51 protein-coding genes, 2 tRNA genes and 1 pseudogene (2 of these 54 cut by a window edge) are annotated in these 57671 nt (G+C 72.0%); 29 read left to right on the forward strand and 25 right to left on the reverse strand.

Going from position 1 to position 57671, the window contains the following annotated elements:
• Positions 1–30, reverse strand: partial view of a CCA tRNA nucleotidyltransferase gene (locus tag ACGFIZ_RS00810; RefSeq protein WP_393414114.1) — the 5' end (the start) only. Its footprint begins 1431 nt before the window's first position; only the first 30 of its 1461 coding nucleotides appear in the window; its start codon is at positions 28–30; its stop codon lies off the left edge, out of view.
• Positions 31–155: 125 nt separating this feature from the next.
• Between ACGFIZ_RS00810 and murJ the strand changes: the two genes are divergently transcribed.
• The 7 genes from murJ to ACGFIZ_RS00845 all read left to right on the forward strand — a co-directional run bounded on the left by murJ (position 156) and on the right by ACGFIZ_RS00845 (position 8796).
• Positions 156–1898 (forward strand): murein biosynthesis integral membrane protein MurJ, encoded by a 1743-nt coding sequence (gene murJ / locus ACGFIZ_RS00815; RefSeq protein WP_393414117.1) that lies wholly within the window; start codon positions 156–158, stop codon positions 1896–1898.
• Between the two features lie 459 nt (positions 1899–2357).
• The gene (locus ACGFIZ_RS00820; protein WP_393414120.1) at positions 2358–3962 is read left to right on the forward strand and encodes a protein kinase family protein; all 1605 of its coding nucleotides are present in this window, start codon (positions 2358–2360) and stop codon (positions 3960–3962) included.
• A 43-nt stretch (positions 3963–4005) separates the two neighbouring features.
• Entirely contained in the window at positions 4006–4785 is a 780-nt protein-coding gene (gene sigM, locus ACGFIZ_RS00825; RefSeq protein WP_393414839.1) for an RNA polymerase sigma factor SigM, read from the forward strand.
• On the forward strand, positions 4782–5795 hold the full coding sequence (locus tag ACGFIZ_RS00830; protein ID WP_393414123.1) for a hypothetical protein: 1014 nt from the start codon (positions 4782–4784) through the stop codon (positions 5793–5795). The genes sigM and ACGFIZ_RS00830 overlap by 4 nt, the downstream gene beginning before the upstream one ends.
• Before the next feature lie 244 nt (positions 5796–6039).
• The gene (gene trxB / locus ACGFIZ_RS00835; protein ID WP_393414126.1) at positions 6040–6993 is read left to right on the forward strand and encodes a thioredoxin-disulfide reductase; all 954 of its coding nucleotides are present in this window, start codon (positions 6040–6042) and stop codon (positions 6991–6993) included.
• A 63-nt stretch (positions 6994–7056) separates the two neighbouring features.
• On the forward strand, positions 7057–7380 hold the full coding sequence (gene trxA, locus ACGFIZ_RS00840) for a thioredoxin (protein WP_393414129.1): 324 nt from the start codon (positions 7057–7059) through the stop codon (positions 7378–7380).
• A gap of 216 nt (positions 7381–7596) precedes the next feature.
• Positions 7597–8796 carry an N-acetylmuramoyl-L-alanine amidase gene (locus ACGFIZ_RS00845; RefSeq protein WP_393414132.1) on the forward strand — a complete coding sequence of 400 codons (1200 nt, stop codon included), beginning with the start codon at positions 7597–7599 and terminating at the stop codon, positions 8794–8796.
• A 14-nt stretch (positions 8797–8810) separates the two neighbouring features.
• Here ACGFIZ_RS00845 and ACGFIZ_RS00850 read toward each other — a convergent pair whose 3' ends face one another.
• Positions 8811–9476 (reverse strand): GNAT family N-acetyltransferase, encoded by a 666-nt coding sequence (locus tag ACGFIZ_RS00850; RefSeq protein ID WP_393414134.1) that lies wholly within the window; start codon positions 9474–9476, stop codon positions 8811–8813.
• Between the two features lie 391 nt (positions 9477–9867).
• On the opposite strand from ACGFIZ_RS00850, the gene ACGFIZ_RS00855 reads away from it, so the two are divergent.
• A complete protein-coding gene (locus ACGFIZ_RS00855; RefSeq protein ID WP_393414137.1) occupies positions 9868–11181 on the forward strand; it encodes a PLP-dependent aminotransferase family protein in 1314 nt (437 codons plus the stop codon).
• 7 nt (positions 11182–11188) lie between these two features.
• Positions 11189–12184, forward strand: a complete 996-nt coding sequence (locus ACGFIZ_RS00860; RefSeq protein ID WP_347671712.1) for a D-alanine--D-alanine ligase — start codon at positions 11189–11191, stop codon at positions 12182–12184.
• 57 nt (positions 12185–12241) lie between these two features.
• On the opposite strand, the gene ACGFIZ_RS00865 is transcribed toward ACGFIZ_RS00860, so the two are convergent.
• From ACGFIZ_RS00865 to rpmH, 9 genes and pseudogenes are all read right to left on the reverse strand, one after another.
• Positions 12242–13006 carry a hypothetical protein gene (locus ACGFIZ_RS00865; protein ID WP_393414141.1) on the reverse strand — a complete coding sequence of 255 codons (765 nt, stop codon included), beginning with the start codon at positions 13004–13006 and terminating at the stop codon, positions 12242–12244.
• 2003 nt (positions 13007–15009) lie between these two features.
• A complete protein-coding gene (locus ACGFIZ_RS00870) occupies positions 15010–16023 on the reverse strand; it encodes a ParB/RepB/Spo0J family partition protein (RefSeq protein WP_393414144.1) in 1014 nt (337 codons plus the stop codon).
• A gap of 27 nt (positions 16024–16050) precedes the next feature.
• A pseudogene (locus ACGFIZ_RS00875) lies at positions 16051–17399 on the reverse strand (AAA family ATPase).
• A 268-nt stretch (positions 17400–17667) separates the two neighbouring features.
• Positions 17668–18492: a 16S rRNA (guanine(527)-N(7))-methyltransferase RsmG gene (gene rsmG / locus ACGFIZ_RS00880; RefSeq protein WP_393414146.1), complete on the reverse strand. Its 825-nt coding sequence runs from the start codon at positions 18490–18492 to the stop codon at positions 17668–17670.
• Positions 18493–18496: 4 nt separating this feature from the next.
• Positions 18497–19093 carry a protein jag gene (locus ACGFIZ_RS00885; RefSeq protein WP_393414149.1) on the reverse strand — a complete coding sequence of 199 codons (597 nt, stop codon included), beginning with the start codon at positions 19091–19093 and terminating at the stop codon, positions 18497–18499.
• Positions 19094–19314: 221 nt separating this feature from the next.
• Positions 19315–20307 (reverse strand): membrane protein insertase YidC, encoded by a 993-nt coding sequence (gene yidC / locus ACGFIZ_RS00890; protein WP_393414152.1) that lies wholly within the window; start codon positions 20305–20307, stop codon positions 19315–19317.
• A gap of 3 nt (positions 20308–20310) precedes the next feature.
• The gene (yidD, locus tag ACGFIZ_RS00895) at positions 20311–20550 is read right to left on the reverse strand and encodes a membrane protein insertion efficiency factor YidD (protein WP_347670861.1); all 240 of its coding nucleotides are present in this window, start codon (positions 20548–20550) and stop codon (positions 20311–20313) included.
• 44 nt (positions 20551–20594) lie between these two features.
• A complete protein-coding gene (gene rnpA / locus ACGFIZ_RS00900; protein ID WP_393414154.1) occupies positions 20595–21008 on the reverse strand; it encodes a ribonuclease P protein component in 414 nt (137 codons plus the stop codon).
• A 37-nt stretch (positions 21009–21045) separates the two neighbouring features.
• Entirely contained in the window at positions 21046–21183 is a 138-nt protein-coding gene (rpmH, locus tag ACGFIZ_RS00905; protein ID WP_046563087.1) for a 50S ribosomal protein L34, read from the reverse strand.
• Positions 21184–21832: 649 nt separating this feature from the next.
• Here rpmH and dnaA point away from each other — a divergent pair.
• The 5 genes from dnaA (at position 21833) to ACGFIZ_RS00930 (ending at position 28271) form a co-directional block, all read left to right on the forward strand.
• Positions 21833–23674 carry a chromosomal replication initiator protein DnaA gene (gene dnaA / locus ACGFIZ_RS00910; RefSeq protein ID WP_393414843.1) on the forward strand — a complete coding sequence of 614 codons (1842 nt, stop codon included), beginning with the start codon at positions 21833–21835 and terminating at the stop codon, positions 23672–23674.
• Between the two features lie 834 nt (positions 23675–24508).
• Positions 24509–25642, forward strand: a complete 1134-nt coding sequence (gene dnaN, locus ACGFIZ_RS00915) for a DNA polymerase III subunit beta (protein WP_393414158.1) — start codon at positions 24509–24511, stop codon at positions 25640–25642.
• A gap of 41 nt (positions 25643–25683) precedes the next feature.
• On the forward strand, positions 25684–26562 hold the full coding sequence (gene gnd / locus ACGFIZ_RS00920; RefSeq protein ID WP_393414161.1) for a phosphogluconate dehydrogenase (NAD(+)-dependent, decarboxylating): 879 nt from the start codon (positions 25684–25686) through the stop codon (positions 26560–26562).
• A 16-nt stretch (positions 26563–26578) separates the two neighbouring features.
• Positions 26579–27712, forward strand: coding sequence for a DNA replication/repair protein RecF (gene recF, locus ACGFIZ_RS00925; RefSeq protein ID WP_393414164.1), 1134 nt, complete (start codon positions 26579–26581; stop codon positions 27710–27712).
• Positions 27702–28271: a DUF721 domain-containing protein gene (locus tag ACGFIZ_RS00930; protein ID WP_393414167.1), complete on the forward strand. Its 570-nt coding sequence runs from the start codon at positions 27702–27704 to the stop codon at positions 28269–28271. Before recF ends, ACGFIZ_RS00930 begins: the two co-directional genes overlap by 11 nt.
• 53 nt (positions 28272–28324) lie before the next feature.
• On the opposite strand, the gene ACGFIZ_RS00935 is transcribed toward ACGFIZ_RS00930, so the two are convergent.
• A complete protein-coding gene (locus ACGFIZ_RS00935) occupies positions 28325–28879 on the reverse strand; it encodes a hypothetical protein (RefSeq protein ID WP_393414169.1) in 555 nt (184 codons plus the stop codon).
• A 529-nt stretch (positions 28880–29408) separates the two neighbouring features.
• Between ACGFIZ_RS00935 and gyrB the strand changes: the two genes are divergently transcribed.
• From gyrB to ACGFIZ_RS00965, 6 genes are all read left to right on the forward strand, one after another.
• Entirely contained in the window at positions 29409–31352 is a 1944-nt protein-coding gene (gene gyrB / locus ACGFIZ_RS00940) for a DNA topoisomerase (ATP-hydrolyzing) subunit B (protein ID WP_393414173.1), read from the forward strand.
• 252 nt (positions 31353–31604) lie between these two features.
• Positions 31605–35252: an intein-containing DNA gyrase subunit A gene (gyrA, locus tag ACGFIZ_RS00945; RefSeq protein ID WP_393414846.1), complete on the forward strand. Its 3648-nt coding sequence runs from the start codon at positions 31605–31607 to the stop codon at positions 35250–35252.
• Positions 35253–35255: 3 nt separating this feature from the next.
• Positions 35256–36167, forward strand: a complete 912-nt coding sequence (locus ACGFIZ_RS00950) for a DUF3566 domain-containing protein (RefSeq protein WP_393414176.1) — start codon at positions 35256–35258, stop codon at positions 36165–36167.
• 147 nt (positions 36168–36314) lie between these two features.
• Positions 36315–36388, forward strand: a tRNA-Ile gene (locus ACGFIZ_RS00955).
• A gap of 43 nt (positions 36389–36431) precedes the next feature.
• Positions 36432–36560 (forward strand): DLW-39 family protein, encoded by a 129-nt coding sequence (locus tag ACGFIZ_RS00960; protein WP_347670870.1) that lies wholly within the window; start codon positions 36432–36434, stop codon positions 36558–36560.
• Positions 36561–36604: 44 nt separating this feature from the next.
• A tRNA-Ala gene (locus tag ACGFIZ_RS00965) sits at positions 36605–36680 on the forward strand.
• 62 nt (positions 36681–36742) lie between these two features.
• Here the strand turns inward: ACGFIZ_RS00965 and xerC are convergent.
• The 9 genes from xerC to ACGFIZ_RS01010 all read right to left on the reverse strand — a co-directional run bounded on the left by xerC (position 36743) and on the right by ACGFIZ_RS01010 (position 43721).
• Positions 36743–37834, reverse strand: a complete 1092-nt coding sequence (gene xerC / locus ACGFIZ_RS00970; protein WP_393414849.1) for a tyrosine recombinase XerC — start codon at positions 37832–37834, stop codon at positions 36743–36745.
• 133 nt (positions 37835–37967) lie between these two features.
• A complete protein-coding gene (locus ACGFIZ_RS00975; RefSeq protein WP_393193418.1) occupies positions 37968–38153 on the reverse strand; it encodes a helix-turn-helix transcriptional regulator in 186 nt (61 codons plus the stop codon).
• The gene (locus tag ACGFIZ_RS00980) at positions 38150–39871 is read right to left on the reverse strand and encodes a replication initiator (protein ID WP_393414179.1); all 1722 of its coding nucleotides are present in this window, start codon (positions 39869–39871) and stop codon (positions 38150–38152) included. The genes ACGFIZ_RS00975 and ACGFIZ_RS00980 overlap by 4 nt, the downstream gene beginning before the upstream one ends.
• A complete protein-coding gene (locus ACGFIZ_RS00985) occupies positions 39868–40515 on the reverse strand; it encodes a GGDEF domain-containing protein (RefSeq protein WP_393414182.1) in 648 nt (215 codons plus the stop codon). The genes ACGFIZ_RS00980 and ACGFIZ_RS00985 overlap by 4 nt, the downstream gene beginning before the upstream one ends.
• Positions 40512–41171: a DUF2637 domain-containing protein gene (locus tag ACGFIZ_RS00990; RefSeq protein WP_393414185.1), complete on the reverse strand. Its 660-nt coding sequence runs from the start codon at positions 41169–41171 to the stop codon at positions 40512–40514. Before ACGFIZ_RS00990 ends, ACGFIZ_RS00985 begins: the two co-directional genes overlap by 4 nt.
• Entirely contained in the window at positions 41168–42598 is a 1431-nt protein-coding gene (locus ACGFIZ_RS00995) for an FtsK/SpoIIIE domain-containing protein (RefSeq protein ID WP_393414189.1), read from the reverse strand. The genes ACGFIZ_RS00990 and ACGFIZ_RS00995 overlap by 4 nt, the downstream gene beginning before the upstream one ends.
• Positions 42599–42601: 3 nt before the next feature.
• On the reverse strand, positions 42602–43006 hold the full coding sequence (locus ACGFIZ_RS01000; RefSeq protein WP_393414192.1) for a hypothetical protein: 405 nt from the start codon (positions 43004–43006) through the stop codon (positions 42602–42604).
• Positions 43003–43209, reverse strand: a complete 207-nt coding sequence (locus ACGFIZ_RS01005) for a hypothetical protein (RefSeq protein WP_393414195.1) — start codon at positions 43207–43209, stop codon at positions 43003–43005. Before ACGFIZ_RS01005 ends, ACGFIZ_RS01000 begins: the two co-directional genes overlap by 4 nt.
• A gap of 89 nt (positions 43210–43298) precedes the next feature.
• Entirely contained in the window at positions 43299–43721 is a 423-nt protein-coding gene (locus ACGFIZ_RS01010; RefSeq protein ID WP_393414197.1) for a hypothetical protein, read from the reverse strand.
• Between the two features lie 140 nt (positions 43722–43861).
• Here ACGFIZ_RS01010 and ACGFIZ_RS01015 point away from each other — a divergent pair, with 140 nt between their 5' ends.
• The 3 genes from ACGFIZ_RS01015 to ACGFIZ_RS01025 all read left to right on the forward strand — a co-directional run bounded on the left by ACGFIZ_RS01015 (position 43862) and on the right by ACGFIZ_RS01025 (position 46619).
• Positions 43862–44713: a GntR family transcriptional regulator gene (locus ACGFIZ_RS01015; RefSeq protein WP_393414200.1), complete on the forward strand. Its 852-nt coding sequence runs from the start codon at positions 43862–43864 to the stop codon at positions 44711–44713.
• Positions 44710–45216, forward strand: coding sequence for a nucleoside deaminase (locus ACGFIZ_RS01020; protein WP_393414203.1), 507 nt, complete (start codon positions 44710–44712; stop codon positions 45214–45216). Before ACGFIZ_RS01015 ends, ACGFIZ_RS01020 begins: the two co-directional genes overlap by 4 nt.
• 1259 nt (positions 45217–46475) lie before the next feature.
• Positions 46476–46619: a hypothetical protein gene (locus tag ACGFIZ_RS01025; protein WP_393414206.1), complete on the forward strand. Its 144-nt coding sequence runs from the start codon at positions 46476–46478 to the stop codon at positions 46617–46619.
• Positions 46620–46945: 326 nt separating this feature from the next.
• On the opposite strand, the gene ACGFIZ_RS01030 is transcribed toward ACGFIZ_RS01025, so the two are convergent.
• Together ACGFIZ_RS01030 and ACGFIZ_RS01035 are read right to left on the reverse strand one after the other, a co-directional pair.
• Positions 46946–47473 (reverse strand): hypothetical protein, encoded by a 528-nt coding sequence (locus ACGFIZ_RS01030; RefSeq protein WP_393414209.1) that lies wholly within the window; start codon positions 47471–47473, stop codon positions 46946–46948.
• A 149-nt stretch (positions 47474–47622) separates the two neighbouring features.
• Positions 47623–47805 carry a hypothetical protein gene (locus ACGFIZ_RS01035; protein WP_393414212.1) on the reverse strand — a complete coding sequence of 61 codons (183 nt, stop codon included), beginning with the start codon at positions 47803–47805 and terminating at the stop codon, positions 47623–47625.
• Between the two features lie 305 nt (positions 47806–48110).
• Between ACGFIZ_RS01035 and ACGFIZ_RS01040 the strand changes: the two genes are divergently transcribed.
• Together ACGFIZ_RS01040 and ACGFIZ_RS01045 are read left to right on the forward strand one after the other, a co-directional pair.
• Positions 48111–49073, forward strand: a complete 963-nt coding sequence (locus ACGFIZ_RS01040) for an L-threonylcarbamoyladenylate synthase (RefSeq protein WP_393414852.1) — start codon at positions 48111–48113, stop codon at positions 49071–49073.
• 206 nt (positions 49074–49279) lie between these two features.
• Positions 49280–49699, forward strand: a complete 420-nt coding sequence (locus tag ACGFIZ_RS01045; RefSeq protein ID WP_393414215.1) for a CBS domain-containing protein — start codon at positions 49280–49282, stop codon at positions 49697–49699.
• A 127-nt stretch (positions 49700–49826) separates the two neighbouring features.
• Here the strand turns inward: ACGFIZ_RS01045 and ACGFIZ_RS01050 are convergent, their stop codons facing one another.
• Positions 49827–54395: an HAD-IC family P-type ATPase gene (locus ACGFIZ_RS01050; RefSeq protein ID WP_393414218.1), complete on the reverse strand. Its 4569-nt coding sequence runs from the start codon at positions 54393–54395 to the stop codon at positions 49827–49829.
• Positions 54396–54623: 228 nt separating this feature from the next.
• Between ACGFIZ_RS01050 and ACGFIZ_RS01055 the strand changes: the two genes are divergently transcribed.
• The 4 genes from ACGFIZ_RS01055 (at position 54624) to ACGFIZ_RS01070 (ending at position 57551) form a co-directional block, all read left to right on the forward strand.
• The gene (locus tag ACGFIZ_RS01055) at positions 54624–54884 is read left to right on the forward strand and encodes a hypothetical protein (RefSeq protein WP_347666415.1); all 261 of its coding nucleotides are present in this window, start codon (positions 54624–54626) and stop codon (positions 54882–54884) included.
• Between the two features lie 191 nt (positions 54885–55075).
• Positions 55076–56503: an MFS transporter gene (locus tag ACGFIZ_RS01060; protein WP_393414222.1), complete on the forward strand. Its 1428-nt coding sequence runs from the start codon at positions 55076–55078 to the stop codon at positions 56501–56503.
• Positions 56504–56634: 131 nt separating this feature from the next.
• Complete coding sequence (locus ACGFIZ_RS01065; RefSeq protein ID WP_393414225.1) at positions 56635–56829, forward strand: hypothetical protein; 195 nt, start codon at positions 56635–56637, stop codon at positions 56827–56829.
• Between the two features lie 173 nt (positions 56830–57002).
• The gene (locus tag ACGFIZ_RS01070) at positions 57003–57551 is read left to right on the forward strand and encodes a YbaK/EbsC family protein (protein ID WP_347666440.1); all 549 of its coding nucleotides are present in this window, start codon (positions 57003–57005) and stop codon (positions 57549–57551) included.
• Between the two features lie 68 nt (positions 57552–57619).
• On the opposite strand, the gene ACGFIZ_RS01075 is transcribed toward ACGFIZ_RS01070, so the two are convergent.
• Positions 57620–57671, reverse strand: partial view of a DsbA family protein gene (locus ACGFIZ_RS01075; RefSeq protein WP_393414228.1) — the final stretch only. 584 nt of this gene lie beyond the right edge of the window; only the last 52 of its 636 coding nucleotides appear in the window; its start codon lies off the right edge, out of view; its stop codon occupies positions 57620–57622.

The raw sequence follows: 57671 nt of genomic DNA on the forward strand, positions 1-57671 counted from the left end.
GGCGGCGTGGGCAGCGGAGGATTCGGACATGGGATCGCCAGACTATCGGGCCGCCTCGGGAACTGGTCCGCCGGGCGTGGTTGGCACCGGCGAGTTGACTAAGGTCTGGGGATGCGGGCCGGTCACGGCTCCGACGTACCCCCTGGAGGCTGGACATGGGCGGCGGGCTCTACCGCAGCGCGAACGCCGCGCAGGGCGGCGGTCGGCCGCCCGGCGACGACGCCACCTTCATCTCGGCGGAGCCGCTGAACCAGCCCGCCGCGGAGGCCGTCGCGCCGCCGCAGGAGGTGGTCGCGGAGACCAGCGCCGCCGCCAACAGCGCGGTGATGGCCATCGGCAGCCTGGTCAGCCGGGGTACGGGCTTCATCCGCAACCTGATGATCGGCGCGGCGCTCGGCAACCTGATCGGCAACGTCTACACCACCGCCCAGTTCCTGCCGAACCAGGTGTACGAGTTCCTGCTCGGCGGCGTGCTGACCAGCGTGCTGGTCCCGGTGCTGGTGCGGCGGCGCAAGCTCGACCCGGACCGCGGCGAGGCGTACGCCCAGCGGCTGCTCACCCTCGGGGTGCTCGCGCTCGCCGTGGCCGCGCTGCTCGCGACCGCCTCGGCGTCGGTGCTGACCGCGATCTACGCAAGCGGCAAGGACAAGGCGTACGTCGAACTGGTCAACGACCTGTCCTATCTGATGCTGCCGATGCTGTTCTTCACGGGCGTCAGCGCGCTGGTCACCGCCGTGCTGAACACGCGGGGTCACTTCGCCGCGCCGATGTGGGCGCCGATCCTGAACAACCTGGTGGTCATCGGCGTCGGCGGGCTCTACATCGCCACGTTCGGCGCAAAGCCCCTCCAGCCGGACCAGATGGACGCCGGCCGGATCCTGCTGATCGGCGGCGGCACGCTGCTCGGCGTGGCGGTGCAGACCGCCGGGCTGCTGCCGGCGCTGCGTAAGGTCGGCTTCCGCTGGAAGTGGCGGTTCGACTTCGGCAAGCTGGGACTGCGCGAGCTGGCCCACCTCGGCACCTGGATGTTCTGCTACGTCGCGGTCAACCAGGTCGGCCTGTTCGTGGTGGTCAACCTGCTGACCCGGGCGGCCGGCGAGGACAGCGCCGGCCTCCTGATCTACAACAACGTCTTCCTGCTGCTGATGATGGCGCACGGCATCATCGCCGTCTCGATCATCACCGCCCTGATGCCGCGGATGAGCGCGGCCGCCGCCGACGGCCGCTTCGCCGACGTGACCGCCGACCTGTCCCGGGGCACCCGCATGGTCACCGCGGTCCTGGCGCCGATCGCGGTCTGCTACGCGGTGCTGGCCGGCCCGATCTCCGTGGTCGTCTTCCGGTACGGCGCGTTCACCGGCGAGAACGCCGTGGCCACCTCGACCGTGCTGCTGGTCGCCGCGGTCGGGCTGGTGCCGTTCGCGATCAGCCAGCTCTTCACGTTCGCGTTCTACGCGCTGCCGGACACCAAGACGCCGGCAATGATCAACATTCCGGTGGTGGCGCTGCGGGTGCTGCTCCAGGTCGGGCTGTACCTCGCCTTCTCGGCCACCTTCGCCGCGGCGGGGATGATGCTCGGCAACGCCATCTCGTACGTCGCGGCGGCGGTGGCCTCCGCCATGCTGCTGCGGCCGCGGGTCGGCCGGATCGGGCTCGGCGTGATCATGCGGACCATGGGCAAGGTCGTCGTGGCCGCGCTCGGGGCGGCCCTGGTCGGCCTGCTCGTGGTCAACCTGCTGCCCGGCGACCCGGGCCACCTGAGTTGGCTGGCCGCCGCCGTCCGACTGGTCGTCGGCGGGGCGGTGATCGGGGGGACGTACCTGGGCCTGGCCATGGTGCTGCGGATCGGCGAGATCACCGAGGTGGTCGGGATGGTCCGCCGTCGTCTGGGCCGCTGAACCATCGCCGGGCTGCGCGGCTTCGGTCGGGGTGCACGCAGCGTGACGGCGGATCACCAGGGCTGGGGATGCACCTGTGGATAACTCCGTGATTCGCCGCTCAGCGGCCGTACGGCCCTGTGGACAACCAGCCGTACGGCCGAGCATGGCGGGCCGTTCGGGGGGGAACCCCGTCGGTGTCACCGGGGCGGCCGAGGGGGCGCCACACCGACGCGGCCCCTGCGACGACTACTTGCGGTCAACCTCTAGATTGGCTAGTACATGTGCCAGCAACGTGGCCGACAACGGTCGTAACCGGACGAGCGACGCAAGTCCCGGCACCTCAGCCGGGTCCGGCGGGAAGATGACATGTCGGGGAGGCGGGCAACCCGGGTAAGGTCGCTCTCGACGGATACGGCTGATCCGACGCTCGCGTCGACACCGTCGGCCGGTTCCCAAAGAGGCAGAGCGGGAAGCCACATGCCCAGCAGCGCGGGTCCATCGATCGACACGATCACCGAGGGAGGACGGGTGACCCAGGTCGGCGAGGGTCAGGAGGCGGAGGAGAGCGCTCCGCCCGTCATGACCTTCGGTGCTCCCACGGCCGGTGAGATCCTCGCCGAGCGGTACGAACTGGTCGAGCACATCAACAACGACAGTGCGGGCCGGTTGGTCTGGCGCGGGGTCGACGTCGTGCTGCGCCGTCCCGTCGCGGTCGTGCTGCGCTACCCGGGTGGCGACTCCGCCACCGAGATGCTCCAGGCGGCCGTCGCCGCCAGCAGGGTCATCCACCCCAACCTGGTCGGCGTCTACGACGCGATCGACGAGGGCGAGCGGGCGTACGTCGTCCGCGAGTGGGTCGACGGCCGCTCCCTGCGGGAACTGGTCGCCGACGGCCCGCTCGACCCGGGCCGGGCGACCGCGATCGGCAACGCCGTGGCGAGCGCACTGGCTGCCGTGCACGCCACGGGGATGGTGCACGGCAACGTCCACCCCGGCACGGTCATGATCAGCGATGAGGGCCGGGTGGTCCTCGCCGACGCGCGCACCGACGGGGCCGACAGCCAGGAGAACGACGTCCGCGCGATCGGCGGCGTCCTCTACTTCGCCCTGACCGGGCACTGGCCGCACGCCGAGGCCCCGCTGCACGGCGCCAGGGCCGGGCACGGCCGCGCCGCGATCCCGGACGCCGTGCGGGACGGCAGCGGCACCATCGCCGCTCCCCGCCAGGTCCGCGCCGGCGTGCCGGCCTACCTCGACGACCTCGCCATGGACCTGCTCGACGCGGGGATCGCCCCGCCGTCGTCGGACGTGCTCGCGGCCGAGCTGGCCCGGCTCGACATTCCCGTCGAGGACGACCAGTACCTGGAGCCGACCGGCCCGCTGCAGTTCGCCGCCGAGACCGGCGAGGAGCCGTCGCCGCTGGCGTCGGTCGGCGGGCGGAAGGTGGCGATCGGAATCGCCGGCCTGCTGGCGGTCGCGCTGGTCGGCCTGCTCATCGGGATCAGCGCCCTGGGCGGGGACGACAAGGGGCCCCAGACCGAGCCCGTCGCCAGGCCGGCGACCAGCGCCCCCGCCACCGAGGCCCCGGCCCCGGCCGAGCCGCGCAAGCTGAACGTCAGCGAGGTACGGATCGTCGACCCGGACAGCAGGCAGCGGAACGAGCTGAACGACGCCGAGAAGGTCATCGACGGCGACCAGGACGAGGGCTGGGAGACGGACACCTACACCCGGCCGAACTTCGGCAACCTGAAGGACGGCATGGGGGTCTGGATCGACCTGGGCGAGCCGCACACCGTGAAGTCCGTCCAGGCCGTCCTCTCCGCCACGGGGGCCTCCGCCCAGCTCTTCGCCGGCACCATCGACCCGCCGCCCACCTCGGCGGGCGACAAGCAGCTGTTCGCCAGCTACAAGAACACCCCGATCGGGCAGCCCTTCGAGCAGCACGACGGCACGAGGATGACCTTCGACGGGTTCGACGCGGACACGAAGTACCGGTACCTGCTGCTCTGGATCACCGAGCTACCGCCGAGCGAGGGCGGCTACAAGCTCGGCGTCCAGGAGATCACGGTCCAGGGGTCGTGAACCGGCGGCCGGGGACGGGGCGCCACGCCGATCGGGCGTGGTGATGGACGGCCACGGCGAGCGGACGACCGCCGCCCCGGCGCGCGGTCCGGGCGGCGCGCCGGTCGCCGTACCCACCGCCTCGACGCCGGATGTCGCCCCGACCGACGCCGAGCTGCTGCGCGCCCACGCCGCAGGCGACCGGGACGCCTTCACCGAGCTGTTCCACCGGCACCGGGACCGGCTCTGGGCGGTGGCCCTGCGGACGCTCGGCGACCGTGAGGAGGCGGCGGACGCACTCCAGGACGCGCTGCTCTCCGCCCACCGCGCGGCAGCCCGGTTCCGGGGCGACTCGGCCGTCACCACCTGGCTGCACCGGATCGTGGTCAACGCCTGCCTGGACCGGATCCGCCGCCGGCAGGCGCATCCCACCGTCCCGCTGCCGGACGGGACGCACGGCGCCGAGGGCGGCACGTCGGTGGCCGGAGTGGAGCCCGCCGCCCCGGTGCAGGACCACGACACCGCCCTGGTGGTCCGCCAGGCCCTCGCCGAGCTGCCCGTCGAGCAGCGGGCGGCGCTGGTCCTGGTCGACGTACAGGGCTACCCGGTCGCCGAGGTGGCCCGGATCCTCGGCGTGGCCGAGGGGACGGTCAAGAGCCGCTGCGCCCGGGGGCGTGCCCGCCTCGCCGTGGCCCTCGGTCACCTGCGGACGGGCTCCACCCCCGACGCTCCCGAACCGGGCCGGGACGTGCCCGGCGTCACGCGGGGGAACCCCCGGCGCAGCGCGGGCGTCCGATCGGGGTCGGGACGTTCCCGGCGCGACGCCAGCCAGGAGGAATCGTGACTGCCGGGGGGTTCAGGGAGGTCGACCTCGACCTGCTCGCCGACTACCTCGGCGGCGCGCTGGAGGGCACACCGGACGAGGCGCTCGTGGCCCGACTGGTCGAGCAGGACCCGGCCTGGGCGCAGGCCCATGCCGCGCTCGCGCCCGCCCTGTCCCGGGTCGCCGACGACCTCGCCGCCTGGGCCCGGCCGGTCCCCGAGATGCCGCTGGCCGTGGCCGACCGGATCGCCGCGGCGCTGGCCGGCGCCGGTCCGGCAGCGGCGGACGACACGGGCATGGTCGACGGTGCCATGGGCGCACCCGTGGCCGAGGGCACGGACGGGACCGCCAGCCCGGCCGGGCTGGACACGCCGGTGGCGGTGCCCGCACAGCCGGGCCCGCGGCGGGCACCGGTCGGGACGCGCCCGACCACCGGGCGCGGCACCGGCACCGGCCCGGGTCGGCGGCGGCGACGCTGGGCGCGGCTCGCCGGCCCGGTGGCCGTGGCCGCGGCCTCGGTCGTCGCCGTGGGACTGGGGATGAACCAGTTCGTCCGCAGCGGTGCCCGGGAGGACGCGTCGACCGTCAGCGAGGCCCCCGGAGCGGCGGCGAACAGCAACGGCTCGTTCCGCACGATCGCCGCCCCGCAGCACAGCGGCATGGACTGGACGCCCGAGGCGCTGGCCGGCGGCCCGTCGACGCGGGCGGCCGGGCCCACCAAGCTGTTCGGCCAGGAGCAGGGCCCGGCGCCGATGGGGGCCGAGGAGGACAAGCGCCGCCCGGCCGCCGCGGGGCTGGACCGGCTCGCCGGGCAGGACGCACTGGCGGCCTGTCTCGCGGCGGTCAGCGTCGAGCACGGCGCGGGCCCGCTCACCGTCGAGATGGTCGACTACGCCCGTTTCCAGGGCGCTCCGGCACTGGTCGTACGCTTCCTCGACCCGTCGATGCAGCGGTGGGCCTGGGTGAGCGGCCCCGAGTGCGGCGTACCCGGGTCCGGTGCCGACACGCGCTACCGCACGCGGGTAGGGTGAGGTCCCGGTTCGCCGGGTGGCCGTCCCTGGGGGCGACCAGCGGGGTGAGCGGCCCGATGGGGTCGACACGGAGTGGTGCGAGAACGTCCGCCACGTGACGTGACCCACCGGATGACCGACTCGGGAATCCCCACTTCGTACGATGACGTTCTGCAAGGCATGTAGCCGGCGTTCGTGCGGCGCCGGCTCTCCGACCGGCATCGGTGCGCGTGCCGATGGCGACCACACACATCGGGAGACGGCAGTGGACGAGGTCCGCAACCTGATCATCATCGGCTCCGGGCCGGCCGGTTACACGGCGGCGGTCTATGCCGCGCGCGCCAACCTCAAGCCCCTGGTCATCGAGGGCGTTCAGTCCGGCGGCGCGCTGATGACGACCACCGAGGTGGAAAACTTCCCCGGCTTCGCGGACGGCATCCTCGGTCCCGAGCTGATGGACAACATGCGCAAGCAGGCCGAGCGGTTCGGCGCCGAGTTCCGCACCGACGACGTCACCCGCGTCGAGCTCAGGGACACCGGCGAGGTGGGCTCGGACGCGGTCAGCACCGTCTGGGTGGGCGAGACGGAGTACCGGGCCAAGGCCGTGATCCTGGCCACCGGCTCGGCCTGGCGACCGCTGGGCGTGCCGGGCGAGCAGGAGTACCTCGGCCACGGCGTCTCGTCCTGCGCGACCTGCGACGGCTTCTTCTTCCGCAACCAGCACATCGTGGTGGTCGGCGGCGGCGACTCGGCGATGGAGGAGGCCAGCTTCCTCACTCGGTTCGCCGACTCGGTGACCATCATCCACCGCCGCGACTCCTTCCGGGCCAGCAAGATCATGGCCGAACGGGCGCTGGGCAACGACAAGATCAAGGTCGAGTGGAACTCGGTGGTCGAGGAGGTCCTCGGCGCCGACGGCAAGGTCTCCGGCGTACGGTTGCGCAACGTACACACCGGGGAGGCCAAGGTTCTCGACGTGACCGGCGTCTTCGTGGCGATCGGCCACGACCCCCGCAGCGAACTCTTCCGCGGTCAGGTGGAGGTGGACGACGAGGGGTACGTAAAGGTGCAGGCAACGAGCACCCGGACCAGCATCCCGGGCGTGTTCGCCGCCGGGGACGTGGTGGACCACACGTACCGTCAGGCGATCACCGCGGCCGGGACGGGCTGCGCCGCCGCCCTGGACGCCGAGCGCTTCATCGCCACGATCGCGGGCTGAGGCCCGGCGCGTGGCGCGCGAACGAGGAAAGAACGACAACCGTAGTCCCGGAGGAGGGTCATAGTGGGAGCGACAAAGGCGGTCACGGACGCCAGTTTCGCCACAGACGTGCTGAAGTCCGACAAGCCGGTGCTCGTCGACTTCTGGGCCGAGTGGTGCGGCCCGTGCCGCAAGGTCTCGCCGCTGCTCGAGGAGATCGCCGGCGAGATGGGCGACCAGGTCACCATCGTCAAGCTCAACATCGACGAGAACCCCGAGACCGCCCGCGCCTACCGGGTGATGTCCGTGCCGACGCTGACCGTGTTCAAGAACGGCGAGCCGGTCCAGTCGATCGCCGGCGCCAAGCCGAAGGGCGAGCTGGTCAGGCTGATCGAGTCCGCGCTCTGACGGACGCGTACCCGAAACCCCGCACCCGAATGGTGCGGGGTTTCGCGTTTGCGGCCTCGACCTCGCCCGACACCGCCACCTGGGCGGGTCGGACCGCATAACCTCAACCCGGGGCGGCCGACGGATCGGCCACGGCGCGCCCGGTGGGCGTCCGACCGCAGACCCCTCCCGCGGCGCGGGGTGGGCTGCCGGCATACGTGCGGAAGGGGGTCGAGGGTGCGTCCGATCCGACCCGGTGACCGGGGACCGTCGGTGACCGAAATCCGCAGCGTCCTGACCGGCCTCGACCTGCTCACCTCCGGACCCCAGCAGCCAGGCGGCGACGAGTTCGACGCCGAGATCGAACGCGCCGTCCGGGCGTTCCAGCAGTCCCGGGGGCTCAGCGTCGACGGCCGGGTCGGCGCGGAGACCTGGCGAGCCCTGGACGCCGCCCGCTGGCGGCTGGGCGCGCGCACCCTCTACCACGCCGTACCGGAGCCGCTGACCGGCGAGGACGTCCGCTCGCTCCAGGAACGCCTGCTCGAGATGGGGTACGACGTCGGCCGCGCCGACGCCATCTACGGCATCCGCACCTCCCGCGCGGTGGCACAGTTCCAGCGGGAGATGGGACTCCTGCCGGACGGTTCCTGCGGCCCGCACACGATGGGGGCGCTGCGCCGCCTCGGGCGCAAGGTCGTCGGCGGCCGGCCGCAGTGGCTGCGCGAGTCCGACGCCATCCGGCAGGCCGGGCCCACCCTGGTGGGGCGGACCGTCGTGATCGACCCGGGGCACGGCGGCACCGACCCCGGTGTGGTGGTGCCGGACGGTCCGCTGCGCTGGACGGAGGCGGACCTGGTGCACGACCTGGCCAGCCGGCTGGAGGGGCGGCTGGCCGCGGCGGGCGTACGGGTGCAGCTGACCCGGGGGCCGGCGTCGGGAAGCTGCCTGCCCGACGTGGAGCGGGCGCAGTTGGCCAACTCCCTGGGCGCGGACGTGTTCATCTCACTGCACGCCGACGGCCACGCCAACCCGGCCGCGGAGGGGGTGGCGACCTACCACTACGGCACCGACAACGGGGTGACGTCGGCGACGGGCGAGCGACTGGCCGGGCTGGTACAACGGGAGATCGTCGCGCGGACGGGCCTGCGGGACTGCCGTACCCACGCCAAATCCTGGGAGCTGCTGCGACTGACCCGGATGCCGGCGGTCCGGGTGGAGGTGGGCTACCTGACGTCACCGGTGGACCGGGGGCGGCTGGTCGACCCGCGGTTCCGGGACCGGGTCGTCGAGGCGATCGTGGCCGCCGTCCAGCGGATGTACTTCCCGATCGAACGGGACGTCCCCACCGGGTCGATCGACGTCAGCGAGCTACGCGCGGCGATCGCCGCGAACCGGGTGGGTACGGCCGAGCAGGGGCTGATCCGCCGGGCCGGCTGACCCGCCGGGCCGGCTCAGCCGGCGGTGGACCGGGTCGCCGGGGCGGGCCGGACCGGCCTGAGCAGCGTCTCCGGGCTCATCGAGCCGAGCAGCTTCTCCAGCGCGTACTCGACGTCGGACTTCCAGCTCAGCGCCGTGCGCAGCTCCAGCCGGAGGCGCGGGTAGCGGGGGTGCGGGCGGACGGTCTTGAAGCCCACCGAGAGGAAGTAGTCGGCGGGCGCGACACAGGCGCCGGGCCGCTCGACGTCGTCGCCGAACTTCGCGTCGCCGAACGCCTCGATCGCCTTGATCCCCCGCTTGGTGAGATCCCGGGCCACGCCCTGGACCAGCATCCGGCCCAGCCCGCCGCCGGCGAAGGGAGCGACCACGTGCGCCGTCATCAGCAGCGCGGCGTCGGCCGAGACGGGGGAGGTCGGGAACGCCATCGAGCGCGGCACGTAGGCCGGCGGGGCGTACATGAGGAAGCCGGCGGGCATCCCGTCGACGTAGGCGAGCTTGCCGCAGGAGCCCCACTCCAGCAGCGTCTGGGAGACCCAGGCCTCCTTCTCCAGGCCGGGGTCACCCGCGGCGCAGGCCCGGTCGGCCGAAACCGGATCAAGCTCCCAGTAGACGCACTGCCGGCACGGACGGGGCAGGTCTTCCAGGGTGTCGAGGGTCAAGCTGACCAGTCGTCGCGACATTGGCGCATCCCCACAATAGGCTCGGAGCTGAGACCAGCGCGGAACAACGCCGCCGCCTCTCGGTGCCCCCGACGAGCGATCGTACGCCGCCAGCCGACGGTACGGGAGGGGACGCGCGAACGCAGTCCCGGAAGCGCGCCGCAGCCGTCCGTGGCCCCGCCGGTCGGCGCAGCCGGCGGCCGGGTTCTCCGGTCCGGGATGTGGACGTCCGTCACGGGGTGGAGCCGCTGGTCAGGAGCAGGGACTACAATCGGGAACCAGCGTCCCGAGTCGGACCGTCGACCTGCGGAAAGAAACGAGTGCGCCGCCCAGCCGGCGCGTCGTCATGGTCTGCGGCCTCCTGGGTACCCCTGGTGGCTGGAGCCGCCCGACACGCGATCGAGGTGATGTCATGACGGGCACGACACTCGACGACTACACCGACCGGTACGCCCGCCGCGTCCGGGGCATGACCGCCTCGGAGATCCGCGCGCTGTTCGCGGTGGCCAGCCGGCCCGAGGTGGTCTCCCTCGCCGGCGGCGCGCCCTACATCGCCGCCCTGCCGCTCGACGCGGTCGGCGAGATGCTCGGCCGGCTCGGCTCCGAGCACGGCGTCACCACCCTGCAGTACGGGATCGGCCAGGGCACCCTGGAGCTGCGCGAGCGGATCTGCGAGGTGATGGCGCTCTCCGGCATCGACGCGTCCTGCGGCGCGTCCCCGGAGGACGTGGTGGTGACCGTCGGCGGGCAGCAGGCGTTGGACCTGGTGGCCCGACTCTTCCTCGACCCGGGTGACGTGGTGCTCGCCGAGGGGCCGACCTACGTCGGCGCACTCGGGGTGTTCCAGGCCGCCCAGGCGCAGGTGGTGCACGTGCCAATGGACGACGAGGGGCTGATCCCCGACGCCCTGGAGGCAGCGGTCACCGAGCTGGCGCGGGCCGGCCGGCGGGTCAAGTTCCTGTACACCATCCCGACGTACCAGAACCCCACGGGCGTGACGCTCAGCGAGGAACGGCGCGAACGGGTCCTCGACATCTGCGAGCGCGCCGGTCTGCTGGTGGTCGAGGACGACCCGTACGGCCAGTTGGGCTTCGAGGGAGACGCCCCGCGGCCGCTGCGGGCCCGGCGCCGCGACGGCGTCTTCTACCTCAGCACCTTCTCCAAGACCTTCGCTCCGGGTTTGCGCGTGGGCTGGATCCTCGCCCCGCACGCCGTCCGCGACAAGCTGGTCATCGCGAGCGAGGCGCAGATCCTCTGCCCCAGCGGCTACGCCCAGGCGGCGGTCGCCACCTACCTCGGGACCATGCCGTGGCGGGAGCAGCTCAAGGTGTACCAGGAGGTCTACCGCGAGCGCCGCGACGCCCTGCTCGCCGCGCTGGAGGACCTGATGCCGGAGGGCACCACCTGGACCAGGCCCGGTGGCGGCCTCTTCGTCTGGGCGACCCTGCCCGACGGGCTGGACTCGAAGGCGATGATGCCGCGGGCCATCGCGGCCCGCGTGGCGTACGTGCCGGGGACCGGCTTCTACGCGGACGGCGCCGGCGGCGGCCACATGCGGCTCAACTTCTCGTTCCCGCCCCCGGAGCGGATCCGTGAGGGCGTGCGCCGCCTGGCCGGCGTGATGGAGCAGGACATCGCCACGCGGCGGGTCTTCGGCTCGGTGGGGCTGCCCAGCCTGCGGCCTGGGCGGGCCGGCTCGGACGCCCCGGGACCCGACTTGGCATGATTCCCGCATGGCCGTGACTCCTGCCGAGCGAACCGTGACCGATCCCGCCCTGACCGACGAGCTGCACGTACTGGTGCTCGCCGGCGGTCTGTCGTACGAGCGAGACGTTTCGCTCCGGTCCGGCCGTCGGGTACTCGACGCGCTCCGGGCCGTAGGGATGGACGCGGTGCTACGGGACGCCGATGTCGCCCTGCTGCCGGCGCTGGCCGCGGACCCGCCGGACGCGGTGGTCATCGCCCTGCACGGGGCGACCGGCGAGGACGGCTCGCTGCGCGGAGTGCTCGACCTGTGCGATGTCCCGTACGTCGGCTGCGACGCCCGGGCCTCCCGCCTTGCCTGGGACAAGCCCTCCGCGAAGGCGGTGCTCCGCGAGGCCGGCATCCCCACGCCGGACTGGGTGGCCCTGCCGCACGACCGTTTCTCGGAGCTGGGCGCGGTGGCCGTGCTGGACCGGATCGTCGACCGGCTGGGGCTGCCGCTGATGGTGAAGCCGGCGCAGGGCGGCTCCGGGCTGGGCGCCGCGGTGGTCCGGGACGCGGCCGCGCTTCCCGCCGCGATGGTCGGCTGCTTCGGGTACGACTCGACGGCGCTGGTCGAGCGGTACGTTCCCGGCATGGACGTCGCGGTCTCGGTGGTCGACCTCGGGGCCGGGCCGCAGGCCCTGCCCGCCGTGGAGATCGTTCCCCGCAACGGCGTGTACGACTACGCGGCCCGGTACACGGCCGGCCGGACCACCTGGCACGCCCCGGCCCGGCTCGACCCGGAGGTGGCGAGCAAGGTGGCCGACGTGGCCGTTGCCGCGCACACCGCGCTCGGGCTACGGGACCTCTCCCGGGTGGATTTGATCGTCGACGCGGATGGCCAGCCGCACGTGCTGGAGGTCAACGTGTCCCCGGGAATGACCGAGACCTCCCTGCTGCCGCTCGCGGTCCAGGCCGCCGGCCTGGACTTCGGCCGGGTCCTCGGGTCGCTGGTGACCCGGGCCGCCGCCCGCCGAGTCTGACTTCCGGCGGGCGGACACGCTCAGCCGGTCAACGCGGGCTCACCGGTCAACGCCGGCTTACCGGTCGACGGGCACCTCCTCGTCGACCGGTTCCGCGATCTCCCCGGCCGCCTCGATGACCCCGATGGTCTCCTCCGCGCCAGCACCGTTCTCGGCGCCAGCACCGTTCTCGGCGCCAGCACCGTTCTCGGCACCAGCACCGTTCTCGGCGCCGGGCGGCGGAGCGGACAGGCTGGAGGGTGCCTGCCACTGGATCCGGGGCGGCTCGGCCAGCGGTCGGCCGCCGAACTCGGCCAGCCAGGCAGCCACCAGGGCCAGGTTCTCCCGCCACTGTGCCTCGGAGATCGGCGGGAGGATCGAGTCCCACAGCGACAGGAACGTCCCGCGCAGTTGAAGCCGCCCATACGGGCGGGCGAGGAACCACAGGTGCAGGTGCGCCGACCCGTCGCCCCAGCGGTTCACGTGGACCCGGGCGACGCCGTCCAGGGAGCGGATGGCCCGCTCCAGGCGGACCGTCATCACCCCGAGTTCCGCGGCCAGGAGGTTGGGCAGATCACCGAGGTCGAGGTGGGAGCGGGACTCCAGGATCAGCACCATTGGCAGCCCGGTCGGCCGGTCCATGGCGCGGACCCGCCACCGCTCGCCCACCCAGATGTACGCCTCGTCGGGCGCGGTGCACGCGGTGCATTCCCGGTCCTCCTCGCCCTTGCGCGGAGGTTCCACCGGGACCGGATCGTCGAGTTGCTTGACGCGGAGATCGCCCTCGAAGGGGAAGGAGGGCCAGGAGGTGAAGTCGGGGACTGAGGGAGGGGTGTCCTGCACGACGCTGACCCTAACCGAGCGGACCACCGCTGTCCCTACCTGATTCGTCCACCGCTGCCTACTCCACCACGCCAGTTTCACGCCGCAGTCGGGCGCTGATCCGGGCGCTGACCGCCGTCGTCCACACGTTATCCACAGGCGTCGGAGGGAAGCTGTAGGCGGCTCCATCCACAGGCTGACGCGGGTTTTCACACCGCGTTTCACGTGAAACGGAGCGGGCCTGTGGACAACAGCTGTGGATAACGACGAGCGGTGGGGCGAACGTTGTGCACAGGCCGGGGGCGCCCCACGCCCGCTCCCTCGTACCGGCACTCACGACAGGTGATCCAGTCGCGGTGAGGGCGGTTCGAGCTTCGTCGGTAACCGCTGGAATGCCGTGGGCGTTGTGACCCTCCGCTTGCTCGCCACGCGGCCGTCAAGCGCCGTTTCACGTGAAACCGGCAGAGGCCATTGAACGGGGGGCCGACTTCGTGCGGGTTCCCCCGGAGACCGTCGGGCCACCTGGCCGGGATGCGGGCCAAGCCAGTCTCGCCTTGCTTGGCGGCCATGCCCGCCTCAGTCGGGCGGCTCCCCCTCTGGGGCGGGCCTGCCCAGCCCCGACGCTCAGCGCCGACGGCAGGTCTGTGCGTCGACGGTGAGGCCGGCGCGTAGCCTGCTCGACTCGGGTCGCACGGGCGGCTTTCTGGGCGGTTGAACGCGTGCCGTGGGCAGGGGCGGGTCAGGCTCAATACCGAATGATGCGTCACCCTCTGCGCCAGATACGGGCGGGCGCTCGACGCACCAGCGGGGTGGTTGCGCCGAGCCCGGTGACGACGACGTCGGACGGGCGACCAGCCCTCGACCGCCGCCTCTCTGGGGCAAGGTGGCGTCCTGCTGTGAGCGGGCCGACCAGCGCCGTGAGAGGTTGCTCAACATCTGCTCGGCATCAGGAGCCCGGCAGTAGTCCTGACAGTCCTCGGTCAAGGCAAGCACCCGTCACACCGGCACGTCTTCACCTCGTACGGTCTCGCAGAGCCCCGTACGGCCAGGCCCCTGTCTGACCCGCGCGGCATCCGCACGAGCCGACGGGGCCACACGAGCCGACGGGGGCCCGCGCGAGCCGGCAGACCCAGCACGGCTCCGTAGGGGCCCGGCAGGGCCTCCCACGGCTCCGTAGGGCCCCGTACGGCTCGGGAACCGCTTCCGGGACGATGGCGGAGGCAACGAGCCTCTACGCGGGCCTCCGTGCCGCTGCCGCTGGACCAGACACCGGGGGGCACCCGCAGGATAGCGAGTCGGGAAACGGCCTGCTTTGAGCTCCCCGGACCGATCCGGTCACGCCGCCCCGCCGCAAACCTCACCGCGCCAGCGATGGCCCCCTCCCGCGCCGACGCCACCCGCACCGGTCCCTTCTTCCGGCGAGGCCGGCAAGCACCCGGCACCCGCCGGGGCCGGCCGCTCGCTGATAGCAGCGCCGACGGGGAAGCCGCCAGGCTAATGCGCGCGTCGGCGCCGAGCGCCGGTCCGCCACCCGCTGCGTCCCGGCGCCGTACGCGGCTTCCGTTTCACGTGAAACGGGCCTTCGGTCGACTCCTGCGGATCGCGTACACGTGTACCGCTTCCCGCCAAGCCGCGAGGGCCGCTCCCGATCAAGCCGCGAGCTCGCACCGAGCGGTCCGATGGGGCCATCGTTCATCCTCCCGAGCCCGCGCAGGGGTTCGCCGTAGTGGTCGTAGCCACGGAGGAACCCGACTATCGGCATAGGGGACTCCGGACTCTTCTCGTCCACAAACCGCACCAGGACCCGGGGCGACCGCCTTGCAGCGCGGCGCCTCGTCGACCACAGTCGGGGCCAGCGAAGCAGCCGCGACAGAACTGAGTGCTCCGATGAACGATCTGCGCGCCGTTGACTGCTGGTGTGGGCGTCCGCCCGCCAGCCCGCCGCGTCGCTGGGCCACAGACGCAACCGGCCGCGGCGTCCTCTCGGACGGCGCGGCCGGCAGAAGTGGCGGACAGTCGGCGGATCACGTCTCGGGCGGCTGCTCCTCCTGGCCGACGCCGATGATGCCGACAATCCGCTCCAGGTCGTCGACCGTGGCGAACTCGATGGTGATCTTGCCCTTGCGCTGGCCGATGTCGACCTTCACGCGGGTGTCGAAGCGGTCGGAAAGCCGGTCCGCCAGATCGCTGAGGGCCGGGGCCTGCGGCTTGGGACGGCGCTTCCCGGGCGGGGTCTTGGCCGGGCCGTCGGCAAGCGCGAGCGCGACGATCTCCTCGGTCGCCCGTACGGACAGTCCCTCGGCGACGATCCGGGCCGCCAACTGTTCCTGTGCCTCTGCCTCGTCCAGGCTCAGCAGCGCGCGGGCGTGACCGGCGGAGAGCACCCCGGCGGCCACCCGGCGCTGGACCTGGGCGGGCAGGTTCAGCAGCCGGATCGTGTTGGAAATCTGCGGGCGGCTCCGGCCGATCCGCCTGGCCAGTTCCTCGTGCGTCGCGCCGAACTCCTCCAGGAGTTGCTGGTACGCGGCAGCCTCCTCCAGCGGGTTGAGGTTCGCCCGGTGGATGTTCTCCAGCAGCGCGTCCCGGAGCATCGCGTCGTCCCGGGTGTCCCGGACGATGGCAGGAATGCTCTCCCGGCCAACCGCCTGGGCCGCCCGCCACCGGCGCTCGCCCATGACGAGCTCGTACTTGTCGGCGTCGAGCGTGCGTACGACGATCGGCTGGAGGAAGCCGACCTCCTGGATGGAGACCTTCAACTCCTCCAGGGCTTCTTCGTCGAAGACCTGCCGGGGCTGCTTCGGGTTCGGCAGGATCGCGTCGACCGGGATCTCGGCGAACCGGGCGCCCGGCACCGGACTGAGCTGAGGCTCGGGTTCCGCGACGGGTGCCTGGGCGCCCACCGCCGCCTCAGCAACCGGGGCTGGGGCCCCGCCGACGACATCGGGCGTCGCCGTCATCGTTCCGGTGGGTTGGACCGGCCCGGTGGGGATCAGCGCCCCGAGCCCCTTACCCAGACCGCCCCGAGGACGGTTCTTCATACGACGCCTCCCAGCGACTCGTCGGCACTACGCATTCCGGTTCACCGGTTCTCCTTGACGCCACGCTCGGCGATCTCCTGGGCAGCCTCGAAGTAGCTCGTCGCCCCCCGCGAACCGGGATCGTAGGTCACCACCGACTGGCCGTAGCTCGGCGCCTCGGAGACGCGGACGTTCCGCGGAATGACCGCCTGGAGCACCTTGTCGCCGAAGTGGTTTCGGACGTCCTGCTCCACCGCGTCCGCCAGCCTGGTACGCCGGTCGTACATCGTGAGCAGGATGGTGGAGACCTCGAGCCTCGGGTTGAGGTGCTGGCGAACCAGGTTGATGTTGTTGATGAGCTGGTTCAGCCCCTCCAGCGCGTAGTACTCGCACTGGATCGGGATCAGCACCTCCTGCGCGGCGACCAACGCGTTGACGGTCAGCAGGCCGAGCGACGGCGGGCAGTCGATGAAGACGTAGTCGAATTGGCCGGGGTAGGCGGCGATGGCCCGAGACAGGCGCGACTCCCGCGCCACCACCGACACCAGCTCGATCTCGGCGCCGGCCAGGTCGATCGTCGCCGGTACACACCACAGGTTGGGGATGCCCTCGACGCCCTGGGCCACCTCCTCGAGCGGCACGGCGTTGATCAGGCAGTCGTAGACGTCCGGCACCCCGGTGTGGTGCGGGACGTTGAGCCCGGTCGACGCGTTGCCCTGGGGATCGAGGTCGACCACGAGAACCCGGTTACCGTGCAGGGCGAGCGCCACCGCCAGGTTCACCGTGGTCGTGGTCTTACCCACGCCGCCCTTCTGGTTGGCGACGCACATCACCCGGGTCCGTTCGGGACGGGGCATTGTCACCTCGCCACTGGGGTTAAGGATCTGCACGGCGCGCATAGCCTCCATAGCCAACGGTGGGTCATCCTCTTCGCGCGTCGGAGTTTCACGTGAAACGTACGCGGCATCCTCGGGATCGGCGCCGTAGGAGCCGACGGGCGGCGTGTCGGGGACGACAGCGCCCTCCGGCGTCGCGTCGGGCACCGCGTACGGCGTCGGTTGCTGCGGCAGCGCCGACGCGGCCGACCGGGACGCCTCATAGCGGACGGCTTCGCGGTGCGCCGGATCCAGCCGCTCGCCTGCCGGGTGGGCAGAGCCGCCCGGACCGCCGTAGAGCGGCCCGGAGGAATCGTCCGCCCAAGAGGAGTCGGCGGCCCCCGAAGCGGCCGAGGGCAACTCGCGATGGACGACCGGGTCGCAGTCGGCCGCGCGTGAACCCGCGCTTCGGGGACGGGTCGACCAGCCGTAGCGGCCGGTTTCACGTGAAACGGGGCCGGCTGCGGAGTGCCCTCCGGGACCGGTCACCCGTGGATCGTCGTACCTGCCGTCGTCATGCACCTGTCATCCCTGCCCGCTCCGGATGGTCGGTCCGCATCCCGTCGTCCTGGCCACGCTCGCTCGCACCACGGAGCCTACGGCCCGGCGGGAACAGCCGGGAACCGGTGGGGACCAGATGCCGCCCGCTCCACACTATCGGCGCGCGGTCAGCCTACGGTGGACAGGCGCGGCCGGTCCACGTCGGGTTGCGGCGCCTCCGGGTGCCTCCGCGTCGACCAACGGCCCGACCTGCGGCGGAAGGCCGGCGGAGACCAAAGGGTCTGAAAATTCAGCGGCGCCGGCCGCCGCGTGAGCGCTTCGATGCCGACCGGGCGCGTGGCGGGGCGACGATCCGCTCCCGAACGATCTCCACGACCGTCGCCGGCGGATCGATCACGCCGACGCCGCAGCGGTGCACGCTGGGCTCGCCGCCACCCAGTCCGGCCACCGCCTCGGCGTGCTCGGCCACCTCGTCGGCGGCGGAGGCACCCTTCATGGCCACCAGGCGCCCGCCGGGCACCGCCAGCGGCAGGCACCAGGCGGCAAGCCGGTCGAGCGGGGCGACCGCCCGGGCGGTGACGATGCCCCCGCTCAGTGGCCCCGTCCCGGTGGACCCGGTCGCCGCCTCCTCGGCGCGGCCCCGGAACACCCGGACCGTCTTCGTCAGGCCCAGGCCCTCCACCGCCTCGACGAGGAACGAGGTACGCCGGGCCAACGGCTCGACGAGCGTCACGGTCAGGTCGGGGCGCGCGATGGCGAGCACCAGGCCCGGCAGGCCGGCGCCCGAGCCCACGTCGAGGACGGTGGAGCCCTCGGGAATCCGCTCCGCCACGGCGGCGCAGTTGAGCAGGTGCCGGTCCCAGATCCGGGGGGCCTCCCGGGGGCCGATCAGGCCGCGGACCACTCCGTCGGTGGCGAGGAGTTCCGCGTACGCGGCGGCCAGGTCGAGCCGGTCGCCGAAGAGCGTACGGGCCGCCCCGGCCAGTTCGGGTGGGAGCGCGGCCACGGTGGGATCCGGGGCTTGTCCGGACCGCTCGGCCCGGACAGGCGACGGCCCGGGCGGCATGCCACCCGGGCCGGAGACGGCACCAGCCGTGCTGTCGTCGCGGTTCACCCGGTCAGTCCGCCACCGGCCGGACGACGATGCGCCGGTTCGGCTCAACGCCCTCGGACTCGCTCTCGACGCCGCTCATCGCGTTCACCACGTCGTGGACGCACTTGCGCTCGAACGCGGACATCGGCTCCAGCCGCACCGGCTCGCCGTACTCCTTGACCTTCTCCACGGCGTTCTTGGCAACGGCCGCGAGCTCCTTGCGGCGGTTGGCCCGGTATCCACCGACGTCGAGCAGCAGGCGGCTCGGGGTGCCGGTCTGCCGGAACACCGCCAACCGGGCCAGCTCCTGGAGCGCCTCAAGGGTCGCACCGCGCTGGCCGACGAGGTTCTGGAGCCGACCGCCAACCACCTCGACCACCGGGCGGCCGCCGGACACCAACTCGTCGATGTCGCCGTCGTAGTCGAGGATGTCGAGCAGTCCCTCCACGTAGTCGGCCGCGATCTCGCTCTGTCGGAACAGCTCGCTCTCGGCCGGCACCTTCTTCTCCGGCGTGCCCCCGCCGGCCTCGACCTCGTCGGCCTCGATGTCCTCGGTGGCCGCGATCGGGTTGGGCTCCTCGTCCACGGACTGGTCAGCGCTGGGAATGCTGGTCTCGGTCACGGTCTCATCTCCGTACTCGCTCGGCCGGACCGTCGGGTCCGCTGGTTTCCCGGGGCTGGCGAGGAATCGCCGGTGCCCACGGGCACGTCTGTACGGGCAGTTTCGCCCGTGACCGCGCTGGGCGCGGCGGTTCCGGCCCGGTGCCTGCCCGACGGATGGGGCGGCTGCCAGAGGCCGTTCCGCCCGCCGCCGGTCGGGCCGGCGGCGGACGGGGAACGAGTTCAGCCCTGGCGCTTGGCCGGGCGACCCTTCTTCGGGTTGACCGGCTTGGCGCCCGGCTTCGGGGCGGCAACCTTCGGTGCGGTGGCGGGGGCCTGCTTGGCCGGCGCCGGGGCGGCCTTGCGGCCGAACAGACCGCCGCTCTTGGCCGGCTGAACCGGACCGCGGCCCGCGCCGGCGCCCTTGGCGGGCGTGGTCACCAGCGGCGGGTACTTGCGCAACACCCACTGCTGCTGCCCGAGCGTGAAGAGGTTGTTCGTGACCCAGTAGATGATCACACCGATCGGGAAGATCGCGCCGGAGACGAGCAGCGACAGCGGGATGCCGTAGAGCATCAGGCGCTGCACCATCCGCTGCTGCGGGTCCTCGGCCCAGCCGGTCTTGAGGATCATCTGGCGGCTGGTGAGGTAGGTGGTGCCCATCATCACCAGGACCAGGATTCCGGCGATCACCTTCACGGTGGTGCCGTTGGCGCCGAGGCGGGCCAGTTCCTCGGCGGTCGAGCCGAACTTGCCGGCGATCGGGGCGGTGAACAGCTTCGCGTGGGAGGCGCTGTCGAACTGCGCGACGGCCCAGCCGTACAGGGTCTTCTTGTCCTCCGCCTTGAACGGGTCGAGGCGGCGCAGCACGTGGAAGAGGCCGAGGAAGACCGGGATCTGGAGGAACATCGGAAGGCAGCCCATCAGCGGGTTGGCCTTTTCCTTCCGGTAGAGCTCCATCATCTCCTTCTGGAGCGTCTCCCGGTCACCCTTGTGCTTCTCCTGGAGCTCCTTGACCTTCGGCTGGAGCGCCTGCATGGCCCGCTGGGACTTGATCTGCTTGACGAAGACCGGGAAGAGGATCACCCGGACGGTGACCACCAGGAAGATGATGGCCAGGATCCAGGACCAGTTCGTCCCGATCACCGCGTCAGCGGACACCCCGATGGCATCCCAAGCCGAGTGCCAGGTCAGCAGGATCCACGAGATCGCGAAGTAGATCCAGTCGAGACTCAATTCTCAGGCTCCAGTCACATCGGCGCGGCGGCGGGCGCCCGGCTCGGGCACCGGGTCGTGTCCACCTGGGTGAAAGGGGTGGCACCGCAGCAACCGCCAGACCGTCAGGCCGGCTCCCCGGATGGCGCCGTGCCGCACCACCGCCTCAAGGGCGTACGCACTGCACGACGGGTAGAACCGACAGCGGGCCGGCAGTGCCGGGCTTATCCAACGACGGTACGCGACGATGGGCCCGATCAGCACCCGGGCACCCAGGCTCGTGGGCCGCGACGCGGCGGAGCCGCTGCTCACCGGGATCGCCGCCCCTTGGGCGCCCGGGCTGCGGCGAGCGCCGCGTCGAGGTCGGCACCCAGCCGCGCGTACGACGCCTCGGCCGCAGGCGGCAGCGCGCGTACGACCAGGGTGCTGCCCGGGGGCAGGGCCGACAGCCGCTCGCGGACCAGGTGCCGGAGTCGACGCCGGACCACGTTGCGGACGACGGCGGGGCCGACGGCCTTGGACACGACGAAGCCGGCGCGGGCCGGTGCGAAGGCCTCCTCCGCACCGGCGATCCGCGCCGGCTCAGGCGTCCTGTCCGCCGTGGGACCGGACGCGGGGAGAGTCAGGTGGACTACGACGGAGCCTCGGCCCACGCGCCGCCCACCCCGAACCGCTGCGGCGAAGTCGCTGCTGCGCCGCAGTCGTTGCGCGGCCGCCAGCACGACTGCCCACGTCCCCCCGGACCGGACCCGGTCAGCCTCAGGCCGACAGGCGGGTGCGGCCCTTGGCGCGGCGGGTCGCGATGATGGCACGGCCGGCACGGGTGCGCATGCGCAGCCGGAAACCGTGGGTCTTCGCGCGCCGGCGGTTGTTCGGCTGGTAGGTGCGCTTGCTCACGTCAGGCTCTCCGTTTTCGTACGCCCCGGGCGCGGGACCGCCGGGATCGTGTGGTGGTCCAGGCCACCTCGGCGGTGGCCTCCGATCGGTGCTGCCCGGCAGCGCGAATCCCGGCGATGCGGGAGAATGCCACGCGGACAGCAAGCACACACCACCCTAGCAGAGGGCGGCAGAGCAGCCGCTCCAGCCTACGCAGGGGCGCAATGACCGTCAAACACCTGGACGGCGGGTGCGCGGCGCGTTGCCGCGGCCGGGGGCAAGAGAGTGACACAGGTGCCCTGAGCACGACCGACGGGACGGTTTTCGCTGATACCGACAAGGGCGCCAGTGCGTCGGCGGTTGATGTTCCCCGCCCGCCGCTGTTACCGTGCGCGTTTGCGGTCAGCGTCCTCGCCGGGTTCTCTCGTCGGCAGGCAAGACCGGACAGGGCAGTCAATCGTTCGGCACGGTGAACCCGCTTCAGCACCCGTCCAGACAGGGGGGCCGGTCCGACCCGCGTCCGGCGGGAGGCCACAATCGGTCGGTACACACAGGCTGTGGATAACTTGTGGATGACGACCGGTCAGCCATCCGGGGCTGGACCAGCGGCGGTCGGGAGCAGAGGCGAGGGGGTGGCACGACGGTGGCCGGTACGACCGACCTTGCCGCGGTGTGGACGGCGACGACCGACGAGCTCGCCGACGAGATCATCTCCGCCCAGCAGCGCGCGTACCTGAGGCTCACCCGGCTCCGCGCGATCGTCGAGGACACCGCGCTGCTCTCCGTCCCGGACGCGTTCACCCGGGACGTGATCGAGTCCCGGCTGCGGCCCGCGATCACCGAGGCGCTGACCCGGCGGCTGGGCCGACCGATCCAGGTGGCGGTGACCGTACGGGTCGCCGAGGACGCCTCGGGCCGTCCGGCGGGCACCGTCTACCGCGCCACCGCGGACGCCGGCCCGAACACGCCACCCGGCTACGACACCCCGCCACCGTACGACGCCCGCGGTTACGAGGGGCCCGGCGGGGGCCAGCCCGAGTCGGAAGCCGCCTTCCCCGTCTCGGGTTACCCAGGGCCGGGTGAGCAGAACCAGGCCCAACCGGGGCGCGCCGAGGGCGACGGCCCCGAGCACGATCCCGCCGGACCGGGCCTGGACGGCGCGCCCCGCCCCCCGGCGGCCGGCGGTCACCGGCCCGGACTCATCCCGGCCAGCCGGGACGCCCAGGAGCCGCTGTTCAGCGCCAGCTTCGCCGACCCGCTGCCGAATTCCCGGCCCGGACAGGAGCGGCACGGGTTCTCCGACCGCCCCCGGGTCGACCAGGGCGGCGACGCCCACCTCTTCGATTCCCGCTTCCGCGACGGCGCCCCGCCGCAGCGGTTGCCGCGCGACGGCGGCACGGACAGCGGCCCGGGGCGGGGTGGCGTCGACCACAGACCAGGAGTCCGGGACGACCGGCGGCTTCCCGGGGGCGCGGACACCGGCGGCAACCGGCTCAACCCGAAGTACATGTTCGAGACGTTCGTCATCGGCTCGTCCAACCGGTTCGCGCACGCCGCCGCGGTGGCGGTGGCCGAGTCCCCCGCGAAGGCGTACAACCCGCTGTTCATCTACGGCAGCTCGGGGCTGGGCAAGACCCACCTGCTGCACGCCATCGGCCACTACGCCACGACGCTCGGCAACGCCCGCTCGGTCCGGTACGTCTCGACCGAGGAATTCACCAACGACTTCATCAACTCGCTGCGCGACGACAAGACCAGCGCGTTCCAGCGCCGCTACCGGGACGTCGACATCCTGCTGATCGACGACATCCAGTTCCTGGAGAACCGCGAGCGGACCCAGGAGGAGTTCTTCCACACCTTCAACACGCTGCACAACGCCAACAAGCAGATCGTGATCACCTCGGACCGGTCGCCGAAGCAGCTGGCCACCCTGGAGGACCGGCTGCGGACCCGGTTCGAGTGGGGCCTGCTCGCCGACATCCAGCCGCCGGACCTGGAGACCCGGATCGCGATCCTGCAGAAGAAGGCGGCCCAGGAGCGCCTGTTCGCCCCGCCGGACGTGTTGGAGTTCATCGCCTCCCGGGTGTCGAACTCGATCCGGGAACTGGAGGGGGCGCTGATCCGGGTCACCGCGTTCGCCAGCCTCACCCGTTCGACGGTGGAGCTGTCGCTGGCCGAGGAGGTGCTGCGGGACTTCATCCCCGACGGCGCCGGCCCGGAGATCACCGCGGACCAGATCATGGTCTCCACCGCCGACTACTTCGGTGTCAGCCTGGAGGATCTGCGCGGCCATTCCCGGTCTCGGGTGCTGGTCAACGCCCGTCAGGTCGCCATGTACCTGTGTCGTGAGCTGACCGACCTGTCACTGCCCCGGATCGGGCAGGCGTTCGGCGGGCGGGACCACACCACCGTGATGCACGCCGACCGGAAGATCCGGCAGCAGATGGCGGAGCGCCGCTCGCTCTACAACCAGATCGCCGAGCTGACGAACCGGATCAAGCAGACCACCTGAGCCCGCCGGCACGGCACGGCACAACCCCGTCGCGCACGTCGGTGATCACGGGGTTGGCGGCAGGAAAAGGAACATTTCGCACGGTCAACTCCATGGTCACCGGCCCACAGCCGGGTGGGCGGCGTCGGCGTACCCGGCGGGTGGTTGACCCTCGACCCGGTCGAGGCCCCACGATCGGGCCGTGACTGTCCACCGCGGGCGCTCGTTGTCCACACCCGGTTTTCCACCGACGGTGGAAAACCGCCGTGCGCACATCCCCGGTTACCCACAGCTTGTGGATGAACCCTGGGGACAGCGTGTGGACGCCTGGGGACAACATCATCGTTGTCCACCGGTCGAGGGGGTGGCTGTGGGTTTCCTGTTGAAGGTTCTGGGGACAACGCGGATCTCGTGGGTCCGGCCTGTCCACAGGACTGGGGAGAAAGTCGGTGGATAACCGGTGGATAACCGGTGGACAGCGGTGGACAACTCGGTGGACCGGGCCGCCTGTGGATCGCGAGGCCGGTTGTACCCGGGGTTATCCACAGGAAAACCACCGGTGAATAACCGGCCTGACCTGCGAGGACGCGAGTTATCCACAGTTTGCACAGGTGCGATGAAGACGATGAGTTATCTCTTTGAAGAGAACAAAAACCAATCATCACCGTTGGACTTCCTGTGGATCGGGTCGGAACGGCCGCCGAGAGCCGGCCGGCACCGACGCGATCCACGGGGCCGGGCGCACAGCCGTTGCCCGCGCGCCCTAAGGTGCGATGGGTACCCGCACGGTCGGGCGAGATGGTGAACAGCGGTCGGCATGAGAGAGTTGTCGCTGACGTCGACGCGGAGGCATTGATGAAGTTCCGAGTGGAGCGCGACGCGCTCGCCGAGGCCGTGGCGTGGACCGCGAAGAGCCTGCCCAACCGGCCGTCCGTACCGGTGCTGGCCGGCGTGATGCTCCGGGTCACCGACGGCAACCTGCAGGTCTCCGGGTTCGACTACGAGGTCTCCAGCCAGGTGACGGTCGAGGTGCAGGGTGACGCGGACGGCGCGGCCCTGGTCTCCGGCCGGCTGCTCGCCGAGATCACCAAGGCGCTACCGGCCAAGCCGGTGGACATCGCCGCGGTGGGCGCGCACCTCGAGCTGGTCTGCGGCAGCGCCCGGTTCACCCTGCCCACCATGCCGGTGGAGGACTACCCGTCCCTGCCCGAGATGCCGGAGAGCACCGGCACGGTCGAGGCCGCCGCGTTCGCCGCGGCCGTCGCCCAGGTCGCCGTGGCCGCCGGCCGGGACGAGACGCTGCCGATGATGACCGGCGTACGCATCGAGCTGAACGGCGGCACGCTCGCCATGCTCGCCACCGACCGGTACCGGCTCGCCCTGCGCGAGATGGAGTGGACCCCGGACGACCCCGAGGTGAGCATCAACGCGCTGGTGCCGGCCCGGACGCTGCACGACACCGCCAAGGCCCTCGGCCCGCTCGGCGGCCAGGTGACCATGGCCCTGTCCCAGGGCGCGGCCGGCGAGGGCATGATCGGCTTCTCGGGCGGCACCCGGCGTACCACCAGCCGGCTGCTCGACGGCGCCAACTACCCGCCGGTGCGTTCGCTCTTCCCCAACACCCACAACGCCGAGGCCCGGGTGCCGGTGAGCACCCTCATCGAGGTCGTCAAGCGGGTCGCCCTGGTGGCCGAGCGCACCACCCCGGTGTTGCTCAGCTTCAGCTCCGACGGGCTGGTCGTCGAGGCCGGCGGCACGGAGGAGGCCCGGGCCAGCGAGGCCATGGAGGCGACCTTCACCGGCGAGCCGCTGACCATCGGCTTCAACCCGCAGTACCTGATCGACGGCCTGGCCAACCTGAACGCCCAGTTCGCGCTGCTGTCGTTCGTCGACGCCTTCAAGCCGGCGGTGATGTGCCCCGCCGGGGAGGATGGCGAGGTCATTCCTGGGTACCGGTACCTCATCATGCCGATCCGCGTCTCCCGCTGATCGTGCTCCCCCTCACCCAGACGCAGCGGAGGTAGGAACAGATGCAGCTCGGCCTGGTAGGACTCGGCCGGATGGGCGGCAACATGCGCGAGCGGCTACGCGCCGCCGGGCACGAGGTCGTGGGCTTCGACCAGAACGCGGAGCTCAGCGACGTCGCGAGCCTGGCAGAACTGGCGGAGAAGCTCGAGTCGCCGCGCGCGGTCTGGGTGATGGTGCCGGCCGGCGTGACCGACGCGACCATCGACGAGCTCGCCGCGGTGCTGGGCGAGGGCGACATCATCATCGACGGCGGCAACTCGCGGTTCAGCGACGACGCCCCCCGCGCCGAGCGCCTGCACGACCATGGCATCGGCTACCTCGACGTCGGCGTCTCCGGCGGCGTCTGGGGCAAGCAGAACGGGTACGCCCTGATGGTCGGCGGCGCGCAGGAGCACGTCGACCGGCTGATGCCGATCTTCAGCGCGCTCAAGCCCGAGGGCGAGTTCGGCTTCGTGCACGCCGGTCCGGTCGGTGCCGGCCACTACGCCAAGATGGTGCACAACGGCATCGAGTACGGCCTGATGCACGCCTACGCCGAGGGCTACGAGCTGCTCGCCAAGTCCGAGCTGGTGACCAACGTGCCGGGCGTGTTCAAGTCCTGGCGCGAGGGCACGGTCGTCCGCTCCTGGCTGCTCGACCTGCTGGACCGGGCGCTGGACGAGGACCCGGAGCTGGCCGAGCTGAGCGGCTACACCGAGGACACGGGCGAGGGCCGGTGGACGGTCGACGAGGCCGTCCGGCTCGCCGTGCCGCTGAACGTCATCACCGCGTCGCTGTTCGCCCGGTTCGCCTCCCGGCAGGACGACTCGCCCGCGATGAAGGCCGTCGCCGCGCTGCGGCAGCAGTTCGGCGGGCACGCCGTCGTCCGGCGCACGAGCTGACCGGTATCCACAGCCTGTGTACGTCCGCCGGCTCGAACTGGTCGACTTCCGCTCGTACGAGCGGGTCGGTGTCGATCTTGAGCCGGGGCCGAACGTCCTGATCGGCGCCAACGGCGTCGGCAAGACCAACCTCGTCGAGGCGCTGGGCTACGTGGCGACCCTGGACTCGCACCGGGTCGCCACGGACGCCCCCCTGGTCCGGATGGGCGCGTCGTCGGCGGTGATCCGCTGCGCCGTGGTGCACGAGGGGCGCGAGCTGCTGGTCGAGCTGGAGATCGTTCCCGGCAAGGCCAACCGGGCCCGGCTGGGGCGCTCGCCGGCGCGGCGGGCCCGGGACGTGCTCGGCGCGCTGCGGCTGGTGCTGTTCGCCCCGGAGGACCTGGAACTCGTCCGGGGCGACCCGACAGAACGTCGCCGCTACCTCGACGACCTGCTGGTCAGCCGGCAGCCCCGGTACGCCGGGGTGCGCGCCGACTACGAGCGGGTGGTCAAGCAGCGCAACGCCCTGCTGCGCACCGCGTACCTGGCCCGTAAGACCGGCGGGTCGCGGGGCGGCGACCTGTCCACGCTCGCGGTCTGGGACACCCATCTCGCCCGGCACGGCGCCGAGCTGCTCGCCGGCCGGCTGGACCTGGTCGCCGCGCTCGGGCCGCACGTCGCCAAGGCGTACGACGCGGTCGCCGCCGGGCGCGGCGCGGCGGGGATCGCGTACCGGCCGTCGCTGGAGCTGCCCGACCCCGTGCCGGACCGGGCGGCGCTGGCCGAGGCGCTGCTCGCGGCGCTCGCCGAGTCCCGGTCCGCCGAGGTCGAGCGGGGCATGACCCTGGTCGGCCCGCACCGCGACGACCTGGCCCTCACCCTCGGCCCGCTGCCCGCCAAGGGGTACGCCAGCCAGGGCGAGTCCTGGTCGTTCGCGCTGGCGCTGCGCCTGGCCGGGTACGACCTGCTGCGCTCCGACGGCATCGAGCCGGTGCTGGTGCTCGACGACGTCTTCGCGGAGCTGGACGCCGGCCGGCGGGAACGGCTGGCGGAGCTGGTCGGCGGGGCGAGTCAGCTGCTGGTGACCTGCGCCGTCGACGACGATGTCCCCGCCGGCCTGCGGGGCGTCCGGTACCAGGTGGGCGAGGGGACGGTGCGCCGTGCCGGCTGAGCCGAAACGCCCGCCTTCGGGTGATCCGCCGCCGGTCCCCGATGCGGCGGCCGGCGCCTCCGGCCCCGAGTTGGCCCGCGCCGTGCTGGACGCCGCGAAGGCCCGGCGGGAGGCCGCGGCCAGGACCCGTCGGCGCAGCGTCGTGTCGGGTGAGGGCGGGGGCGAGCGGCGGCTGCGCGGCTACTCCGGCCCGGGGCCGGACCCGCGTGACCCGCAGCCGCTCGGCGCGGTGCTGGCCAAGCTGGTCAAGGCGCGGGGCTGGGAGCAGCCGGCCGCCGAGGCGACGGTCTTCGGTTCGTGGGAGCGGGTGGTCGGGCCGGAGGTGGCCCAGCACAGCCGCCCGGTCAAGCTGGAGGGCGGCGAGCTCACCGTGGAGGCCCGGTCCACCGCCTGGGCCACGCAGCTGCGGCTGCTCGCCGGCTCGCTGTTGCAGCAGATCGCCCGCGAGGTGGGGCACAACGTGGTGCGCAAGCTGCACATCCACGGCCCCGCCGCACCGTCCTGGTCCAAGGGGCCGCGCCGCGTCCGCGGCCGAGGGCCCCGCGACACGTACGGCTGACCGCGCCGCCGGCCGGCCGGACGGGTCGGCGGGGGAAGCGGGCGACCGACCCGTCAGGCGTCGGCGTAGACGGCGAAGCCGCGGTCGGCGCAACGCCGGTAGAACGCGGCCAGCACCCCCAGTTCCGGGCAGGTGAAGTTCCACTGCGGGGGGTCGCCGTTCTCGTCGCGCAGCGCGTCGAGCCGGCTGTCGAGCCAGCGCAGCTGCTGCTCGGCCAGGCGGCCGTCGGACAGCAGGCCACGTAGCACGGTGCTGACCGACTCGAAGGTGACCGTCTCGCCGTGGGGGCGGTGCCCCGCGACGAAGCGCTCGATTCCCCCGGCAATCCAGGCGCAGCCGTCCGGGTCGATCACCGGGTCCTCGTCCTCGGCGGCCGCGTCCGTGGCGTACAACACATTCTCCAGGCCGAGCAGGAGGTCGACCAGTTCGGTGTACGCGGTCGCCCGGACGGTTCCGGTCTTGGCGATGTGTTCCGCGAGGGCGGCGGTCGGTGCCGAGATCCGCGGCATGTCGACGATCTCGCCGAAGTCGACGAAGTCGGCCGGCGCGACCGGGTCGTAGAAGCGGCCGGTCCGCGGCCAGTGCACCGCGACGTTGTCCAGCCCCATCTGGCGTCACCCCTTGAGAGCATGTGTGGAAGCGTCCGCGTCGATAGTCCGGTTCCGACCGGGAAAGATCAAGACCGGCCGTCCGGAGCTTTTCGCGAAGGTGTGTCGCCGGCGGTTTCCGGGTGGCCCCGCCCTGGGCGTCCGGCGCCTTCCGGCAGCGGCGCCGCCTCCCGATGAGGGCATCGCGTGTAGGGGGAGTCGCGGGGGGCGCAGTTCGGCCGGCTACGGAGTTCTCAGCCGCCGCGCAGGGGTGCCGAGTGGCGCTTCTGTCGTTGGCGCACAGTAAGATTGACGGTGAGACGAAGACCCGACACGGAGCGACGGACACGGGCCCGCCAAGGGCCCGCGATCATTGTCCCACGTCGGGTCGAGCCGATCGCGATCCGCGGGCAACCGCGGCGACCGGCGCATCGGCCCGTACCCCGGTTTGCTCCCGGTGTCGGTCCGCGCGCCGACGTCGCGTCCTGTCCGCCGAACCCGCGCCCGACGCGCCGCTTGCGGCGCCGACGGCGCGAGAAAGTGGCCGAGGGTGGCAGCGCAGGACAAGCAGGAGTACGGCGCAGAGTCGATCACCGTTCTCGAGGGGCTTGAGGCGGTCCGCAAGCGGCCCGGCATGTACATCGGGTCGACCGGTGAGCGGGGTCTGCACCACCTGGTGTGGGAGGTCGTGGACAACGCGGTCGACGAGGCGCTGGCCGGGTACTGCGACACCATCGACGTGGTGCTGCTGGGCGACGGCGGCGTCCGGGTGACCGACAACGGCCGCGGCTTCCCGGTCGACCTGCACCCCAAGTTGAAGAAGCCCGGTGTGGAGGTCGCGCTGACCGTGCTGCACGCCGGCGGCAAGTTCGACGGCAAGGCGTACGCCGTCTCCGGCGGCCTGCACGGCGTCGGCGTGTCCGTCGTGAACGCCCTCTCCACCCGGATGGCGGTGGAGATCCACAAGTCGGGCTTCGTCTGGCGGCAGCAGTACACCAACTCGAAGCCGACGCCGCTGGAGAAGGGCGAGGCCACCGACCGCACCGGCTCGGCCGTCTCGTTCTGGCCCGACCCGGACGTCTTCGAGACCGTCGACTTCGACTTCCAGACCATCTACCGCCGCCTCCAGGAGATGGCGTTCCTCAACCGCGGTGTGACCATCCACCTCCTGGACGAGCGGTTCCAGGAGGAGGACGGCAAGCCGCGCGAGGTCACCTTCTGCTACCAGGGCGGTATCGCCGACTTCGTCCGCCACCTCAACGCCTCGAAGAACCCGATCCACCGCACCGTGGTGGAGTTCGGTGCCGAGGAGGAGGGCATGTCGGTCGAGATCGCCATGCAGTGGAACGAGTCGTACGGCGAGTCGGTCTACACCTTCGCGAACACGATCAACACCCACGAGGGCGGCACCCACGAGGAGGGCTTCCGCGCCGCGCTGACCAGCGTCGTCAACCGGTACGGGACGGACCGCAAGCTGCTCAAGGGCGACGAGAAGCTCTCCGGCGAGGACATCCGCGAGGGGCTGGCCACGATCATCTCGGTCAAGCTGGCCAACCCGCAGTTCGAGGGTCAGACCAAGACCAAGCTGGGCAACACCCCGGTCAAGAGCTTCGTGCAGCGGGTCTGCAACGAGTGGCTGGTGGACTGGTTCGACCGGAACCCGGCCGAAGCGAAGATCATCATCCAGAAGGCGTCCCAGGCCGCCCGCGCCCGGATCGCCGCCCAGCAGGCCCGCAAGCTGGCCCGCCGCAAGTCGCTGCTGGAGTCCGGCTCGATGCCGGGCAAGCTGGCCGACTGCCAGTCCACCGACCCGCGCGAGTCGGAGGTCTTCATCGTCGAGGGCGACTCGGCCGGCGGCTCCGCCAAGCAGGGCCGGGACCCGCGTACCCAGGCGATCCTGCCGATCCGCGGCAAGATCCTGAACGTGGAGAAGGCCCGGATCGACCGGGTGCTGAAGAACAACGAGGTCCAGGCGCTGATCACCGCGCTGGGCACGGGCATCCACGACGACTTCGACATCGAGAAGCTGCGGTACCACAAGATCGTGCTGATGGCCGACGCCGACGTCGACGGCCAGCACATCCAGACGCTGCTGCTGACCCTGCTGTTCCGCTTCATGCGCCCGCTGGTCGAGTTGGGGCACGTCTACCTGGCCGCCCCGCCGCTCTACAAGATCAAGTGGAACAAGAAGGGCGACGACGCGCAGTACGCGTACTCGGACCGGGAGCGGGACGGGCTCATCGCGCTGCGCCAGCAGAAGAAGCCGAACGCCCGGCCGGACGACATCCAGCGGTTCAAGGGTCTCGGCGAGATGAACTACCCGGAGCTGTGGGAGACCACGATGAATCCGGCCACCCGCACGCTGCGTCAGGTCACGCTCGACGACGCGGCGGTCGCCGACGAACTGTTCAGCGTGCTGATGGGTGAGGACGTCGAAGCGCGCCGCTCGTTCATCCAGCGCAACGCCAAGGACGTCCGCTTCCTGGACATCTGACGGGCCGGCGGGCCGTTCACCGGACGGCCCGCCGATCCACAGAGTTATCCACAGCGCGGCCGGTTTCCACAGCCGTTATCCACAGCACGAAAACGACTCTCAGTCTGATAAGGGTTAACTGTGACCGATACCCCCGAGTCCACCCCGGCCGAGCCCGAGGTCCCGGAGACAGCCGCCGCGGTCGTGGCGCACGACCGGATCGAACCGGTCGGGCTCGAGGTGGAGATGCAGCGCTCCTACCTCGACTACGCCATGAGCGTCATCGTGGGGCGGGCGCTGCCGGACGTCCGGGACGGGCTCAAGCCGGTCCACCGCAAGATCCTCTACGCCATGTTCGACTCCGGCTACCGGCCGGACCGCGGCTACGTGAAGTGCTCCCGCGTCGTCGGCGACGTCATGGGTCAGTTCCACCCGCACGGCGACTCGGCGATCTACGACGCGCTGGTCCGGATGGCGCAGCCCTGGTCGCTGCGGTACCCACTGGTCGACGGCAACGGCAACTTCGGCTCGCCGGGCAACGATCCAGCAGCGGCCATGCGCTACTGCCTGTCCGGAGACGCCCGGATCCGTACCGCCGACGGGTCGGTCCGGATCGACCGGATCGTGGCCGACGCGGCGCCCGGCAGCGAGACCGACATCGAGCTCAAGGTCCGCGACCGCAACGGCGACCTGGTGCGCGCCTCCAAGTTCTTTCACTCCGGCGAGCACCCCACGCTGCGGCTGTGCACCGGCGAGGGGTACGAACTGACCGGCACCCACAACCACCCGGTGCTCTGCCTGGTGGACGTGGCCGGCGTGCCGACCCTGCTGTGGAAGCTGCTTGCCGAGGTGTCCCCCGGTGACCGGGTGGTCCTCCAGCGCACCGTGCCGGACGAGATCGGCTACCCGATGCTGGCGCACGTCGAGGCCGCGCTCCTCGCCGGCGCCTTCGTCAGCGAGGGCTGGGTGTCCGAGGGACGGGCCGGCTTCAACAACGTGGACCGGGAGTTCTTCGTCCGGGTCCTCACCGCCTACGACCTCGCCGTCGGCGGCCCGCGCTACGTCGCCCAGCGCACCATCGCGTCCGGCAGCGTGCTGCACGAACTCGACATCCAGGACCTCACGGCGCTGCGCGGGAGCCTTCTCGCCGAGCTGATTGGCGTACGCAGCGCGGCGAAGTTCGTGCCCGAGTTCGTCTGGCAGGGGCAGCCGGCGGTCAAGCGGGCCTTCCTCCAGGCGCTGTTCGAGGGCGACGGCTCGTCCTCGCTGCTGCCGCGCAACACCATCCAGATCTCGTACTCCACCCGCAGCGCGCGGCTGGCCCGTGAGGTTCAGCAGCTCCTGCTGGAGTTCGGCGTCGTCAGCCGGCAGGTCCGGTACGACGACGGCGAGATCAAGGTCGTGGTGACCAACCGCCGCGACGCCCGGATCTTCGCCGCGCACGTCGGCTTCCTCGGCCGCAAGCAGGCGAAGCTGGAGACCGAGCTGGCGAGCGTCACGGCGAGCAGCACGGCTCTCTCCAGCGACCACGTCCCGTTGGTCGGCGACTTCATCCGGGAGCATGGCGCCACCCGCTGGACCGAGCGGGACTGGCTGCGACGGCACAACGTCGACCGGATCGAGCGCTGGGAGCGGGACCGCGACGAGATCGCCGCCCGGATCACGAACGCCGAGGTGCTCGACGTGGTCGAGCCGCTGGTCGACGGCCGGTTCTACTACGCCGAGGTGGCGAGCGTCACCGACGCGGGCGTGCAGCCGGTCTACAGCATCCGGGTGGACACCGACGACCACTCCTTCGTCTCCGACGGGTTCGTCAGCCACAACACCGAGTGCAAGCTCGACCCGCTGGCGATGGAGATGCTGCGGGACATCGACGAGGACACCGTCGACCTGCAGGACAACTACGACGGCCGGGCCAAGGAGCCCACCATCCTGCCGTCCCGCATCCCGAACCTGCTGATAAACGGCTCCGAGGGCATCGCGGTCGGTATGGCCACCAAGATCCCGCCGCACAACCTGCGGGAGATCGGCGCGGCCGTGCAGTGGTGCCTGGAGCACCCGGATGCCGACGAGGCCACCACCCTCGACGCGCTCATCGAGATCGTCAGGGGCCCGGACTTCCCCACGTACGGCCTGATCGTTGGCACGCAGGCGATCCAGGACGCGTACCGCACGGGTCGGGGCTCGATCCGGATGCGCGCCGTGGTGGAGGTCGAGGAGGACAAGCGGGGCCGCCCCTGCCTGGTGGTCAGCGAGCTGCCGTACCAGGTCAACCCGGACAACCTCGCCGAGCGGATCGCGGAGCTGATCAAGGAGGGCAAGCTCGGCGGCATCGCCGACATCCGGGACGAGTCCTCCGGGCGTACGGGTATGCGGATCGTGCTGGTGCTCAAGCGCGACGCGGTCGCCAAGGTGGTGCTCAACAACCTCTACAAGCACACCCAGCTCCAGGAGACCTTCGGCGCCAACATGCTGGCGCTGGTCGACGGGGTGCCGCGCACGCTGAACCTGGCCCAGTTCATCCGGTACTACGTCGAGCACCAGATCGAGGTCATCCGGCGGCGGACGGCGTTCCGGCTGCGCAAGGCCGAGGAGCGGGCGCACATCCTGCGCGGCCTGTCCAAGGCGCTGGACGCCCTCGACGAGGTGATCGCCCTGATCCGGCGCTCGCCGACCGTGGAGGACGCCCGGCAGGGCCTGATCCGGCTGCTGGACATCGACGAGGTTCAGGCCACCGCGATCCTGGACATGCAGCTGCGTCGGCTCGCCGCGCTGGAGCGGCAGCGGATCCTCGACGACCTGGCCAAGCTCGAGATCGAGATCGCCGACCTCAAGGACATCCTGGCCAAGCCGGAGCGGCAGCGGAGGATCGTCTCGGAGGAGCTGGGCGAGATCGTCGCCAAGTGGGGCGACGACCGGCGCACGAAGATCGTGCCCTTCGAGGGCGAGGTCTCGATGGAGGACCTGATCGCCCGCGAGGACGTGGTCGTGACGATCACCCGTACCGGGTACGCCAAGCGCACCAAGGTCGACCTCTACCGTTCGCAGCGGCGCGGCGGCAAGGGCGTCAGCGGGGCGACCCTGCGGCAGGATGACATCGTCAGCCACTTCTTCGTCTGCTCCACCCACGACTGGATCCTGTTCTTCACGAACAAGGGCCGGGTGTACCGGGCCAAGGCGTACGAGTTGCCGGAGGCCAGTAGGGTGGCCAAGGGCCAGCACGTGGCCAATCTGCTCGCGTTCCAACCGGACGAGCAGATCGCGCAGATCATCGAGATTCCGGACTACCAGGTGGCCCCCTACCTGGTACTGGCCACGAAGAACGGCCTGGTGAAGAAGACGCGGCTCGAGGAGTTCGACTCCAACCGTTCCGGCGGCATCATCGCGATCAACCTGCGCGATGAGGACGAGCTGGTCGGTGCTGCCCTCGTCGCCCCGGAGAACGACCTGCTGCTGGTTTCCAAGAACGCACAGGCGATCCGGTTCAACGCCACGGACGAGGCGCTGCGGCCGATGGGCCGGGCCACCTCGGGCGTGATCGGCATGCGGTTCAGCGAGGACGACGAACTGCTGGCCATGGAGGTCGTCCAGGAGGGGATGGACGTCCTGGTCGCCACGAACGGGGGTTACGCGAAACGCACCCCGATCGAGGAATACCCGGTCCAGGGCCGGGGAGGTAAGGGCGTGCTGACTGCGAAGATCACCGAGCGACGCGGTGGTCTGGTCGGCGCGGTGGTGATCGACCCGGACGACGAGCTGTTCGCGATCACCAGCAACGGTGGTGTCATCCGGACTCCGGTGAAGCCTGTACGCCGTACGCGTGACCGGAACACAATGGGGGTAAAGCTGATGGACCTCCCGGACGGCGTGACTATCGTGGCGATTGCTCGCAATGCCGACGAGCCTGACGAACAGGACTAGTTGATGACGGAGACACAGGCGAAGTCGGGGAACAAGGGGACCTCGGCCAACCCGGTCGACGAGGAGGCCGCCGGGAAGGGCAGCGCGGCGGCGACCGGCCGCGCGGCCGTGGGCCGGGCGACAGTCCCCGCCGACGCGCCTGCCCCGAAGTTCACCCGGGCCCCCGGCATGGCACCCCCGCCGGACAAGCCCGGCGACGAGTCGGCGAGCGACAGGGCCGAGACGGCCGGCGTGGACAAGAGCACATCGGCGACCGCTGCGGCCGGCCCGGTGGGCGGCGCCGCCGGTCCGGCCGCGACCCAGCCGATCAAGGCCGGCGCTGGTCAGGCGGCCAGCGCCGCCGTCACCGGCACCCTGCCCCGGGTGGGCGTCGGAACGGCCAAGCCGCAGCCGGACGGTGCCAGGCCGACCGGCACGGGCACCGCCCGTCCCGCCAGCGGCGGCGGACTGCCAGCGGGGGTTCCCAACGCGGCCGCCGTCGGGGCCGCCCGCGTGGGTGAGGCGGTACGCGCCGCGCGTACCTCGGTCAGCTCGGCCGCCTCCCGCGGGCCGCGCCGGGCCCGGCTGAACCTCAAGCGGATCGACCCGTGGTCCGTGATGAAGTTCGCCTTCGCCGTCTCCATCGTGCTGTTCATCGTGGTGGTCGTCGCCACCTCGGTGCTCTACCTGGCGCTGGACGCGATGGGCGTCTTCGAGAGCGTCAACAAGAGCCTGACCGACCTGGTCAACGCCAGCGCGCAGGGCAGCAGCGGCGGGTTCCGGATCACGGCCAAGGGCGTGATCCTCAGCTCCGCCCTGATCGGCCTGGTCAACGTCGTCCTGTTCACCGCGCTCGCCACCCTCGGCGCGTTCGTCTACAACGTCTGCGCCGACCTGGTCGGCGGGATCGAGCTGACGCTCGCCGAGCGCGACTGACCGCAAGTCGACGCCGGGGAACCGTAATGCGGTCGCCCCGGCGTCGGCTATCCGGGTACGTTCGTGGTGGTACGGGCGCGAGAGGCGCCACGGGACCCCGATTTGGGGCCGGCCGCGGCGATGGGTTAACCTTGCTCGTCGCCATGCGGGGCTATAGCTCAGTCGGTTAGAGCGCAGAGCTGATAACTCTGAGGTCGCTGGTTCGATTCCAGCTAGCCCCACCGCACACTGGTCCGACGGCTTTCGAGCGCAAGGGGTTGCCCCATGGTCAAGAAGCTCCTGATTGTGGCCGGCCTGCTCGGCGTGGCTGCCCTCGTGGCCAAGAAGATCAAGGACTCGAACGACGAGCGTGCCCTGTGGCACGAGGCGACGACGGCGCCCGACCTGCGCTGAGCGTCCCTCGGACTGCCAGATCCACGGCGGCGTCGTCCGTCATCGGGGCCCTAGCTCAACTGGCAGAGCACTGCCTTTGCAAGGCAGGGGTTAGGGGTTCAAGTCCCCTGGGCTCCACCAATATCGCCTCTGACCTGCGGCGGAACATCCCGCAAGATCGTTGGGACCACATCGGGACCACATTACCGATGGTCCCGGTGGCTGACAGCGGCCCGCAGCACGTCACCCACGACACCGCGCCGACGCTCTCGGCGTGGCCAGAAATGGACGTAGGTCTCCAGGGTGATTTGCAGCGTGCTGTGCCGCAGCGCCCGTTGGACTTCCTTCGGGTCCACGTGGTTGGTGATCAGCGTTGTGGCGAAGAAGTGCCGCAGAGCGTGAAAGCCACCGTGTTCCTTCGGCCAGCCCGCTTTCTCCCGCCACTTGACCCACTCAGCCGACCAGGTACGGTCGGTGAACGGGTTCTTGTGGGTCGTGGTGAACAGCAGTGGGACGCGGCGGCGCACTGGGTTGCCCGAGGTTACGTCGATCATTTCGACCTCGGTCGGTGGGTACTCCTGCACGTGGCGGCGGAGCGCGGAAGCGACCATGGGGTCCAGGTCCACTGTGCCGGACGAGCCGCCCTTGGGCGCACTGAGGTAGAAGCCGCCCTGGTACTCCTGCGGCGCGTACCGCAATTGCTGGACGATGTGTAGCTCCTCATGCTCCGCGTCCAGGCAGCGCGGCCCGTGCTCAAAACCGAGCGCCTCACTGATTCGCAGACCCGCGCCCGCACCGAGCCACAGCAGCCCGTGATAGCGGTCGGGCACCGCATCGAACAGGCGAAGCACGTCGCTCTCATCGGGCACCCACTTCGGCGCCCGACTGAGTCCCCGGAACACCTGTGACAGCTTGATCCCATCACACGGGTTGTCCGGGATCACCTTGTCCGTGACCGCCGCTCCCATGATCGCGTCGAACAGCTCGAAGTACAGACGCAGGCTGGACTGAGGCACACCCGCCCCGAGACGTTGCGCCAGCCACAGCAACACATCGGTCTGGGTGATCGAGCGGACGAGGCGGTTGCCGAACTCCGGGACCAGGTGCCGCCGCACGTTCGACTCGATGCGTCGCCGAGTCTCCAACGCCCATCCGATGTTCCGGGCCAGACGCCAGCGGTCTACGTACACCGCGAAGGTGACGTTCCGCTCGCCCTGGTCCAGCTTCACTTCCGGCGCACTGCCGGTCCGGGCAGCAAGGTCGAAGTCTTCGGCATCCTTCTTCCGTTGGAACACCTTGTCCCGCGTCTCACCGGCGGCATCGACGTACCGGACCCGCCACCGTTTGCCCCGGCCATACTTCCCAGACTTGACCCTCTCGCCGTCTGGACCGGGGGTGCTCAGGTACCAAAGATCATGGACCGCCACGTCAGCCCTCCCGTTCCATGACCCACGCCCGGACCGCAGCCGGGTCGTAGCGGAGGTGACGCCCAACGCGCGAAGCACGCGGCCCAGTGCGGCGGTGACGCCACTGATAGAGCGTGCCGACCGGGACACCCAGGAACGCCGACACGTCCTGCACAGTCCAGAGCGGCTCGATTGTCGGCGCGGTCATCGATCCTCCAAAGGGGTCGCAGTTGCCGAAACATCGGGCGGGTCGGCGGCGGCGCGTCTTGCGGCGTCGAGTTGGGTGCGCCATTGGATGCGTTCGGAGATGGCGCGTAGGACGCGGTGGCCGATGGGTGGCACGTCGGGGTCGGTGGGCCGGGCGAGTTCCCAGGCGTGCCGGACGGTGTCGGAGCCGGCCGGGGCGGTGTCGGCGTCGGTGGTGACGCCGAGCAGGGCCTTGACCCACTCCCGCCGGTCGGCCCGGTGATCCGAGAGGGTCTTGCCGGACCACTGCCGAGAGATCAGGACGCGCCGGCCGCCGATGCCGAGCGTGTCGCGCTTGTGGACCTTGTTCTTGCAGTTGCCCGGTCGCAGCCCGGGGCGGGCCTTCTTGGGTTGGACGCCGTAGAGCAGCCAGTTGGCGCACCGCTCAGAGCAGGGCGTGTGCCGGAGTTCCTGCCAGAGCCGTTCCAGGTGTGCACGTTGCCGGCCGGTGGTCACCTGGTGGCAGTCCGCGGCTTGCTTGGTCAGGTACTTGGTGATGTAGCCGACGCACCGGTCGGCGTCCTTGGTGCCCGCGAGGACGCCCTTGGCGTCGACCTGGACGCCGAAGCGGACGACGTGCACGGGTTCGGCGTCGGGGTCGGCGTCGACCAGGTCCAGGGCGTCATCCCACGACGGCAGCAGCTCCCCGCTGTCCGGGTCGGTGTAGCCGCCCGCGTCGGCGTCCCACTGCGGCGCGTTGGCGGGGGTGTAGACGAGCTGGTCGACGGGCGGCCACCACACCTGGTGGTAGGTGGCGGCGGCAACCTGGCGGATCAGCGCGCGGGGGATGGTGCCCCGGATGGCGAAGTGCGCGTGTGGGGCCAGCCGCCGCTGCGGCTCAACCGCGCCCGCGTACTGCACGTTCCAGCCAACCGCCCGGCGCAGGTTCTGCCAGAACCGGTCGAGCAGCCGAGGAAAGTGCACTGCGTCCCACGCAGCCCGCCGGTAGTCGTAGGCGTCCGGGTCGACGGGGGTGCCATCGGTGTGGACGCGGCCGTAGGAGCCCAGGGTGAGGGTGAGGAACATCGACGGCCGGAACACCTGCCCGCCGTGCCCCTCGTACGTCCGCCCCACGGTTCGGTTCTCGACGGGGAGGCGGGGCAAGTCGGGGGCGTCCTGCCGCCGCTTGGTCGACCGCACCCGCCGCTTGCCGTCGCCCTGGTCCTGGTCGTCATCCGTGGCGTGCGGCGGGGCAGGACGACCGCGCATGCCTTCGGTGGTGATCTGGCCTTCCAGCTCCCCGATCGCGTCGTCCAAGTCCACGACCTGATCCCACTGCGACGCCCGAGCGGCCTCATCCCGGGCGAACTCCAGGTGAGCCCGAGCCACGATCAGCGCCCGTTGCGCCTCGGTGGCGGGGGTAGGTCCGGGGTCGGGTTCGTCATCCCGGTGCCAACCCTCCCGGATCTGCTGCTGCCGCAGCTTCCGTGCCCGCTTCGCGCAGGCCGGGCACTTGGCCTCTTGGGTGGCGCCGCAGGGCATGTCAACGACTTCGGTCTGCCCGGAGTCGAGGTCAGTGCGGCGCAGGCTGACCGGTCGGGTACAGACGCCGTAGTCGGCCGCCAGGTCCGCCACGACGTCGACGGACCGGGGCATGAGCATGCGGGCGGCCCGGGAGCCCGGCCTCGGCTCCACCGGGTCGGTGGTGGGGACGAGGCCGGGCAGCGGGGTGATAGTCATCGGCCCACCTCCGCCATGGCGGGGGTGAGGTCGCGGACGCGGACGGCGGGGCGGGGGTCGGCGGTGGTGTGGTCGTCGCGGTGCGGGTCGAACACCGCCACCCCGGCCCGGGTCGTCTTCGCCCGGTACATCGCGGCGTCAGCGTCCGCCAGGGCGGCGGCGAGGCCGGCCGGTCCGGTCGGGGCGAGCCCGATGCTGGCGGTCACCGCCACGGTGATGCCGGAGGGCAGGCGGACGGGTGCGGCGATGCCGGCGGCAATGCGGTGGGCAGCCGCGGCCGGATCCCGGTCGCAGATGAGGGCGGCGAACTCGTCCCCACCGAGCCGGGCCGCCACCCCGTGCACGTCAGCGAGCCGGCGGCCAACGGCGGTCAACACGAGGTCCCCGGCGGCGTGGCCGTGGGTGTCGTTGACCGGCTTGAAGCCGTCCAGGTCCACCACGATGGCCCACGGGCGGGCGGGGGCGAGCTGGTTCCACGCCTGGGTGAGCCCGGCGCGGTTGGCCAGGCCGGTGAGCGGGTCGCGGGCGGCGGCGCGTTGCAGCGCGGCCAGCTCGTAGCGGACGACGTAAAGGCGGTACTGGTCCCAGCAGAACAGGGCGAGGCCGGCGGCCAGGAGCAGACCGGAGACAAGGGCGTTATTCATCGGGTGACCTCCCTGGTCAGCGGGGTGTCGTTGTGGCGGACGAAGGCGGTCGATGGGACCGGGGCGAGCGGAGCCGGGGCGAGCGGGGCCGGGCGGGTCGGCTCGACGGCGACCAGGTCGACGGGCACGAGGGCCGGCGGGACAGGAACGGCCGGCGGCGGCTCGACGGCCGGGGCAGCCGGCTCGACCGGCTCAGCCGGCGGGGCGGGTTCGGTGACGGGCGGGGCCGGGACCGGCATGGGGACCGGGGCCGGGGCGGGGGCGGTGGTGAGGACGAGTTTGGACAGGCCCATGAATGCCAGCGCGGGTACGGCCGACAGCAGCCACCCGGACAGACCCGGCTTGGCCACGGCGAGCTGCGCCGCCAGGGACAGGGCAACCGAGGCGATCAGCAGGAACATCGGGTAGCCGATCGGCCCGTCCGTGCGGCGTCGGCGGCGGATCGTCAGCAGCGCGGCTACCGGCACCAGTTCGGAGATGACGGCGTTGGCCCAGCCGAACCACTCCCCCGTGCCGGTCGGGGAGTTGTCGAGGGTCCATTCCTTGACGTGGGTGAAGGAGGCGGCCCCGGCGAAGCCGGCGACCAGGAGCAGGATCACGACCAGGACCAGGCCCTCAACCCGCTTCGTGCGGGTGGCGGCGGGATGCGGCTTCACGCGGCACCGTCCACGACTTCGCCGTCGATGACGCGCAGCCGGCCGTAGGTGTGGGCCATGTCGCGGATCTCGTCATCGGACAGGTAGGAGAACCGCACCCGCATCGGTGTCGGGTCACCGTCGATCACGACGAAGCCGACGCCGGGCAGGCTCTGGGGGATGCGGTCGCACAGTGCGCCCCGGTCCCGCATCCCGTCGCCAAGGACGAGGTCGACTTGGGCGGCTTCCGCCAGGCGCAGGCCGATGCGGGTGGGGAACAGGTCCCGGAACGGCAGCACCTCCTTGCGCGGGTCCTGAATCGCCGCGACGACGTGCACGCCCACGGCCCGCCCTTGGCTGAGGAGGATGGACAGGGCCGCCTTGATTCGGTCCTTCAACTGGCGGTCGGTCAGGTAGGCGGTCAGGTTCGCCAGCTCATCGATCACCAGGACGATCAGCGGCTCATCCGGGGTGGGGGTGTGCTGACGGGTCCGCCCCCGCAGGTTGGCCGCCCGCTGGCGGGCTACGGTGGCGGCTTCCTCGATCAGCTCACACATCGCCGCGTAGTCCTTGCAGGCGAACCGGGCGAACATCGGCGCACCGACGCCCAACTCCATGCCGCCTTTCGGGTCGAGCCCCCAGATCTGCACCAGCCCGGAGGTGACCCCGGCGGCGAGGGACCGGACCACGGACCAGATGACCGAGCCCTTGCCGGAGCCGGTGGCGCCCACGACCAGGACCTGAGTGCCGAACAGGCGCAGCGGGTAGCCGTTGCCGTCTTCCTGCCGGCCGACCGGGAGGGCGGTGAACTCCGGCACTGCTGGCACCGGCAACGGCCGTACCACCCGGGCCAGCGGGTCACCGCGGTACAGGTGCAGCAGCACCACATCGGGCCGGGGACCGGGGACAGCCTTGACCTGCCGGACGCCGAACGTGTGCGCCAGGCGTTCCGCGACCTTGGCGAAGTCGTCGGGGATCTGGCCGGTCACCATGCGCACCGTCACCACGTCCACGCCGGCCGTGCAGCGGACCCGCTTGAGGACGGGCAGGACGGTGTGGGAGTCGAAGGACACGGCCAGGCGGGCGGTGACCATCGCGGCGTGCCAGTTCCGCCGGTACGACCACCGCCGGTACCGGGCCAGGGCCGGGTACCAGGCGAATCGCAGGAACGATGACCGGTGCCCGTACCACCAGCCGGCGGCAGCCGACCCGATACCGCCCACGGTCAGCGCGGGACCGGCCCAGCCGTACCGGGCGTACAGCCAGGTCAGGCCGGCGGCCGGGACGGTGACGTACCAGTAGCGGCCCGCCAGGACCGTCATGCGGCCGACGGCCTTGACGCCCCACCACGACAGGGCCAGCCACAGGGGGATGCGGATGATCGGGGTTCGCAGGTTCAGGGGGGCTTCCTCGATCCGCTGGCCACGGATCACGTTCACCAATGGCACGGCTCAGCCCTCCACCTTCGCGGCGGCGAACAGGGAGCCCTGCCCCGGCGAGCCGGCACGACGCACCACCCGGCGGCGAACCGGACGCACCGGACGGGCCGGTATCAACGCGGCCAGGTCCACCGGCCCCGACTCCGGGGCGGGAACGTGACGAGTCATGGTCGGCAGCCATCGGCCCCGACCGAGCACGGCCCGCAGGTCGACGCGGTCGGAGACGTGCGGGGCGATCAGGTCCGGGTCGAGGTGGCGCAGCTTCACCACCGTCCGCGCCAGGGCAGCAGCGGCGGCGGCAATCTCCACCAGCGCGGCCACGCGGACGGCGTCGGCGGGGATCGTGGTGTAGACCTCGCGGGCGGCCCGGATACCGGGGCTGGCCAGGCGCATCACGGTCCGGCGATGGGTCTTCATCGCGACCACCTACCAGCCGCAGCCGACGCGCACTCGGTGGCGCAGGCGAACACCTGACCCACCCCCGGCAGCACACCCACCGGGACCATCGCCGTCGACTGCGCCCCGCAGACCACACACGCGAAGCCGTCAGCTTGCGCGGGGGTCAACCCCCGGGCGGTGTCGCGGTCCGTACCGCGCGCGTTGTTCGATACCGTGGGCATCAGCCCAACTCCTTTCGAGGAGATCGAGGTGAGACGCGGGGCGGGAGTCGACTTGGCGGAAGAGGCCCGCCCCGCGTATCCAGATCTGGTCAGGCCGCCTGCTTGATCGCGGCTTCGGTCATGGCCCCGGCGCGGATCGACCACGCCTGACGCGCGCGGCACTTCCCCGAGCCCTTGCACCGCTGCGAGTCGACGTAGGGCGTGAGGGTCACGTCGGAGAAGGTCACCGCCGGCGGGTAGCCGGGGATCTTCGACGCCGGCGGAACCGGCTGCACCGGCGCGGCGATCTTCACCTTGACTTCCTTCGACCCGCCGAACTTCCCGGCCTCGGGATCCAGGTCCAGGACCTTGACCACCCACAGGCGCTCGCCCGTGTCCTTGTCACGCGCCTGGTCGTCGCCCTGGCCGCGCTTGTCGAAGTCCGTCACCGGCTCCACACCCAGGCACAGCGCCCCGTGCGGGAAGACGTAGTCGAACGGAACCGGAACCTTGATCGTGTTCGGGATAGCCATGCCCCTGACCTCCTGTTGTCCCCGGACGTATGCCGGACCCGACGAAGTTTGCTAGTTCGCTAGCAAACTTGCGATTGAGGTTAGCCCATGGATCGAACGGAGGGCAAGAGGTTTGCTGACAAACCTGCGAAGATGCAGTCATGGAGCCACGCCCCACAGTCGTCCCGCCGCCCATACAGCTGCGGATCGCTGACGACATCCGTATGCAGATCGAGCGCGGCGAACTGAAGCCGGGAGCCTCACTGCCGACACTGGCCGAGATGGCCGACCGATGGTCATGCTCTGTTGGATCCGCCCGCGCAGCGGTCGCCCTACTCAAAGCACAGGGCCTCATCAGTAGCGGACGCGGCAGAGCGCCCGTGGTCCGGGTTCCACCGCGGAAGGTGATCCGTTCGTCAGAGCGCCACCAGGTCGAGAAAGACCTTGCTGCCCGTCCCCAGGCCGAACGCGCCACCGTTGGCGAGGCCGAAACCAACCACAACATGCAGATCAGCGAGCAGAAGTTCCGCTCCCGATACGACCAAATCGAGGCGGGACCGAACCTGGCCGCCCTCTTCCGGATCGAGCCGACAGACCCAGTGTTGCGGAGGCGCTACGACTCGACTGACAGCGCCGACCTGCTTCTCTCGTCAAGCGTCTCCTACATGCCAATCGCGCTCATCAGCTCGAACCCCGCGCTTCTTGACGAGGCCAACGAGCCATGGCCAGGAGGAACCCAGCACCAGCTTTCGACGGTCGGCGTCGAGATCATGACCATGATTGACGAGGTGACGGCCCGAATGCCGACCACCGTCGAGGCGCAACTATGGGGATTGCCCGATGGCGTTCCCCTCATCCTCTGTCGCCGGATCTCCCTGGATGCCAACGAGAGAGTCGTCGAAGTCTCCGACGCCGAGTACCCAGCCGATCGGACCGAACTCCGATTCGTCACCCCACTCAAGCCCTGGCCCAAGCGCGGTAAGCCGTCTGGGCGGCAAGGAGGAAGATCATGACGGTACGACTGAGCGCGCAAGATGAGCGGTTCCTGACGAGGGCAGTCGAGATCTCCCGGCACGCGCTGGAGGACGAGGGAAAAACGCCGTTCGGTGCCATCGTGGTCATCTCGGGAGAGATCGTCGGTGAAGGCACCAGCAGCGTTATCGAGCTACGGGACCCAACCGCACACGCCGAGGTCATGGCGTTGCGCGACGCTGGCCGCAACCTCGGACGGCATCTGTTCGAAGACGGCGTCATGTATGCCAGCAGCGAGCCTTGCCCCATGTGCCTCATGGCCTGCTACTGGGCACGTATCCCCCGCCTAATCTTCGGAGCGAGCAGCTACGACGTAGCGACCTACGGTTTTGAGGATCTCCAGCTCTACCGAGAGGCCGCCCTGCCCGCCGAGCGCCGGTCACTGCGCGAAGAGGTTGCCGAAGGAGCCCTCCGAGACCAAGCGGTTGACGTGCTGCGCAAGTGGGCGGACATGCTGCCGTCCCCGGTCGTACCCAAGTTGTGACAAGGCTGCAGCCGAGGCCCACACATTGCCGAATTCCGCTCTATTAGATCAAGGCGGCCCGCAAAGCGGGCCGCGCCGGCCCGGCCCCGGCCTGCTGGCGACCTCCGGCCGGCATCGGCCGGGCCGGCCGGCCACGCTGGCGGAGCATGAAGGGCATGAAGGGCATGAGGGGCTGAGGCGGGACGATCGCCGTCGGGGCTGCTCGCCGTCGAGGGCGGGGCGATCGGCTGCCGCGCAGCGGAGCTGCTTGCCCCTGGACTCTCGTGGGCGCTGTCCGCAGTTCGATGACGACGAGGACCAGGGCGTGACCCATCCCCCGGGTGCCCGATCCTCTACGCCACCCGCCCGGCGTCAAGGGCGCTGCGCGTCGGCACGCCGATGGCCTACGGCCACCCTTGACCCCGACCGGGCGCCGCAGTCTTTGGCACCTATCCGGGGGGATGGGGACAGAGTGGCGTCCGTTACGGCCTGCACGGTCGGGGCTGCAGAAGTTATCCACAGGCGCTGTCTCCCCGTGTCCACAGGCTGTCCTGAGGTTCGTCCACCGCTGCGGTCGACCGCTGTCACTAGTTCGCCTTACGCTGCCCCCGCAGCCGAACGGCGGCAAGCACTCGCGTTGAGAAGGGCCTCCGGGAATCGCCGGCCAAAGCACCCCCGGAGGCCAGGATCGGCGTTCGTGCTCTGTGACAGCAGATGCAGGAGGTACCGAACCGTGCCGAGCGTACGTCGCGAGAACCGAGGAGCCAATGAGGCATCTCCCGGTGGGACCAGGTTGCCGCTTCGTTGGGCAGTGATCCTCGCGGTCTCAGCAGCGGTTGGCCTCGGCGTCGGGCACACTGCTGGCTTGGTCCCAGGCATGACCGTGGGCATCGCCCTGGCGGGCCTGCTGCACAACGTGATGGCCTAACGCGGATGTCGGCTTGGCTGTACAGCCATTTGTACAGCCAAGCCCGACGACGGCCATGGTCCCAGAGCGACGGTAGGCGACACGTCGAGCAGGTCAACGGCAGTCATCGACGGTGGCCGACAGCAGTCTTGATCTTTGCAAGGCAGGGGTGGGCCGGGCGGGAGCGGCAAGATCATCGGGACCACATCGGGACCACCTGAGGTCGCAAACAGATGTCAGGCGATGCCAGTCGACCGGAGGTAACAGCAGGTCAGAGACCGCTCATACGTCCGACGTTCCATGATCGCGTTTTTGGGGTTCAAGTACCCTGGGCTCCACCAGCATTTTTGGCCGACGTTGCCGCCGTTGTTGGATGGTCAAGGGCGACGTCGGACGCGCTCACGCGGTCTGGGCCGCGCTGGATCACGGCGCCTACTACCTTACCGCCGAGCCGCACCTGGCCCCGTCGGTAATCCCCGCCGACATGGTCCACCCCATCCCGGCCGACGACATCTGACCTCGGGCCCCCGCCCCGTTGGCCCGGCCGCAGGGACGGGTCGACGGCACGCCGGACAGACGACGTCGGCCAGCCCGGCACAGCGCCCGGCACGGCCGCGCACGCGGGGTCCGCTGAGGATCTGACCCGTCAGGCCGACGACAAGCGGGCATGACGAAGCCGCCCCCTGTCCGGCCCGAAGGCCACGCAGGGGGCGGTGTCGGCGTTGTCAACGTGTTGGGACTCGGGGGAGTTGGAGTGTGCTGGGTGCTGGGGGGCTGTGCGCCGGTGTTGTGCTCAGGCCGCTGTGGCCAGGCCGGTGACCTGGTTCCAGACGGTGAACGCCATCAGGAGAAGGTGTTGATGGCCTGATCGAAGTTCAGGCGGGACAGCCCCGCGGTGGCGCAGTCGACGTTGGGAGTGACGAGGCCCGCGACGAGGGTGACGGTGTCGCCCTGCAGGGTGCCGCTGGTGATGATGGCGCTGCCGCCCAGGGTCGCGGGGTTGGCGGGGTCGGTCTGGAGGGTGATCTCGTCGTCGCTGGTGGTGCCGTCGGACCAGGTGATACGTCCGGTGCCGGTGAGAGTGAACAGCAGACTACAGATGCCGCCACCGCCGACGCCGCTCACCGTGGCGGTGCCGTTCATCACCTCGTCGTACCAGTCCAGCTCCGGGTGGCTGCCGTTGGGCGAAAGACAGGGCGTGGGGCTGTTGGTGGAGACATGGGAGGTAACGGTCGAGGTGACGCCGGGCCGGAGCGGCGGCTCGAACAACACATAGCCCGCGGAGTCCGTGCAGAGCAGGTCGCCGAGGGCGGCCTGGGCGGGGGCCGGGCTCACCACGACGGCCGTAGCCGCCATAGCAAAGATGGCCATCAGGACGGCACCACGGTGACGGGAACGGCTGTGGATGGATGTCATGCGGGCTCCTTGCCCTCGCAGATCCGGCGCCACCGCCGCGATCCAGGGGCGGCAGCACCGGCATGGCGTTGTCAACTCGATTCGACAACGTCGGGTGTCGGCGGTCAACCCTTCCCGTGGTGCGGCTGTCTGTCGGTGCGGTCGATCTCGATGGCGATCGGTGGGCCGTCGAGCCGCTGACACACCACGTCGAGGTGGCCCGGCCGGTCGGGGTGCGGACCGGGTAGGTCGGCGATGCTGGGCACCTCGCGTCGGACCCGCCACCCGTGCTCCACATCCCAAGCCACGACCCGCCGGGTCAGCTCGGCCGTAACCCTGCGGCGGACCAGTTGCTGAACTCCAGCGGCGCCAGGTAGCGCTCCAGCGATGCCGCCGCCCGCCTTGACCGCTCCGCAAGGTCCACACTGGAACGATACGGCTCCGCCCCGACAACGCCGTCTGGCTACGCAGAGGCGGAGTTTTTCGGCGGCGTCGGTATCCAGCGGACAGCGCCATGGGCTGGCGGAGGGACGCGGACGGGGCGGCCCCCGGCACGGCCCGCGGCGCGGCACGTTAGCGTCGGGGCGTGAGCACCACCGGAACCCCGCGCGTCCTGCCCGTCGACGGCGGCATCGCCGAAGCCGCCTCCGTCCTGCGCGCGGGAGGGCTCGTCGCGTTTCCCACCGAGACCGTCTACGGGCTGGGTGCCAATGCCCTGGACGCCCACGCGGCGGCCCGGATCTTCGCGGCGAAGCAGCGGCCGAGCTTCGACCCGCTGATCACGCATCTGGCCGACGCGGCCGACCTGGCTTCCCTGGTGGGGGCGGTGCCTCCGGCGGTCGCCGAGTTGGCCGCGCGGTTCTGGCCGGGGCCGCTGACGTTGATCGTGGACCGTCCCGCCGCGATCCCGCACATCGTCACGTCGGGGCTGGAGACGATGGCCGTACGGGTGCCGGACGAGCCGTCCGCGCGGGCGCTGATCGCCGCGGCCGGGGTGCCGGTGGCGGCGCCCAGCGCCAACCGGTTCGGTCAGTTGAGCCCCACCCGCGCCGAGCACGTGGTGGCCGGGCTGGGTGCGGCGGTCGACGTGGTGCTCGACGGCGGGCCGACCCGGTGCGGCATCGAGTCGACGATCGTCGACGCCCGGGAGGGGCAGCCGGTGGTGCTCCGGCTGGGCGCGCTGCCGGTGGAGGCCCTGGTCGAGGCAGTCGGTCCGGTGGCCGTACGGCCGGGTAGTTCGGGCCAGCCGGTGGCGCCCGGCACGCTGGCGGCGCACTACGCCCCGCGTACCCCGCTGCGGGTGGTCGAGAAGGCGGAGTCGGCGGCCGGCGACGGCGGCCGACGGGGCGTGCTGGCCTTCCGGGAGCGGCCGGCGGGCGGTGCCTGGGCGGCGGTCGAGGTGCTCTCGCCGGAGGGTGACCTGACGGTGGCCGCGGCCCGGCTGTTCGACGCCCTGCACCGGCTGGACGCGGCCGGGGTGACCGAGATCGTGGCCGAGCGGGTACCGGACGTCGGGGTGGGGCGGGCGGTCAACGACCGGCTGGGCCGGGCGGCGGCCACCTGGCGTCAGGGCTGACGACGCCGGCTCGGGGCGGCGCCGCACGAGGGCTGACGCCGGCCGGACGGACCACGCCGGCCGGACGGACCACGCCGGCCGGACGGACCACGCCGGCCGGACGGAGCGCTGGCCGGCGGGCGCCGGGCGGGCCGGGGCGCGCATGGGAAGCCGGGGTCGGGGTAGGAGGAACGGCAACAAACCCCCGGAAGTGAGGTGTGATGCCAATGCCGACCGCGCGCGACATCATGACGAGCGACGTGGCCTGCGTACGCGAACAGGACGACCTGCGGACCGCCGCCCGGCAGATGGCCCGGCTGGGGGTCGGCTCGCTCCCGATCTGCGGCGACGACAACCGGCTCAAGGGCATGCTGACCGACCGTGACATCGTGGTGAAGGTGCTGGCCGAGGGCCGGGACCCGGCGCATGTGACGGCGGGCGAACTCGCCCAGGGCGAGGCGGTGACCATCGGCGCGGACGACGACGCCGCGGAGATCCTGCGCACCATGGGCGAGCACAAGGTACGCCGGCTGCCGGTGATCGACGGGCACGAGCTGGTCGGGATCGTGGCCGTCGCCGACGTGGCCCGGTCACTGCCGGAGCGGCCGGTGGGCGACCTGATCGAGGCGATCTCGGAACGCTCCTGACGGCGGAACAAGGGCGCGCGCATCTGACCGCCAGGAGGCGCGCGCCCGAGCCGCAGCACGGTGGTGGCGGTGCCGATGAACGTGACACCGGGCTGCTCCGTCAACTTTCCCACCTCCGGGTGAGGCGTTACCCGGGATCAGCGGGCGCATGCGGCGGGTCAGGAGGTGCCGGAGGAACGGGGAGCCCTTCCCTGCCGCCGGGCCCTTCCCTGCCGCCGGGCGCTTCCCTGCCGCCGGGCGCTTCCTTGCCGCCGGGCGGCGGCAGGCGCTCCAGGAGGCGGGTGAGGGCGCCGTTGGCGAACGTGGCGCCGAGCGCCGACCCGGTGGCGATGCCCCAGCCGACGGGCCCGAGCGGGGTGCAGCCGAAGAACTGGCTCACCCCGGGCGTCTGCACCACGGCGGCCAGCACCCCGATCGACGCGGCCGTGGAGGCGAGCACGGCCGGGCTGGTCCCGCCGGCCAGGACGGTCTGCCCGAGCTGGGTGCCGACGAGCGAGGCGAGCGCGATCGTACCGGCGCGGCGCGGCCGGCTGCCGGTGTATCGGGCGAGCGTCCAGCCCGCCGTCGCGCCCAGCGTGGTGGACGCCGCCCGCAGCCCGATCTCCCGGGTTAGCGACTCGCCGAGCGAGGTGTCCGGGCCCTCCCGCAGCAGGTCGTCCATGTGGTCGGAGGCGGGCGGCCGGATCGCGATGGCCAGCGCCGGGGCGAGGTCGGTGAGCAGGTTGACCAGGAGCAGTTGCCGCCCGGTGAGCGCGGACCGGCCGGTGGCGGCCGCGCTCAGCACGCTGAACGCGATCTCGCCGAGGTTGCCGCCGACCAGGATGCTCAGCGCGTGCCGGACGGACGACCACATGGCCCGCCCCTCGACGAGCGTCGCGATGATGGTCTCCAGCCGATCGTCGGTCACCACCAGGTCGGCGGCGGCGCGGGCGGCCGGGGTGCCCCGCTGGCCGAGGGCGATGCCGACGTCGGCCAGCCGGATCGCCGGGGCGTCGTTGGCCCCGTCCCCGGTCATGGCCACCGTGCGCCCGACCTTCTGCAACGCCTGGATGATCCGGACCTTGTGGGCGGGGGTGCAGCGGGCCACCACGTCGGTACGGGCCAGCCGATCGGCGAGCGCGTCGTCGTCGAGGCGGTCCAGTTCGGTGGCGGTGGCCACCCGCTGGCCGTCGTCGGGGCTGATGGTGGCGGCGATCGCCTCGGCCGTCGCCGGGTGGTCACCGGTGATCATGATGGTGTGCACGCCGGCCTGCCGGATCCGGCGGACGGCGGGCGCGGCGGACTCGCGTACGCCGTCGGCGAGCGCCAGGAAGCCGACGAAGACCAGCCCGGTGACCTCGTCGTCGGCCACCGTTGCCCCGCTCACGGGGCGCTCGGCGACGGCCAGGATGCGGTGTCCGGCCCTCGCCCGGTCGGCGAGCATCCGGTGCAGCTCGTCGCGGCCTGCGTCGTCCAGCGGCTCGTCGCGGCCGTCGACCCCGCGCCGGGCGGCGCAGCGGGGAACCACCGTCTCCGGCGCGCCCTTGACGCTGAGCAGCAGCCCGTTCCGGGGCCGCCCGGTTGTGGCGTGGTAGCCCCGGGACGGCTCGAACGGTAGGCCACCCACCGCGCGCCACCCGTCCGCGCCCACCTGCTCGTCGATCCCGGCGGCCAGGGCGCCCCGGCGGACCGCCCGGTCCGTCTGTTGCGGCAGCTCGTCCGGGTCGTCCGCCGCCGGGGTGGCGCGCAGTGCCGCGGCGAGGGTCAGCCGTGGCGGCCCGTCCAGCTCCTCCGGGCCGGCGTACCGGGTGCCGGTGGAATCACCGACGCCGGCGAGCCGGAGCTGTCCCTCGGTGAGCGTGCCGGTCTTGTCGAAGCAGAGCACGTCCACCCGGCCCAGCGCCTCGATGGTGCGCGGGTTGCGGACCAGCGCGCCGTGCTCGGCCAGCCGCCGGGCCGCCGCCAGTTGGGCGGCGCTGACCAGGAACGGCAGCCCCTCCGGCACGGACGCCACCGCCAGGTTCGCGGCGGTCGCCGCGGTCTCCGCCAGCGGTACGCCGCGCAGCAGGCCCGCTCCGGCCACCGCCACGGCCGACCCGGCGGCCAGTGGGATCGCGGCGTTGGTCAGCCTGCCGAGCCGGGCCTCCACCCCGCCACGCGGGGGCGCCTGCCGGGCCATGGCCAGGCTGCGGCCGGCCTCGGTCTCGGTGCCGGTGGCGACCACCACGGCGGTGCCGTGTCCGGCGGCGATCGTGGTGCCCTCGTACACCATGGAGTGCCGGTCGGCGACCGCGGCGGCGACCACCGGCTCGCTGGTCTTGCCCACCGGCAGCGACTCGCCGGTCAGCGACGACTCGTCCGTCTCCAGCCCGTCCGCGGTGAGCACGCGGCAGTCCGCCGGTACGGCGTCCCCGGGGCCGAGCACGATCACGTCCCCCGGCACCAGGTCCTCGGCGGCCACCGTCCGCTCCCGCCCGTCCCGGCGGACCAGGGCGGTGACCGCCGAGCGGGACAGCAGCTCGGCCAGCGACCGTTCGGTGTTGCGCTGGTGCACCGCCCCGATCAGTGCCGAGCCGGTCACCACCCCGCCGACGAGGGCGGCGTCGACGAGGGAGCCGAAGCTAGCGGAGAGCACCGCCCCGGCGGCGAGCACCGGCGTGAGCGGGTTGGCCAGCTCGTCGACGAACGCCCGGAGCAGGCCGGCCGATCCGGGCGCGACCGCAGTGTCGCCGCCGTGGCGGCGTTCCGCCTCGGCCGAATCGAGCCCGTCGGCGTCGGAGCCGAGCCGGCGGAGCACCGCGTCGGCCGGCATCAGGTGCCACGCGGTGACCGCCGGCGCCGGTGACTCGGCGTGGTGGGGCAGCCGGCCGGCGCGCCACACCCCGTGCAGGAAGGCGAGGGCGGCGGCCCCGTTGACCGCGGCCAGCGTCCGTCCGGGGAGCAGGTGCGGGGGCGCGGTGAACGCGTTGAGCGCCCCCAGGCCGGTCCCGGCCATCGACAGCCGGATGTTCTGGGCGGTCATCCGGCGGGCCACCCCGGCCGCCTCGATGATCAGGGCGGGGACCCGCAGGTCGGTGCCGACGAGCAGGTGCGCCCCCCAGGGCGGCAGGTCCTCCGGTCCGGCCAGCCCCAACCCGCAGTCGGACGCGCCGAGCGCCGCCCGGTCGGCGGAGAGCAGCATCACGACGGCGCCCTGGCGCTGCAACTGCCGTACGGTCTGGGCGAGCCGGGGGCCGCCGGGCAGCACGGCGTCGGCGAAGCCGTACCGGCGGTCGTCGTCGCCGGCCACCACCAGGCGTAGTCCGGCGCGCCGGGCGGCGGCCGGCAGGGCGTCGACCCCCGGGGCGGGCTCCGGCTCCACCCGCAGCAGGGCGACCAGGGTGTCGTCGTCGGCGAGGCCGAGCAGCAGGCCGTCGCCCTCGCGCAGCCGCCGGCTGTCCGGGGTGTCGCCCGGGTCGGTGGCGTCGATCTCGTCCAGCGGGCCCAGCTGCCACCCGTCGGCCCGGTGCACCCGGTCGGGGGCGTCCGGGTCGAACAGCGCGAAGGCACGGCCCGCCACCTGCCCGGTGTCCGCCCCGGCCAGCGGGGCCAGGTCGGCGAGCACGCCCCGCTCGGAGCCGAGGACCGCCGCGTCCAGCACCACCGTGTCGATCCGGTCCAGCTCCCGTAGCACCCTGCGGTCCATGGCGACGACGCCGCGCCTGGCGAGCATCCGGCCGAGCTGGGCGGCGTACCCCTCGCGGCCGCTGCCCGGGGCCTTGGGCAGGCTGGACAACGCCACGGAGGCGGCCCGTTTCGCGCCCACCACGGGGATCGCCGCCGCGCCGGCCGCCGCGCCCGCCGGGAGGACCCGGGTGGCGTACCGCTCGGTCGGGCCGTCCGGCTTCGGGACCACGCGGGTGGCCGCCGGGGCGCGCGCGACTGCCCGGTCCGGGTCGCCCGTGAGCCGGGGCTCGGCCTTCGTCCAGGCCGCGAGCTGGGCGTGCGCCTCGCCCCACTGCACGACGCGCTGCGCGCCGTCCAGCACGATCCCGGCCCAGCCGCCGGTCAGCCCCTGCACGACCGCCTCGGCGAGGGGGAACAGCACGTCGGCGCGGGGATCGGCGCGCAGCCCCCGGTCGGCCAGGGCGTGCAGCTTCGGGTGCAGGTCGACGGCGCCGAGCAGCCCGGCCACCTCCCCCGGCACGGGGGTCAACGGCAGGATGCGCATCGCCGCGGAGATGGTCAGGCCGAGCGCGTCCGAGGCGAGCCCGCCGAGGGTACGCGGGGTGCGTGGTCCCTCCTCGGGCGGGTGCGGGGGCGGGATCTCCGGGTTCGGCTCGTGCTCGCAGGTCTGTTCGGCCCGGGCGACGGTGGCGATCAGGTCGCGCAGCCTCGGCTCCGGCGGTTCGACGGCCACCACCACGCGGCCGGAAGGGGCGTTCACCCGGGCCCACGCCACGCCGGGCATCCGTTCCAGCGCCGCCTCCACCTGGCGCGCCAGCTGGTCCCCGCCCTGCTGGCAGACGCCGTGCACCTCGATGTGGTGCCGGCCGTCCCGGGATCTCACCCGGCGCCGGGTCAGCCCCGCCGCGTGGGCCAGCCGGGTGGCGGCCGAGCCGGCGGTACGCGACGCGTCCCCGAGGAGGCGCGGGACGGCCCGGGACGCCTCACCGGCCAGGTGCGGCACCGCCACCGACGGCAGCAGGCGTCCGGCCATCCGGCCCAGCAGGGTCATCGAGCGGTACGGCCGGGGCGTCGCCGGCCAGGCTCCCCGCTGCCGCCGTTGCTCCCGCCGTACGCCATCTCGCCTCCCACGCTCGGTCCCGGCGGCCTGCCTTCCCGGGCGGGCGTCCGTTATGCCTCCTGTGTGGGGGAACTTTCCGCCGGCGGCGGGGCATGTACGCGGCCAGCGGTGGAACCCGGACGACGTCATCGACAGCGCGGACGAATCGGGGAGGCCGGAATGAGCGTGATCACGCGAAACCTCAGCGACGCACGCGAGATGATCAAGACGTACTCCCGTCGCGTCGAGGTGCCGGTGCTGGGTGAGGTGGCCGTGCCCCCGCCCGACAAGGTCGCCTACTACGCCGGGCTCGGGGTGCTCGCCGCCGTCGGGGTCATCGAGTGGCCGATGGCCCTGGTCATCACCGCCGGCCACCTGCTCGCCGACCAGCACCTCTCCGGGCTGGCCAGGGGACTCGGGGACGCGCTGCAGTCGGCCTGACGGCCCGGCCGAGCCCCGTTCACCTCTGGGAGTTGACCTCAATCCGGGTTCAGGTTGCAGGCTGGGTGCATGCCGATCGAACTGCTGAGGTCCGAGACCGCGAGCCAGGAACCGCGGCCCCGCGGCGACCGCCCCCGTCGGGACGTCCACGGGCCGGGTCCGGCCTGGGCGTCCCATACGGCCGGTCGCCGGTGACCTCCGCCGTCGCGCCCCAGGCCGCGCCGGAGCACCTGTTCGCGCCGCGGCTGCGGGCCATGACGGTCGGCGTGGTGGCCCTGGTCTCGTTGCTGGCCTTCGAGGCGCTGGCGGTCGGCACCGCGATGCCCACCGTCGCGCGTGGCCTCGACGGGCTGGCGCTGTACGGGCTCGCCTTCGGCGGGGCGTTCGCGTCGGGCGTGCTCGCCATGGTGGTCTCCGGCATCTGGTGCGACGTGCGGGGCCCCCGGCCGCCGGTGTGGCACGGGGTGGGCTGGTTCGTGGCCGGGCTGGTCGTCGCCGGGACGGCGTCGACGATGGGCATGCTCGTGCTCGGCCGGGTGGTCCAGGGGTTCGGCTCGGGCCTGCTGTCGGTGGCGCTGTACGTCGTGGTGGGACGGGTGTACCCGGAGGCGCTGCACCGCCGGATCTTCGCCGCCTTCGCGGCGGCGTGGGTCGTACCGTCGCTGGTCGGCCCGGCGCTGGCCGGGCTGGTCGTCGAACACCTCGGTTGGCGCTGGGTCTTCCTGGCGGTGCCGGCGCTGACCGTCCCGGCGGTGCTGCTGATCCAGCCCGGGCTGCGGACCGTCGACCCGCCCGTCGGGGTCCGGCTGCCGGCGGGCGCGGCGGCCCGGATCGGCTGGGCCTGCGGGGCGGGCGCGAGCGCCGCTCTGCTGCACTACGGGGGGCAGCAGCGCGGCGCGCTCGCGGTCGGCCTGGTCGGGGCGGCCCTGGCCGGGCTGCTGGGCTGCGCCCCGCGCCTGCTGCCGGCCGGTTTCCTGCGGGCCGGCCGGGGCCTGCCGACGGTGGTCGGGCTGCGCGGGCTGGCGTCCGCCGCGTTCGCCGGCGCGGAGGTGGTGATCCCGCTGATGCTCTCCCGGGAGCGCGGGCTCTCCCCGACGGCCGCGGGCGTGGTGCTCACCGTCGGCGCGCTCTCCTGGGCGGCCGGGTCCTGGCTCCAGGGTCGGCTGCCCGCCCCCGGCTCCGTCCCGAAGGACGGCCGACGCTGGCCGCCCGCACCCCGCTCGGCCGCGACACTGGTGCGTGCCGGGCTGGCCTGCGTCGCCGTCGGGACCGCCGTGGTGGCCCTCGCGGTGCGGCCGGAGGTGGCGGTGCCGGTCGGGGTGCTCGGCTGGGCCGTCGCCGGGTTCGGCATGGGGATGCTGTACCCGTCCCTGTCGACGCTCACCCTGGAGCTGTCGGCGCCCGGCGAGCAGGGACGCAACAGCTCCTCCCTGCAACTGTGCGACTCGCTGTTCGCCGCGACCGTGCTGGCGTTGGTCGGCGCGGTGCTCGCGATCGGGTCGGCCCCGGGCCCGGGCAGCTACACGGCGACCCTCGCGCTCGCGGCCGGCCTGGCCGCCGTCGGCGTCCTGCTCGCCGGCCGGGTACTGCCGGCCCGTGTACGGGGCGGCGTGGCCTGACGGGCCGGCCACGGTGCCCACACCACGGCGGCCGTGGTCCGCGCCGGGGACGGACCGCCTCGCCGACTCGTACGGGGGAACCGGCCGGAAGTGAAAAGTTTCCCCGTTCATGTTCGGCCTACGGTGACGCCATGTTCGTCTTCGTCACCACCGTCATGCTGTACGTCTTCGGTTTCGTCTTCCTCTACGGGGTGATCCGGATCGCCGTCCGGCACGCCTGCGAGGACCTGGAGGTCCGTCGCGCCCAGATGCTGCACGACGAGCGCAGCGCCGCCGCCGACGACCGGTCGTTCACCCGGGCGAACCCGTTCGTCACCAACGGCTGAGCCCGGCTGCTGAGCCCGGCTCCTGAGCCCGGCTCCTGAGCCCGGCTGCTGAGCCCGGCTCCTGAGCCCGGCTCCTGAGCCCGACCGTCGAGCCCGGCTCCTGAGCCCGACCGTTGGACTTCGGGGCCTCCCGCGAGCGGCCGACCTGCGCTGGTGCGAGGATCGCACCCGTGATGGGGACGCTGAAGACCGAGCCCGCCCGGACCCGACTCGACCTGCTGGCGCCGCCGGTCGCCGCCGCGATCGGGCAGTGGCCCGTCGACGCGCCCGTGCATGTCGACGACGTGCTCGTCGCGCCGATCGACGCGGAGCTGGCCGACACGGCCGCGTTCTGCGCCGCGTACGAGGTGGGGCTGGACGTGTCGGCCAACTGTGTGGTGGTCGCCGGCAAGCGGGAGGGCGAGATCCGGTACGCGGCCTGCATCGTGCTCGCCACCACCCGCGTCGACGTCAACGGGGTGGCCCGCCGGACGTTGGACGTCCGCAAGGCGAGCTTCGCGCCGATGGCCGACGCGGTCGAACTGACCGGCATGGAGTACGGCGGGATCACGCCGATCGGGCTGCCCGAGGACTGGCCGATCCTGGTCGACGCGCGGGTGATCGCCACCCCGCACGTGATCGTCGGCTCCGGCGTACGGCACAGCAAGATCGCCCTGCCCGGGCCGGCGCTCGGCGCGCTCCCCGGCGCCCGCGTGGTGGAGGACCTGGCCAGGCCGGTCTAGGCAATTGTATTGATCGATGCTGTTGCACGTGAAACATCGCGCCGGCCGCCCCGGGGTGGCCGGCGCGATCAGCCGGCGGTCGACTCTCGATGCCCGACCTCGGCCAGCGCGGCCAGCAGC

This window comes from Micromonospora sp. NPDC048830, assembly GCF_043198215.1.
Classification (GTDB): Bacteria; Actinomycetota; Actinomycetes; order Mycobacteriales; family Micromonosporaceae; genus Micromonospora.

Excerpts from the sequence above, each read along its gene's own strand:
- ACGFIZ_RS00960 (WP_347670870.1), top strand. The coding sequence starts at position 36,432 with ATGGTCAAGAAGCTCCTGATTGTGGCCGGCCTGCTCGGCGTGGCTGCC.
- dnaN (WP_393414158.1), top strand. The coding sequence starts at position 24,509 with ATGAAGTTCCGAGTGGAGCGCGACGCGCTCGCCGAGGCCGTGGCGTGG.
- ACGFIZ_RS00935 (WP_393414169.1), bottom strand. The coding sequence starts at position 28,879 with ATGGGGCTGGACAACGTCGCGGTGCACTGGCCGCGGACCGGCCGCTTC.
- ACGFIZ_RS00850 (WP_393414134.1), bottom strand. The coding sequence starts at position 9,476 with ATGTCGCGACGACTGGTCAGCTTGACCCTCGACACCCTGGAAGACCTG.
- ACGFIZ_RS00950 (WP_393414176.1), top strand. The coding sequence starts at position 35,256 with ATGACGGAGACACAGGCGAAGTCGGGGAACAAGGGGACCTCGGCCAAC.
- ACGFIZ_RS00820 (WP_393414120.1), top strand. The coding sequence starts at position 2,358 with ATGCCCAGCAGCGCGGGTCCATCGATCGACACGATCACCGAGGGAGGA.
- ACGFIZ_RS01000 (WP_393414192.1), bottom strand. The coding sequence starts at position 43,006 with ATGAAGACCCATCGCCGGACCGTGATGCGCCTGGCCAGCCCCGGTATC.
- ACGFIZ_RS01005 (WP_393414195.1), bottom strand. The coding sequence starts at position 43,209 with ATGCCCACGGTATCGAACAACGCGCGCGGTACGGACCGCGACACCGCC.
- ACGFIZ_RS01015 (WP_393414200.1), top strand. The coding sequence starts at position 43,862 with ATGGAGCCACGCCCCACAGTCGTCCCGCCGCCCATACAGCTGCGGATC.
- ACGFIZ_RS01045 (WP_393414215.1), top strand. The coding sequence starts at position 49,280 with ATGCCGACCGCGCGCGACATCATGACGAGCGACGTGGCCTGCGTACGC.
- ACGFIZ_RS00860 (WP_347671712.1), top strand. The coding sequence starts at position 11,189 with ATGGCCGTGACTCCTGCCGAGCGAACCGTGACCGATCCCGCCCTGACC.
- ACGFIZ_RS01070 (WP_347666440.1), top strand. The coding sequence starts at position 57,003 with ATGGGGACGCTGAAGACCGAGCCCGCCCGGACCCGACTCGACCTGCTG.
- gyrA (WP_393414846.1), top strand. The coding sequence starts at position 31,605 with ATGAGCGTCATCGTGGGGCGGGCGCTGCCGGACGTCCGGGACGGGCTC.
- gnd (WP_393414161.1), top strand. The coding sequence starts at position 25,684 with ATGCAGCTCGGCCTGGTAGGACTCGGCCGGATGGGCGGCAACATGCGC.
- ACGFIZ_RS01065 (WP_393414225.1), top strand. The coding sequence starts at position 56,635 with ATGTTCGTCTTCGTCACCACCGTCATGCTGTACGTCTTCGGTTTCGTC.
- murJ (WP_393414117.1), top strand. The coding sequence starts at position 156 with ATGGGCGGCGGGCTCTACCGCAGCGCGAACGCCGCGCAGGGCGGCGGT.
- ACGFIZ_RS01010 (WP_393414197.1), bottom strand. The coding sequence starts at position 43,721 with ATGGCTATCCCGAACACGATCAAGGTTCCGGTTCCGTTCGACTACGTC.
- ACGFIZ_RS01030 (WP_393414209.1), bottom strand. The coding sequence starts at position 47,473 with ATGGCCATCTTTGCTATGGCGGCTACGGCCGTCGTGGTGAGCCCGGCC.
- ACGFIZ_RS01020 (WP_393414203.1), top strand. The coding sequence starts at position 44,710 with ATGACGGTACGACTGAGCGCGCAAGATGAGCGGTTCCTGACGAGGGCA.
- ACGFIZ_RS00855 (WP_393414137.1), top strand. The coding sequence starts at position 9,868 with ATGACGGGCACGACACTCGACGACTACACCGACCGGTACGCCCGCCGC.
- ACGFIZ_RS00975 (WP_393193418.1), bottom strand. The coding sequence starts at position 38,153 with ATGACCGCGCCGACAATCGAGCCGCTCTGGACTGTGCAGGACGTGTCG.
- ACGFIZ_RS01055 (WP_347666415.1), top strand. The coding sequence starts at position 54,624 with ATGAGCGTGATCACGCGAAACCTCAGCGACGCACGCGAGATGATCAAG.
- ACGFIZ_RS00980 (WP_393414179.1), bottom strand. The coding sequence starts at position 39,871 with ATGACTATCACCCCGCTGCCCGGCCTCGTCCCCACCACCGACCCGGTG.
- ACGFIZ_RS01025 (WP_393414206.1), top strand. The coding sequence starts at position 46,476 with ATGGTCAAGGGCGACGTCGGACGCGCTCACGCGGTCTGGGCCGCGCTG.
- sigM (WP_393414839.1), top strand. The coding sequence starts at position 4,006 with ATGGACGGCCACGGCGAGCGGACGACCGCCGCCCCGGCGCGCGGTCCG.
- ACGFIZ_RS00870 (WP_393414144.1), bottom strand. The coding sequence starts at position 16,023 with ATGAAGAACCGTCCTCGGGGCGGTCTGGGTAAGGGGCTCGGGGCGCTG.
- ACGFIZ_RS00985 (WP_393414182.1), bottom strand. The coding sequence starts at position 40,515 with ATGAATAACGCCCTTGTCTCCGGTCTGCTCCTGGCCGCCGGCCTCGCC.
- ACGFIZ_RS01050 (WP_393414218.1), bottom strand. The coding sequence starts at position 54,395 with ATGACCCTGCTGGGCCGGATGGCCGGACGCCTGCTGCCGTCGGTGGCG.